This window comes from Pedobacter albus (genome assembly GCF_036324255.1).
Lineage (GTDB): Bacteria > Bacteroidota > Bacteroidia > Sphingobacteriales > Sphingobacteriaceae > Pedobacter > Pedobacter albus.
This window is the reverse complement of the sequence record NZ_JAZDQT010000002.1, coordinates 622,102-678,566: the sequence shown is the minus strand read 5'-3', so window position 1 is coordinate 678,566 and position 56,465 is coordinate 622,102. Positions and strand designations below refer to the sequence as shown.

The 56,465-nt window shown below is 43.4% G+C and carries 57 protein-coding genes and 1 tRNA gene (2 of these 58 only partly in view); 27 read left to right on the top strand and 31 right to left on the bottom strand.

Annotated features, from left to right (window positions below):
* Positions 1-772, top strand: the 3' portion of a protein-coding gene (locus tag VRU48_RS12750) for an ABC transporter permease (RefSeq protein ID WP_330108300.1). The gene continues 317 nt to the left of window position 1, outside the view; the window shows 772 of its 1,089 coding nt (coding positions 318-1,089); its start codon lies off the left edge, out of view; it ends in the stop codon at positions 770-772.
* 66 nt (positions 773-838) lie between these two features.
* Here VRU48_RS12750 and VRU48_RS12745 read toward each other — a convergent pair whose 3' ends face one another.
* From VRU48_RS12745 to VRU48_RS12735, 3 genes are all read right to left on the bottom strand, one after another.
* Positions 839-2,617 (bottom strand): peptidase associated/transthyretin-like domain-containing protein, encoded by a 1,779-nt coding sequence (locus tag VRU48_RS12745; RefSeq protein ID WP_330108299.1) that lies wholly within the window; start codon positions 2,615-2,617, stop codon positions 839-841.
* A gap of 143 nt (positions 2,618-2,760) precedes the next feature.
* Positions 2,761-3,357 carry a carboxypeptidase-like regulatory domain-containing protein gene (locus VRU48_RS12740; RefSeq protein WP_330108298.1) on the bottom strand — a complete coding sequence of 199 codons (597 nt, stop codon included), beginning with the start codon at positions 3,355-3,357 and terminating at the stop codon, positions 2,761-2,763.
* A 50-nt stretch (positions 3,358-3,407) separates the two neighbouring features.
* Positions 3,408-4,838 carry a prealbumin-like fold domain-containing protein gene (locus tag VRU48_RS12735; RefSeq protein WP_330108297.1) on the bottom strand — a complete coding sequence of 477 codons (1,431 nt, stop codon included), beginning with the start codon at positions 4,836-4,838 and terminating at the stop codon, positions 3,408-3,410.
* 98 nt (positions 4,839-4,936) lie between these two features.
* Here VRU48_RS12735 and VRU48_RS12730 point away from each other — a divergent pair, with 98 nt between their 5' ends.
* The 3 genes from VRU48_RS12730 (at position 4,937) to VRU48_RS12720 (ending at position 7,397) form a co-directional block, all read left to right on the top strand.
* A complete protein-coding gene (locus VRU48_RS12730; protein WP_330108296.1) occupies positions 4,937-5,491 on the top strand; it encodes a dihydrofolate reductase family protein in 555 nt (184 codons plus the stop codon).
* Between the two features lie 78 nt (positions 5,492-5,569).
* Positions 5,570-6,181 (top strand): ribonuclease HII, encoded by a 612-nt coding sequence (gene rnhB, locus VRU48_RS12725; RefSeq protein ID WP_330108295.1) that lies wholly within the window; start codon positions 5,570-5,572, stop codon positions 6,179-6,181.
* Between the two features lie 16 nt (positions 6,182-6,197).
* On the top strand, positions 6,198-7,397 hold the full coding sequence (locus VRU48_RS12720; RefSeq protein ID WP_330108294.1) for a glycosyltransferase family 4 protein: 1,200 nt from the start codon (positions 6,198-6,200) through the stop codon (positions 7,395-7,397).
* A 350-nt stretch (positions 7,398-7,747) separates the two neighbouring features.
* On the opposite strand, the gene VRU48_RS12715 is transcribed toward VRU48_RS12720, so the two are convergent.
* Entirely contained in the window at positions 7,748-8,332 is a 585-nt protein-coding gene (locus tag VRU48_RS12715; RefSeq protein ID WP_330108293.1) for a cupin domain-containing protein, read from the bottom strand.
* A gap of 409 nt (positions 8,333-8,741) precedes the next feature.
* Here VRU48_RS12715 and gcvT point away from each other — a divergent pair, with 409 nt between their 5' ends.
* Positions 8,742-9,821 (top strand): glycine cleavage system aminomethyltransferase GcvT, encoded by a 1,080-nt coding sequence (gene gcvT / locus VRU48_RS12710; protein ID WP_330108292.1) that lies wholly within the window; start codon positions 8,742-8,744, stop codon positions 9,819-9,821.
* A 76-nt stretch (positions 9,822-9,897) separates the two neighbouring features.
* Positions 9,898-10,614 (top strand): 2-phosphosulfolactate phosphatase, encoded by a 717-nt coding sequence (locus VRU48_RS12705; RefSeq protein ID WP_330108291.1) that lies wholly within the window; start codon positions 9,898-9,900, stop codon positions 10,612-10,614.
* A gap of 1 nt (position 10,615) precedes the next feature.
* Here VRU48_RS12705 and VRU48_RS12700 read toward each other — a convergent pair whose 3' ends face one another.
* The 3 genes from VRU48_RS12700 to gldB all read right to left on the bottom strand — a co-directional run bounded on the left by VRU48_RS12700 (position 10,616) and on the right by gldB (position 13,873).
* Entirely contained in the window at positions 10,616-11,923 is a 1,308-nt protein-coding gene (locus VRU48_RS12700) for a hypothetical protein (RefSeq protein ID WP_330108290.1), read from the bottom strand.
* Positions 11,916-12,698 carry a patatin-like phospholipase family protein gene (locus VRU48_RS12695; RefSeq protein ID WP_330108289.1) on the bottom strand — a complete coding sequence of 261 codons (783 nt, stop codon included), beginning with the start codon at positions 12,696-12,698 and terminating at the stop codon, positions 11,916-11,918. Before VRU48_RS12695 ends, VRU48_RS12700 begins: the two co-directional genes overlap by 8 nt.
* Before the next feature lie 137 nt (positions 12,699-12,835).
* Positions 12,836-13,873, bottom strand: a complete 1,038-nt coding sequence (gldB, locus tag VRU48_RS12690; protein WP_330108288.1) for a gliding motility lipoprotein GldB — start codon at positions 13,871-13,873, stop codon at positions 12,836-12,838.
* Between the two features lie 112 nt (positions 13,874-13,985).
* On the opposite strand from gldB, the gene VRU48_RS12685 reads away from it, so the two are divergent.
* Both VRU48_RS12685 and VRU48_RS12680 read left to right on the top strand, forming a co-directional pair.
* Positions 13,986-14,660, top strand: a complete 675-nt coding sequence (locus VRU48_RS12685; RefSeq protein WP_330108287.1) for a porin family protein — start codon at positions 13,986-13,988, stop codon at positions 14,658-14,660.
* Positions 14,661-14,721: 61 nt separating this feature from the next.
* On the top strand, positions 14,722-16,362 hold the full coding sequence (locus VRU48_RS12680) for an NAD+ synthase (protein WP_330108286.1): 1,641 nt from the start codon (positions 14,722-14,724) through the stop codon (positions 16,360-16,362).
* Positions 16,363-16,382: 20 nt separating this feature from the next.
* Here the strand turns inward: VRU48_RS12680 and VRU48_RS12675 are convergent, their stop codons facing one another.
* Positions 16,383-17,012 (bottom strand): hypothetical protein, encoded by a 630-nt coding sequence (locus tag VRU48_RS12675; RefSeq protein WP_330108285.1) that lies wholly within the window; start codon positions 17,010-17,012, stop codon positions 16,383-16,385.
* Between the two features lie 179 nt (positions 17,013-17,191).
* Between VRU48_RS12675 and VRU48_RS12670 the strand changes: the two genes are divergently transcribed.
* Positions 17,192-17,773: a DUF4136 domain-containing protein gene (locus tag VRU48_RS12670; protein ID WP_330108284.1), complete on the top strand. Its 582-nt coding sequence runs from the start codon at positions 17,192-17,194 to the stop codon at positions 17,771-17,773.
* Between the two features lie 257 nt (positions 17,774-18,030).
* Here VRU48_RS12670 and lspA read toward each other — a convergent pair whose 3' ends face one another.
* From lspA to rsmI, 5 genes are all read right to left on the bottom strand, one after another.
* Entirely contained in the window at positions 18,031-18,546 is a 516-nt protein-coding gene (gene lspA / locus VRU48_RS12665; RefSeq protein WP_330108283.1) for a signal peptidase II, read from the bottom strand.
* A gap of 1 nt (position 18,547) precedes the next feature.
* Entirely contained in the window at positions 18,548-19,048 is a 501-nt protein-coding gene (locus VRU48_RS12660) for a hypothetical protein (protein WP_330108282.1), read from the bottom strand.
* A complete protein-coding gene (lnt, locus tag VRU48_RS12655) occupies positions 19,033-20,655 on the bottom strand; it encodes an apolipoprotein N-acyltransferase (protein WP_330108281.1) in 1,623 nt (540 codons plus the stop codon). The genes VRU48_RS12660 and lnt overlap by 16 nt, the downstream gene beginning before the upstream one ends.
* A 97-nt stretch (positions 20,656-20,752) precedes the next feature.
* Positions 20,753-21,394 (bottom strand): PH domain-containing protein, encoded by a 642-nt coding sequence (locus VRU48_RS12650; RefSeq protein WP_330108280.1) that lies wholly within the window; start codon positions 21,392-21,394, stop codon positions 20,753-20,755.
* A 150-nt stretch (positions 21,395-21,544) separates the two neighbouring features.
* Entirely contained in the window at positions 21,545-22,264 is a 720-nt protein-coding gene (gene rsmI, locus VRU48_RS12645) for a 16S rRNA (cytidine(1402)-2'-O)-methyltransferase (RefSeq protein ID WP_330108279.1), read from the bottom strand.
* 116 nt (positions 22,265-22,380) lie between these two features.
* On the opposite strand from rsmI, the gene serS reads away from it, so the two are divergent.
* A complete protein-coding gene (serS, locus tag VRU48_RS12640) occupies positions 22,381-23,652 on the top strand; it encodes a serine--tRNA ligase (RefSeq protein WP_330108278.1) in 1,272 nt (423 codons plus the stop codon).
* An 81-nt stretch (positions 23,653-23,733) separates the two neighbouring features.
* Here serS and VRU48_RS12635 read toward each other — a convergent pair whose 3' ends face one another.
* The 8 genes from VRU48_RS12635 to ileS all read right to left on the bottom strand — a co-directional run bounded on the left by VRU48_RS12635 (position 23,734) and on the right by ileS (position 31,531).
* The gene (locus VRU48_RS12635; protein WP_330108277.1) at positions 23,734-24,045 is read right to left on the bottom strand and encodes a hypothetical protein; all 312 of its coding nucleotides are present in this window, start codon (positions 24,043-24,045) and stop codon (positions 23,734-23,736) included.
* Between the two features lie 167 nt (positions 24,046-24,212).
* A complete protein-coding gene (locus VRU48_RS12630; protein ID WP_330108276.1) occupies positions 24,213-24,920 on the bottom strand; it encodes an SIMPL domain-containing protein in 708 nt (235 codons plus the stop codon).
* A gap of 422 nt (positions 24,921-25,342) precedes the next feature.
* Positions 25,343-25,498, bottom strand: a complete 156-nt coding sequence (locus VRU48_RS12625) for a hypothetical protein (protein WP_330108275.1) — start codon at positions 25,496-25,498, stop codon at positions 25,343-25,345.
* A 147-nt stretch (positions 25,499-25,645) separates the two neighbouring features.
* Positions 25,646-26,179, bottom strand: a complete 534-nt coding sequence (locus VRU48_RS12620; protein ID WP_330108274.1) for a GNAT family N-acetyltransferase — start codon at positions 26,177-26,179, stop codon at positions 25,646-25,648.
* Positions 26,180-26,267: 88 nt separating this feature from the next.
* On the bottom strand, positions 26,268-26,960 hold the full coding sequence (locus VRU48_RS12615) for a 3-keto-disaccharide hydrolase (protein WP_330108273.1): 693 nt from the start codon (positions 26,958-26,960) through the stop codon (positions 26,268-26,270).
* 98 nt (positions 26,961-27,058) lie between these two features.
* Entirely contained in the window at positions 27,059-27,661 is a 603-nt protein-coding gene (locus VRU48_RS12610) for a lipoprotein signal peptidase (RefSeq protein ID WP_330108272.1), read from the bottom strand.
* Complete coding sequence (locus VRU48_RS12605) at positions 27,661-28,044, bottom strand: TraR/DksA family transcriptional regulator (protein WP_330108271.1); 384 nt, start codon at positions 28,042-28,044, stop codon at positions 27,661-27,663. Before VRU48_RS12605 ends, VRU48_RS12610 begins: the two co-directional genes overlap by 1 nt.
* A gap of 91 nt (positions 28,045-28,135) precedes the next feature.
* Complete coding sequence (gene ileS, locus VRU48_RS12600; protein WP_330108270.1) at positions 28,136-31,531, bottom strand: isoleucine--tRNA ligase; 3,396 nt, start codon at positions 31,529-31,531, stop codon at positions 28,136-28,138.
* Positions 31,532-31,610: 79 nt separating this feature from the next.
* Between ileS and VRU48_RS12595 the strand changes: the two genes are divergently transcribed.
* Both VRU48_RS12595 and VRU48_RS12590 read left to right on the top strand, forming a co-directional pair.
* Positions 31,611-31,805: a hypothetical protein gene (locus VRU48_RS12595; protein ID WP_330108269.1), complete on the top strand. Its 195-nt coding sequence runs from the start codon at positions 31,611-31,613 to the stop codon at positions 31,803-31,805.
* On the top strand, positions 31,798-32,058 hold the full coding sequence (locus tag VRU48_RS12590) for an isoleucyl-tRNA synthetase (RefSeq protein ID WP_330108268.1): 261 nt from the start codon (positions 31,798-31,800) through the stop codon (positions 32,056-32,058). The genes VRU48_RS12595 and VRU48_RS12590 overlap by 8 nt, the downstream gene beginning before the upstream one ends.
* Before the next feature lie 63 nt (positions 32,059-32,121).
* On the opposite strand, the gene VRU48_RS12585 is transcribed toward VRU48_RS12590, so the two are convergent.
* The 4 genes from VRU48_RS12585 to VRU48_RS12570 form a co-directional block, all read right to left on the bottom strand.
* Positions 32,122-32,565, bottom strand: coding sequence for a GNAT family N-acetyltransferase (locus VRU48_RS12585; RefSeq protein ID WP_330108267.1), 444 nt, complete (start codon positions 32,563-32,565; stop codon positions 32,122-32,124).
* A 1-nt stretch (position 32,566) separates the two neighbouring features.
* Positions 32,567-32,962, bottom strand: a complete 396-nt coding sequence (locus VRU48_RS12580; RefSeq protein ID WP_330108266.1) for a hypothetical protein — start codon at positions 32,960-32,962, stop codon at positions 32,567-32,569.
* 266 nt (positions 32,963-33,228) lie between these two features.
* The gene (locus tag VRU48_RS12575; RefSeq protein WP_330108265.1) at positions 33,229-33,753 is read right to left on the bottom strand and encodes a DUF4269 domain-containing protein; all 525 of its coding nucleotides are present in this window, start codon (positions 33,751-33,753) and stop codon (positions 33,229-33,231) included.
* Positions 33,754-33,756: 3 nt separating this feature from the next.
* On the bottom strand, positions 33,757-36,123 hold the full coding sequence (locus VRU48_RS12570; protein ID WP_330108264.1) for an efflux RND transporter permease subunit: 2,367 nt from the start codon (positions 36,121-36,123) through the stop codon (positions 33,757-33,759).
* 162 nt (positions 36,124-36,285) lie between these two features.
* Between VRU48_RS12570 and VRU48_RS12565 the strand changes: the two genes are divergently transcribed.
* The 6 genes from VRU48_RS12565 to VRU48_RS19650 all read left to right on the top strand — a co-directional run bounded on the left by VRU48_RS12565 (position 36,286) and on the right by VRU48_RS19650 (position 38,997).
* Complete coding sequence (locus VRU48_RS12565; RefSeq protein ID WP_330108263.1) at positions 36,286-36,633, top strand: diacylglycerol kinase family protein; 348 nt, start codon at positions 36,286-36,288, stop codon at positions 36,631-36,633.
* Between the two features lies 1 nt (position 36,634).
* Positions 36,635-37,360: a DNA repair protein RecO gene (gene recO / locus VRU48_RS12560; RefSeq protein WP_330108262.1), complete on the top strand. Its 726-nt coding sequence runs from the start codon at positions 36,635-36,637 to the stop codon at positions 37,358-37,360.
* 167 nt (positions 37,361-37,527) lie between these two features.
* Positions 37,528-37,605, top strand: a tRNA-Val gene (locus tag VRU48_RS12555).
* A 204-nt stretch (positions 37,606-37,809) separates the two neighbouring features.
* The gene (locus VRU48_RS12550; RefSeq protein ID WP_330108261.1) at positions 37,810-38,055 is read left to right on the top strand and encodes a GIY-YIG nuclease family protein; all 246 of its coding nucleotides are present in this window, start codon (positions 37,810-37,812) and stop codon (positions 38,053-38,055) included.
* Between the two features lie 212 nt (positions 38,056-38,267).
* A complete protein-coding gene (locus VRU48_RS12545) occupies positions 38,268-38,834 on the top strand; it encodes a GrpB family protein (RefSeq protein WP_330108260.1) in 567 nt (188 codons plus the stop codon).
* A 46-nt stretch (positions 38,835-38,880) separates the two neighbouring features.
* Positions 38,881-38,997, top strand: a complete 117-nt coding sequence (locus tag VRU48_RS19650) for a helix-turn-helix domain-containing protein (protein ID WP_431311634.1) — start codon at positions 38,881-38,883, stop codon at positions 38,995-38,997.
* 388 nt (positions 38,998-39,385) lie between these two features.
* On the opposite strand, the gene VRU48_RS12540 is transcribed toward VRU48_RS19650, so the two are convergent.
* Together VRU48_RS12540 and VRU48_RS12535 are read right to left on the bottom strand one after the other, a co-directional pair.
* Positions 39,386-40,075 carry a hypothetical protein gene (locus VRU48_RS12540; protein WP_330108259.1) on the bottom strand — a complete coding sequence of 230 codons (690 nt, stop codon included), beginning with the start codon at positions 40,073-40,075 and terminating at the stop codon, positions 39,386-39,388.
* A complete protein-coding gene (locus VRU48_RS12535; RefSeq protein ID WP_330108258.1) occupies positions 40,072-45,231 on the bottom strand; it encodes an FG-GAP-like repeat-containing protein in 5,160 nt (1,719 codons plus the stop codon). The genes VRU48_RS12540 and VRU48_RS12535 overlap by 4 nt, the downstream gene beginning before the upstream one ends.
* Positions 45,232-45,448: 217 nt before the next feature.
* On the opposite strand from VRU48_RS12535, the gene VRU48_RS12530 reads away from it, so the two are divergent.
* From VRU48_RS12530 to VRU48_RS12520, 3 genes are all read left to right on the top strand, one after another.
* The gene (locus VRU48_RS12530) at positions 45,449-46,678 is read left to right on the top strand and encodes an IPT/TIG domain-containing protein (protein WP_330108257.1); all 1,230 of its coding nucleotides are present in this window, start codon (positions 45,449-45,451) and stop codon (positions 46,676-46,678) included.
* A gap of 98 nt (positions 46,679-46,776) precedes the next feature.
* Positions 46,777-47,352: a helix-turn-helix domain-containing protein gene (locus VRU48_RS12525; protein ID WP_330108256.1), complete on the top strand. Its 576-nt coding sequence runs from the start codon at positions 46,777-46,779 to the stop codon at positions 47,350-47,352.
* Positions 47,353-47,513: 161 nt separating this feature from the next.
* Positions 47,514-48,425 (top strand): hypothetical protein, encoded by a 912-nt coding sequence (locus VRU48_RS12520; RefSeq protein WP_330108255.1) that lies wholly within the window; start codon positions 47,514-47,516, stop codon positions 48,423-48,425.
* Positions 48,426-48,513: 88 nt separating this feature from the next.
* Here VRU48_RS12520 and VRU48_RS12515 read toward each other — a convergent pair whose 3' ends face one another.
* Positions 48,514-48,966, bottom strand: a complete 453-nt coding sequence (locus VRU48_RS12515; protein ID WP_330108254.1) for a WapI family immunity protein — start codon at positions 48,964-48,966, stop codon at positions 48,514-48,516.
* A 49-nt stretch (positions 48,967-49,015) separates the two neighbouring features.
* A complete protein-coding gene (locus VRU48_RS12510; RefSeq protein WP_330108253.1) occupies positions 49,016-49,579 on the bottom strand; it encodes a hypothetical protein in 564 nt (187 codons plus the stop codon).
* A gap of 220 nt (positions 49,580-49,799) precedes the next feature.
* On the opposite strand from VRU48_RS12510, the gene VRU48_RS12505 reads away from it, so the two are divergent.
* From VRU48_RS12505 to VRU48_RS12480, 6 genes are all read left to right on the top strand, one after another.
* Positions 49,800-50,261: a hypothetical protein gene (locus tag VRU48_RS12505; protein ID WP_330108252.1), complete on the top strand. Its 462-nt coding sequence runs from the start codon at positions 49,800-49,802 to the stop codon at positions 50,259-50,261.
* A 158-nt stretch (positions 50,262-50,419) separates the two neighbouring features.
* Positions 50,420-51,247 (top strand): class I SAM-dependent methyltransferase, encoded by an 828-nt coding sequence (locus VRU48_RS12500; protein WP_330108251.1) that lies wholly within the window; start codon positions 50,420-50,422, stop codon positions 51,245-51,247.
* A 9-nt stretch (positions 51,248-51,256) separates the two neighbouring features.
* The gene (locus VRU48_RS12495) at positions 51,257-51,751 is read left to right on the top strand and encodes a DUF1648 domain-containing protein (protein ID WP_330108250.1); all 495 of its coding nucleotides are present in this window, start codon (positions 51,257-51,259) and stop codon (positions 51,749-51,751) included.
* Between the two features lie 97 nt (positions 51,752-51,848).
* Positions 51,849-52,814 (top strand): formylglycine-generating enzyme family protein, encoded by a 966-nt coding sequence (locus VRU48_RS12490; protein ID WP_330108249.1) that lies wholly within the window; start codon positions 51,849-51,851, stop codon positions 52,812-52,814.
* Positions 52,815-52,837: 23 nt separating this feature from the next.
* Complete coding sequence (locus tag VRU48_RS12485) at positions 52,838-54,160, top strand: Gfo/Idh/MocA family protein (RefSeq protein WP_330108248.1); 1,323 nt, start codon at positions 52,838-52,840, stop codon at positions 54,158-54,160.
* A complete protein-coding gene (locus VRU48_RS12480) occupies positions 54,160-55,158 on the top strand; it encodes an FAD:protein FMN transferase (protein WP_330108247.1) in 999 nt (332 codons plus the stop codon). Before VRU48_RS12485 ends, VRU48_RS12480 begins: the two co-directional genes overlap by 1 nt.
* Before the next feature lie 65 nt (positions 55,159-55,223).
* On the opposite strand, the gene VRU48_RS12475 is transcribed toward VRU48_RS12480, so the two are convergent.
* Positions 55,224-55,817, bottom strand: a complete 594-nt coding sequence (locus tag VRU48_RS12475; RefSeq protein WP_330108246.1) for an insulinase family protein — start codon at positions 55,815-55,817, stop codon at positions 55,224-55,226.
* 239 nt (positions 55,818-56,056) lie between these two features.
* Positions 56,057-56,465, bottom strand: the 3' portion of a protein-coding gene (locus VRU48_RS12470; protein ID WP_330108245.1) for a DUF4377 domain-containing protein. 284 nt of this gene lie beyond the right edge of the window; the window shows 409 of its 693 coding nt (coding positions 285-693); the start codon falls outside the window, past its right edge; its stop codon occupies positions 56,057-56,059.

Below are 56,465 nucleotides of genomic sequence, written 5' to 3'. Positions count from 1 at the left end.
GGTTTTTGTGCGAGAATACATTGGCGACGATGAGCGCGCGGAAGAAACTGCCTATCCATTTGTTGCCGAAAAGGATCATTACAAACAAACCTTTTACCTGGGTACAGATATGTATGGCCGCGATTTGCTGAGCCGTTTGATTTTGGGTATCCGCGTTTCGCTTTCTGTTGGCCTGATGGCCGTATTGATTTCTTTGTTTATCGGGGTGGGGCTAGGCGCCATTGCCGGTTATTTTGGAGGTAGGGTCGATGCCATCATCAGCTGGTTTATGAACGTGATCTGGTCCTTGCCGTCGCTGTTGTTGGTTATTGCCATTTCATTCGCCTTGGGCAAAGGCTTTTGGCAGATTTTTATTGCCGTAGGGCTTTCTACCTGGGTAGATGTGGCGCGTTTGGTGCGCGGACAGGTCATGGCCCTCAAGGAAGTGGAGTTTGTAGAAGCTTCAAAGGCTTTGGGCTTTTCAACTACCCGAACTATCGTTAAACATATTCTCCCTAATATTGCCGGTCCTATTTTAGTGGTAGCCTCGGCCAATTTTGCTTCAGCTATTCTGCTCGAAACCGGTCTGAGCTTTTTGGGCTTTGGTGCACAACCGCCTATGCCGAGCTGGGGCACTATGATTAAAGAACACTATGGCTATATCATTATGGATGCGGCTTACCTGGCTGTATTACCCGGATTGGCCATCATGTTTACCGTTTATGCCTTTAACCTGTTGGCCATTGGCCTGCGAGATGCCTTTGATGTAAAAGGGCAGAATGTGAGCGTGTAGTCCAACCTAAAAATCCCCCATTCGTTAAAATGGAGGATTGGAGAGGCTTTCCTGAAATTATTATGGTTAATTGTCTCTTATGACGTGAGCTGTGCCGCTGATGGTACGCGGTATCGGACTTGCCTGCATCGACCCGCCGAGCATGACCATTTCAGTATAGGTTCCGCTAAAACTAATATCGATATACTGTCCAACGGCCCCCACATTGGTTAGCACAAAAGTAATGTTCTGTTGCGATATGGTTGAGCCAAGAACCGATGTTAGGCCTATGCCGGCAAGTTGGTAGCTGGAGCTTGTCGAACTGTATGAGCCCGGAGTAATTGGGTTGCCGATTATTGTGATCTGGTCGTTTTGACCGGGTGTATTGGCATCAATCTGAAACCCGTTACCTGTAACTATGGCACTGATATTGGCGTACAAGGCTTTTGGCGCCATGTTGTCTATTTGATAGCTGATAGACTCCGTACTGGTATTGCAGGCCAATAGGCTTCCCACATTTAAGCTGGGGTAGGCCAATGTATAGGTGGTGGTTCCGGTGTTTTTGTTATTGTCTAAGTCTTGTCCAATGAGGGTAAAGGAAGTTGCGCTACAGGTTAACAAGCGAATGCTGAAGTTTCCGTTGCTTACACTGGTTAAGTAGGTTCTGCCATTATAGTTTACCGAAACATAACCACTGGTTACATTGCTGTTGTCGCACTTTTTAAGCAGGCCACTAACCAGGGTAGTTTGCGCTGCCGGAATATTTGCCACAATGTTGGGCAGTGTTGTATTTGTGGCGAAAGGACCAATGGTTTGCGAACTCACTACTGTTCCGCAATCGTTGATAATGTTAAGGGTTAAAGTTTCATTTTTAGGTACAGGCCCACTCACTTCGCCGTTGGCATTGGTGTAGCCTGGGTTTGTGGTATAATTGCCCCTAACTATGGCCGTGCTCACATTACTGAGTGGGTTTCCGCTACCATCTACAATTTTTAAATTTAGGTTAACATAATCCAATAAGGCATCCACATTCCACCAAGAAAAGTGTTTAACACTTCCTATGTATTTATTACCGGTTTTGGTAGCACTGCCTTCTTCTTTCCAATAGCCCAAGGTCTCATCAAAATGCCAAAGCGGAATAGTAGCTGGCGCATTGCCTTGTTGGGATGCAGTAATCGGAAATTCAATTTGTGCAGTATTTGATGGCTGTAGCTTCTCTCCGGCACTTCCCCTTAATTCAACATTTACCATGCCATAGGTTTCCAGCAATTTGGGATCGCCGTTGGTGCTTTTGGCAAATAACATACCAGGCATTTTGGAGGCCAAATTGGCATCTGCCGGATCGAGGTGGTTAACAATTACACTTACGGCACCGGTATAGCTGGTACCAGTCTCGGTTTTAAAAGCACCATCGAAAGTTATTTTTGTGCCATTGGCTAAACTCGCCGTGCTTGTTGTACCTGTATTTACGGTTGTGGTAACGGTAGCTGACAATAGCATAATCTTGACATTGTTTGTGCCTGTAGTAGGTACCAATGCCCTCGAGCCGTTCAGGTAGCCAGTTTTGGTGGCAGTTATAAAGGCAAACTGTTCATAAACGCTCGCATTTTTAATGGAGAAAATACCGTTGGCATCAGTTTGGGCTGTTGAAGAACCGATTTTTACATTTACACCAGGAATAGGGTTATGGGTTGCATCAATAACTTGGCCTATAAAATCGCGGTTGGCCGTATTGCCAAAGTTTTTTGCAAAGGTTGCATCGGATGTTGTCGGAGGATTGATAGTTGGTCCGCCAGCGTTGTCCTTTTTGCAACTGGTAATCAAGAAACAGATTAAAGCGGTTAAGCATAAAGTTAATTTTTTCATGGTTTAAAAGGTTGTTTTATTGATATCAATAAAACGGTATAAATGTTACCCCTTTTTGTGAAAATTCTTTATGTCTTGTTGGCCGTCTTTTTTCGGTGGAATGAAATGGGTAAAGTCTGAACAATATTTATAAAGAGCAGGATTTACCTATTCCCCTTAAAATTTGGGCTAAAATTCTCTAAAAAATACGAGCGGTACAAAGGGCTGGTTCTTTCTGCATCGGTAGGCGAGGTGATGATGAGCTTGTAGTCGGAGGCTTCGAGATGGCCCAATAGTACATCTCCGTTGGCATTGCTGATCATGCCAAAGTTAAGCTTAGTGCCTTTCTTCCCGATGCTTAAAATGGCACCACCAATTGGCCGACCGGCAAATTCTGATTTTGGATTGGTAAATGGTAGCGTTAGCTTAAAATTATAATTGCCTTGTGGCAAGTTGTTCAATTCTATTTCCCCTTTTTCGTTTGGGGTTAAGCTCAGGCTATCGATACCGTTTTTCTCCATTCTTACCAAAATTCCGGTAATAGGCTGTCCGATGGCAAATTCAACCCGTCCGTTTCTCGTGTTTATTTTAGCTTTGGCCACTTTGAGCAGGCAGGGAAAATGCGTTTCCGGAAAATCTGCCTTGCAGTAATCGCAGTATTGGTCTTTGGGAGCGCCTGTGCTTTCGATTGGTGTTTTGTTGCCACTTTCGATTACGATACTGGCCAATAAAAAAACGCTTGCAAGAAATATACTTTTCATCGCCATAAATTAAGTAGCCACAATATAAGAAATTGTGGCTACTTAAGGGCTTAGTTTTTACGGCTTTTGGTGCTCGAAACACCTTTTTCGCTGATGCTTTTGCCCTGGCCTTCCGGAGCAGTGATGGTGAATTTGTATTCTCCGGCATCTAGGTTTTTGAATTCGAATTCGCCTTGTTCATTGGTCGTTACCGTCATTAGATTTCCACCCGGATTTTTGCCTCCTTTCACGACGATGCCACCGATTGGGGTTCCAGTAGTCATGGCCAAACCTTGACTTACTTTTTCGCCGAAGGTTTTGCCCTGTGTTTGTCGGGCAGCAGATCCTTCGGTTCTTTTAACGCCCTTTTCGCTAATGCTTCTGCCCTGTGGTTGGTCAGGCTCACTGATGGCAAATTTATAGTTGCCGGCCTCGGTTATCGTAAAGTCGAACTCGCCCTTTTCGTTGCTAATTAAGGTCATTGAGCTTCCGCCTGGATTTTTGCCTCCCTTTACAATAATGCCTCCAATTGGATTGCCAGCTGTCATGGCTACCGCTTCGTTTTTACGGCCTCCGGTGTAGGTTCTTGGTGGCAACTTATCTGATGCACGTGCTGCTGATCTTTTTACGCCTGGTTCGCTGATGCTTTTTCCAAGTGGAATGCTTACACCAATGCTTAACCCAAAGCCACTGTATTTGGTGCTTTGGCTTACGCGCTCTATATTGCCCATGGCCAATTGGTCTTGACTGTAAAAACCATCGGCATTGGCATTGCCCTGAGGTTTAAACAACATGGCTTCACTGTTAACGGTCGGTCCGCTGGTGTAGTTGCCTTCTACATAAAACCCGAACCTGCCTGGGAAATAAGCCACGCGCAATTTGGGTGCAAGGGCAAATCCTGTTGTTTGAACAGCTTCTCGGCTATAGATTTCCTTGCTGTAGGTTTTGCCGTTAACCGAACTGCTTTGTGTTACGCTAAGCGCGTTTTGCTGCAACCTTAAATAACCTGCATTTACACCAGGGGAAAGGGTAAGCTGACCAAAAGAAAAATTGGCTTGAACACCCGCTTCGGCCCTGAAGCCATGCTGTTTATTCTGGTTATTATTCAATGCAAGGCTTGGCGCAGCGCTTTGTCCGGTAATTTGGTAAGCTGGCAAAGTGTTTAAATCATAGGCTTTGCTGCCCGAAAAATATTCGCCACCGGCATTTACGCCAACAGTGAAAAAATGAGAGGTTTCGCCGGCCAACGTTCCATGATCGCCCTTGGCAAACAAGGGTACGTAAACATTGGCATTAAGGGCGTAACTGTTAACCAGGTTTGCATTTGTTTTGCCGTTGCCGCTCGGACTGTTTAATCCACCGCCAAGCGATAACAACATGTTGCCACCGGGGTTTTTGCCTCCCTTTACAATAATGCCTCCAATCGGATTGCCGGGTCTGTTTTCCTGTGCATTTAAGCAAATTGGAAACAAGAATATTAAAATGATGAATAACTTTTTCATGTTCAGTTTTGTTTGATTTAATACGATATCAACACGGAGGAAAAAATGTTACCCCCTTAGTGATGATTTCTTTAATTTTAATACCTAAAACCTGTTCGATGAGAAAGCTTATTTATGGGATCAACATAAGCTTGGATGGTTGTTGCGATCATACCAAGTTTAGTGGCGGAAATGATATACACCAATATTTCAGTGAACTGCTGGAAGGTGCCGACCTGATTATTTATGGGCGCAAAACCTATGAGTTGATGGTGCCTTTTTGGCCCGAGGTAGCACAAACACAAGCAATGGACGAAACGGCAAATGCCTTTGCCAAAACTTTTGCCCGTCTTAAGCGTGTACTGGTGTCGCGAACCATCAGTAGCGTAGATGATGAGCAAACCACCATCATCCATGATAACCTGAAAGAAGAAATCATCAAGCTCAAGCAGCAACCTGGCAAAGCGATATCTACCGGTGGGATAGAGCTGCCTGCCCAATTGATAGAATGGGGTTTGGTAGACGAGTTCCATATCCTGGTTCATCCGGTGCTGGTTGGCCAGGGCAGGCGTCTGTTTGCCGAAATGTTACTGCCAGAAAATCAGCACTTAAAATTGACGGCATCGCAAACCCTGCCTAGTGGCTGTATCGCATTGCGGTATGAAAAGATTTGAGGCAATAACGATGGCCTGCCAGCAAAAATTGATCATTAAAACTGCCAACTGCCAATTGAAAACTGTTAACTTTGCATCGTGTTACTCAATAGCTATCAGGTAGATTTAATAGAAGCAGGCTGCGATGAAGCGGGCCGAGGCTGTTTGGCCGGACCGGTTTTTGCCGCTGCTGTGATCTTGCCACGCGATTTCTATTTGGAAGGGCTGAACGATTCTAAGCAATTAAACCATCAGCAACGCGACGAACTGCGCCCGATTATTGAAAAGGAAGCCTTGGCTTGGGCAGTTGCCGCGGTAGACCACGAAGAAATTGACCGCATCAATATCTTAAACGCGTCTTTTTTGGCCATGCACCGTGCTATTGAACAGTTAAAGGTACAGCCCGAGTATTTGGTGATAGATGGCAACCGCTTTAAGGCCTACCCTAAAATTCCGCATAGCTGCATTGTAAAAGGCGACGGCAAATACCTGAATATTGCGGCCGCTTCCATCTTGGCCAAAACGCATCGCGACGAGTTTATGGCTAAAATAGCAATTGATTATCCGGCCTATAAATGGGACCAAAACAAAGGCTATCCAACCATTGCCCACCGCAGAGCCGTAATGGAAATCGGCCCATCGCCATTTCACCGTAAAACTTTTAATGTAAGCGATCCGCAACTCAGCCTCCCTTTCGAAGAACAAGGATAATTCGTAATTTCATTGCGTGAAAGTCCTTATTTTAACTTATCGGGTTCCTTTTCCGCCCAACAGCGGCTATCCTATTGTGGTGTACAATACCATCAAAGGGCTGCTAAAATTGGGTGCCGAAATTACTTTGTTCAGCATCAATGGCTCTAAGAACAGGGTCGATATCGACGATATTTACGATCCGGTTTTCGAACAGATTGGCTTTCATTCGTATAATATCGATACCGAGGTTAATATTTGGGGCGCCTTTTTTAACATCTTCTCCAATCAATCGTACAATGTTTCGCGTTTTTACGACGATGACGCGGCCAGGCTTTTAGAGAATATCCTGCGCGAACACGAGTTTGACATTATCCAGTTTGAAGGGCTTTATGTGGTACCTTATTTAGATACGGTAAAGGAAAACAGCAAGGCCAAGCTGGTTTATCGGGCGCATAATATCGAGTACGATGTATGGGAACGCCTGGCGGCCAGAGAGCAGTTTAGGCCAAGACGCAAATACCTCGAATTTTTGTCGAGGAGGCTCAAGGTTTACGAAACCGAGCAACTCAACCGCTTTCACCAGGTTTTTGCCATCAGCCATCCCGACAGGCAACAGATTTTGTTGATGGGCTGCCAAACCCGCTTGGATGTTTTTCCGGTAGCCATCGATTTTGATAAATACCACGTCGATTTAAAGAAAACCAGCTTTCCAACCTTGTTCCATTTGGGTGCCATGGATTGGCGGCCCAACAAAGAGGGGCTCGAATGGTTTTTGGACGAAATTTGGCCCGACATTGAAACGCTAAGCGGCGAACTGCGCTTTTACATTGCAGGCAAGAACATGCAGAAGCAGTTTTTTGAGTACGATTCGGAAAACCTGATTGTGGAAAGCGAGGTGTTTGATGCCATCGAGTTTATGAATTCTAAGGCCATTATGATTGTCCCGCTCTTGTCGGGAAGCGGTATGCGCGTAAAGATTATTGAAGGCATGGCCATGCAGAAATGCATCATTGCCACCACCATGGCGGCCGAAGGCATCAATTGCGAACCGGGCAAAGACATCCTGATTGCCGATACGCCCGACGAATTTTACCGCTCCATTCTGCAGTGCATTACCCAGCCCAACCGCTGGCGCGAAATTGGCAAAAATGCCCGCAAAACCGTAGAACGTGACCATGAAATCTATTCGAATGCCAAGCGAATGTTCGAAATTTATGAAAAACTGTTGTATTGATGAACGCTTTCATCCTGAAAAGGCTGGGCAAATAGATTCGCAATCGGCACTTACATCGAAAACCTTGGCCAGTTCAGCCTAAGCTAAGTCATTTTCAATTCTCTTCCTTCGTATCTTTAGTGGTGGCCGGATTTTCGGGGCAGTTTTGGGCAGCAAATTTCCGAAATTTCCGATCAAAAAACAGAATGGACGATACATCCGGGTCGCTGTATCTGGTATTTTGACCTTGAAGAAGAGGGGGCAAATTGATGGAGAATTTGATTGCTAATGCCCGCTTCGCATTGAGCTTGATTGGAAAAATAAATGGATTTTAGATGTCGCCAAACCGTTTGTTGTAAGCATGTCTTGTCTTACAAATGAACTTTATACTTGTCCATTATTCCTTTTAATTTTTCAAACTCAAAAACAATATCGTACTTGTCGGCAAGTTTTGCTAAGTCGTCGGGTTGAGGTTTTTTGCCGTCCTCAAAAAGTTTTGCTAAGGCTTTCATATAAGCTTCGTGTCCTGCTGGTGAGTACAACTCAATAAATTTAGCAGGTGTCGTACCACTATTCCAAAATGTATGTGTGATTCCTCTTGGCCGTAAATGCCAACCGCCCGCCTTTACTTCAAATACTTCCTCGCCAACTAAAATATTTAATACACCTTCTTGTACAATACAAATTTCGTCAAAGCCTTTATGATGATGCGGCGGAGCTCCTAAATGTCCTGCCTGTAAAATAATTTCAGAACTTCCGAGATTGCCTGATGTTTGCGATTTGTCAAGTTTGAAAGTAATGTTAGCACCACCAAATCTTCCCTTGTCACCTGCTCCCGGTGCAATGAAAACGGGCTTAGGCTTGCCCTGTTTGTCGTCATCAAATAGATAAGATGTGCCTGCGTTCAGTTTTGGATAAAAAGCACTGCCAACCATAGTGGTTGTTAATAGTTGCATGAGCCTACGTCTGGAAAAATGGTTTTGATCCATAAAGCATTATTTAAAAATTAGAATTAATTGCTTGAAAATCTTAAATATACAAATTTTTTTATTCTCAAATTAGGCATAAATTATCTTTACTGATCGCTCATCAGATAGCTGAGGGGAACCAAATTTATCGATGTTTTCAGTTGACGCCTCCGATGCGAGAAGCAAAAGAAATAAATGCATTACAAACAAGACAACGTATGAATGGCGGTGCTTTGCAGGAATAATTAAAGTAGCCTAAAAACCAGTTTTTGGAACCTGTGACACAAATTAATTCCAATCTAGAAAAGAAGAATATCCTTATTATCATTTCGCATCAAAACATTGCGCTTTTCTTAGTATTTTTGGCCACCAAATATCAAAAATCATATCAGTTTAGATGAAAAATACTGCGTTAACCGAAAAACATATCTCATTAGGTGCCAAAATGGTGCCGTTTGCAGGCTACAACATGCCCGTGCAATACGAAGGAATAAATGCCGAACATGCTACCGTTAGAACTGCCGTTGGCGTTTTCGACGTGAGCCACATGGGCGAGTTTATCCTTAAAGGCGAAAATGCTTTAGACCTGATCCAAAGGGTAACCAGCAATGATGCCTCTAAATTGTACGATGGCAAAGTGCAGTATTCTTGCCTGCCTAACACCGAAGGCGGTATTGTTGACGATTTGTTGGTTTACCGCATCGACGAGAAAACCTACATGTTGGTGGTTAATGCCTCTAACATCGAGAAAGATTGGAACTGGATCCAAAAATACAATACGGCCAATGTAGAGATGCACAATATCTCCGACCAAACATCGCTTTTGGCTATCCAAGGGCCTAAAGCCGCTGATGCTTTGCAAAGCCTAACCGATATCGACTTGGCTTCGATGGAATACTATAGCTTTAAAAAAGGCACTTTTGCCGGTGTAGATAACGTAGTGGTTTCGGCTACGGGTTATACTGGTGCAGGCGGTTTTGAGATTTATTTCGAAAACCAATATGCCGACAAAATCTGGAACGCCATTTTCGAGGCAGGTGCGGCTTACGGCATTAAGCCAATTGGCTTGGGTGCCCGCGATACCCTGCGCTTGGAAATGGGCTTCTGTTTGTATGGCAACGATATTGACGATACCACTTCGCCAATTGAGGCAGGTTTAGGCTGGATTACCAAGTTTACCAAGCCATTTACCAATTCGGAAGCCTTGTTGGCACAAAAAGAAGCCGGTGTGCAACGTAAACTGATTGGTTTTGAAATGATTGACCGCGGTATTCCGCGTCACGATTATCCAATTGTTGATGCCTTGGGCAACGTAATTGGCAAGGTTACTTCTGGAACGCAGTCGCCGTCATTGCAAAAAGCCATTGGCATGGGCTATGTTAATAAAGAGATGGCCAAAGAAGGCACTGAAATCTTTATCGATATCAGAAACAGCAAAATCAAAGCGAAAGTTGTTAAGTTTCCATTTTATAAATAACTAAAGAGATAAGCGTATGGCGTAAGGCGTTAACTATGCAACGCTTTACGCTATACCCTAAACGCCACTCCAAAAAATGTCAAGAACCATAGAAGTTTGCCTTACGCCTGCCTTGCTCCATCTTTACGATATTGAAAAAAGCATTGTAGTCGTCATCGATATTTTAAGGGCAACCTCATCTATTACCTATGGCATTGACAACGGCGCCGAAGCCATTATTCCGGTTGCGCAGGTTGAAGACTGCTTGGCCTATGCCGATAAAGGCTATCTTTTGGCCGCCGAAAGGAACGGGGAAGTGGTTGCTGGCTACGATTTCGGCAATTCGCCATTTTCTTACACCGCAGCCAAAGTGGCAGGTAAAACCATTGTGCTTACCACCACGAATGGCACCAAGGCCATGCACCTGGCTCATGCACGTGCGCATCAGGTGGTGGTAGGTTCTTTTCTTAACCTAACGGCATTAACAACATGGTTAAAAGCACAAGACAAAGATGTGTTGTTGCTTTGTGCCGGCTGGAAAGACAAATTTAACCTCGAAGATACCCTGTTTGCCGGAGCGGTAGTGAACAAACTGCGTCAGGATTTTGTGCATTTTGACGATGCCTGCGTAGTGGCCGAAGACATGTACCTGATGGCCAAAGACGATTTGCGTACCTACCTGCATAAATCATCGCATAGCCACCGTTTGGCCCAGCTCAACATAGAAGACGATGTGCAGTTTTGTCTAAAGCTTGATATTTGCCAAGCTATTCCCGTACTGATTGGCGAAAAGCTGGTCAAGCTTGACCATTAACCTAGCGGTTAATCGCAATAAAAAGGCAACCCAATAGGTTAGCTCCTATAATGCCGGCAATAGCTAAAAGGATGTCCTTCAATAATTCTTTTCTGTAGGCTGCTAAGGTTTCCCAATGCGGTTCCAAAATCACGCTGCGGCGACTATAATTTAAGCTGGAACTAATTAACCGATAAATATTCCGATTGTCGAACCCAGCTTCATAAAACGTAGGTTTTTCGCTAAAGGTTGCTATAAATTGCTTTTCAGTTTCCTGATGAAACTCGTGGATTTGTGTTTGCTGCACATCTTCGGGATTAGATTTCTCGATGTCTTGCTTATACTCTTGAACAAGCCACAAATCATACACGCCATTTCCCTTGATGGGCTCTCCATTGCCCAATGGTGTAACAAAATGGTGCCTTACCGGAACACTCAGGCCTTTGTTACTTCCCTCATTGTAGTCTGAAATCAAAACGCTATCAGGGCCAAAGCTAACTTTGTCGAAGGTATAGAGCAAACTTGGTGCCTTGGCGAATAATTGCGATGGTTGTGCTAAATGAGCAGGCTTGGAGAAATAGTTGATCGCATCATTTTTGATCGGAATAAGAATCAGCACCGATAAGTAAATAACGAAGTTGCTAAACCAAAAAAAAGCCCCAAACCTAAAATAATGGCGTTTAACCGGCTGGCGTACTATAAACCACCAGATTGGTAAGGATAAGGCTATCGTTCCAAAGAATAAATCAGAATCTGAAAAATCATGGTCTATGGCATATTTAAAAATAGGCAGGGCTATGGCCAAGTAAAGCAAAAGAAAAATGCCCGTTCTTTTCAAGGCAAACACATAAGCCGAACCAAAGGTTGGAAAAAGTGGATTTGAACTGCTGTGGATTTCCTTCAATAACTTTCTTAGAAAAGAAGCTAGGCCCATTTCTTCGTCGAAGTTTAGCAATGGAAATTTGTGGTAATCGAAATCATTGAGGTAAATGAACAAGGCCCGGCTTCCCCTGGTTACTTCGTTAATGGCAAAGCCCCTGATGTTGCTTAGCGGCATTTCGAACTCGCGGGTAATGTTTAACGGTTTGCAATGTTGATGGATATGGAGAAAACCGTTTGATATGCTCAAAGTGGTGTCCGCTCGGGTTATAAAAGTCGCAATAAAATAACTTGCAATCAGTGCTACCAATAGCAAAAGAGCCGTCATTTTGTCCAATGACAGCACCACGGCTGCCAATCCAAAAATAATCAAAAGAAGACAGGTAATAATGGCTAAATGCCAGCTTTTGAGTCTGCTCTTAACGGTTTTAGTGCCTATGTCTTTAACCATGCTGCTGTTGTGCTATGAGTTCTTGGATCAGTTCGCTCTGTTTAATGGCTTTTAGAGCTTCTTCGTGGGCAACCCAATAAATGCTTTCCGCCTTTTTCATATCGAAAGTATTGATTTCGCCCATGCCTTTGGGTTCGATCAAAAGGTCGCAGTACTTCGCTTTCACTTCCATGTCGTGGTTGATAGACATGATGCCCGCCCTTTGCATCAGTTGCGTAATTTTGCTAATCTTTTCTACAGGTTTTAAGTGGTTGCAGGAAGAGCCAATGATGTAGTCGCAGTGGTTGAGCAAAGGTTCTACCGGAAAATTATTGAGAATGCCGCCATCTACGTACATCTGGTTATCAATCATAATCGGCCTGAAAATACCCGGAATGCAGCTCGAAGCCTGGATGGCTCTAATCAGCGGACCCTCGGTAAAATAAGTGGCCACACCTTCGCTAAAATTGGTGGCACAAATGGTCAACGGGGTTTTCAGCTCCTCTATCCGGTCGTGCGGGAAATACTCTTTCAGCATTTCGGCCGTATTTTCGATATTGATGAGCCCTAAAGAACCGATTGCCGGACGGATAAACCGCAATAGCTTGGTCTTGATAAAGATGTTCAGCCCTTCTTCTGGGTCAATCCCTGCAGCATAAAAAGCACCGGCAATAGAGCCCGCACTGGTGCCACTGACCATGCTAAAGTGGATGCCGGCATTCATAAAGGCCTTCAGAATACCTAAATGGGCTATGCCCCTAATGCCTCCGCCAGATAGAACTATGCCTATTTTCATGTTTCATTGTTTAAATGTTTGAAGGTTGTAAGATTGAAAAGTACAGCCTTACACCTTCCATGTTGCCTTTTGTTTTGTTGCTAACCGAAAACTGTCAGCTGCCAATTGAAAACTGCCAACTGAAAACCGCCAACTGTTTACTGGTTTTCCTTCGGTTTGTATTTCGATTTCGACAGGATTTTTTGCGGGTCGGGTTCGGCCATGAGTTGTTGCAGGGTAAGCTCCGGGTTTTCGGCCATGTATTTTTTTACAATCTGCCAGCCAATCCATACACCCAGTTTTGGTGCTGCCGATCTTTTTTCGCCCAAACCCGGCGTAAAAGGTCCATCGTTTACATAAACCTGTATCTTTTGGTAATCGCTTTCAAAAAGCAGGTTATTTTCGAGCAAATAGCCCCAAACATTGCCTTCATATTGCTTGCTCCAGTTCATTTGTTGCGTAGTGTAGCCTATTTTAACCGAATCTGGGGTTGTTTCTGGCAATACCTGGTCCATGAAATAAAGGATCTTGCCATTGTAAATCATTTTGGCCAACAGGTTCTGGTCGTTGTCGCGTTCTTTAAAAAGCTCCTCGTGGGCAAAAACCTCGGTTACCCGGGGGACGATGTAGGCGGGTTCAAAGCGCCTCGACTGGTATAGTGGAATGCTTTCGATCAGGGCGCCATAAAATTTGCTGTTCTTGCCCAGAAACATATCCAAGCCAATGCCCATATAATCGTCGCCCAATAGAACTTGATAAGAAAAGCCCGATAAAAAGCCTACAAAACGGGGCACTTTAACCTTTGGATAATAATATTTGATGTGTTTAAAGGCTTGCGTCAGCTCTTTTTCGGTAGCCTTTAAATTGGGGAAAACGCTGTCTACTTCTTGGCTCAGGTCGGTATAGGCCTGGTCTTTGTAAAGGATGTTCAATACTTCAGGGCCTTTCATGTCTGGACTGCCCACCATGCGTCGCACAAAATCGTCGTAAAAGTAGCCGTATTTTTTTTGAAGTAGGGCATCTGTCTGCTGAACGTCTTTATTTTTGCCTTGGTAAAGATCTTGGTCAAAACGTTGTATTTTTATATCCAGCTTAATGTGGCTTACATCAGGTCTATTGCTTGTTTTGCATGAAAAAAATGCAATCGTACACAGAAAAAATAGATAGATTTGAAGGTATTTTACGTTATAGCTCATTAAAAACAAATATAACTCCCAAATTACAGGAAACCTCATCATTTTTCAAATCGCCTTGCAAAATGGCTAAAATGAGGAGGGGTCCCATTTGATCAAAGTAAATTAAACACAAATGAAAAAAACCGTATTCGCAATTCTACTCGCGCTTTTTGCGCTTAATCTGAACGCACAACAATATGCTTCGCCTTATTATGGCTTCAGGCTGGGTTTAACCGCACATCCTACGTTTGGCTTTATGAAAGCCGAGAATGGCAAGGGAAATGGTTTAAGCCTGGGCTTTTCTTATGGCCTGATGGGCGATTTTAACTTTGCCGAAAACTACAGCTTTGCCACAGGCCTTACCATTACCACCATCAATGGCAAAACCACGCAGATCAATGCCATGCCTTACCATCAATCAGTAAGCAGCAGCAATCCGGTAGCATACGATTTGAAATATAAAATGCAGTACATCGAAGTGCCTTTAACCATAAAACTGAAAACGGCTAAAATCGGCGATTTACGCTGGTACGGCCAGTTCGGTTTATCGAACGACTTTAAAATTGGCGCCAAACAAGATGCCGAAGTTAATGGTACTGGCGTTGCGCATAACCAAAATATCAAAGATTGGACACGTTTTTATCGTGCCGGATTGATTATCGGTGGTGGCGCAGAGTTTGACCTTGACGGCAAAACCAGCTTGATGATGGGCTTGACCCTGAACAATGGCTTTACCAACGTAATTTCGTACGGCGATAATTCGGTAAGAAACCATTACGTTGGAGTTAATGTAGGTGTATTTTTCTAGCCTTAAATCTACCTCAAATCGCAATACCCACATCTCAATACGCAATACTCATATCTAAGCAATGAAAATAGCACTGGCACAACTGAACTACCACATTGGTAATTTTGAACAGAATACCCAAAAAATTATCGAACATATTGGCTTGGCCAAAAGCAAGGGAGCCGACTTGGTGGTGTTTGCCGAGCTGGCCATTTGTGGCTATCCGCCCCGCGATTTTTTGGAATTTGAAGATTTTGTAGCCCTGTGTGAAAAGGCAGCGCAAGAAATTGCTGTCCATTGCACCGATATCGCCTGTGTGGTAGGCTTGCCGATTAAAAACGAAGTGTTGGCGGGAAAAGACCTGTACAATGCCGCTTATTTTATCGAAAACGGAAAAGTGAAAGCCGTGGTGAGAAAGGCCTTGTTGCCTACTTATGATGTGTTTGACGAGTACCGTTACTTTGAACCGAACACCAAATTTGAATGTATCGGATTTAAAGGCAAGAAAATAGCGCTGACCATTTGCGAAGACCTTTGGAACATTAACGACAATCCTTTGTACGTTTCTTGTCCGATGGACGAGCTGATTAAAGAATCGCCTGACCTGATGCTGAATATCGCGGCTTCGCCTTTCAATTACCGTCACGATGAAGACCGTATTCAGATATTGGCCGATAATGCCAAAAAATATCAGCTGCCTTTGTTTTATGTAAACCAGGTTGGCGCGCAAACCGAAATTATTTTTGACGGTGGTTCGTTGGTTTTCGACGAAACGGGAACGGTAAAGGCCGAAATGAAATATTTTGAGCAAGACCTGCAGGTTTTCGACCTGGAGGAAATCCAAAACGTGAAGAACAAATATCCGCAGCCAGAACGGGCCAGCGATATCATGCAGATCCACGATGCACTGGTGATGGGCATTCAGGATTATTTCTGGAAATCGGGCTTTAAAAAAGCAGTATTGGGACTTTCAGGCGGTATTGATTCGGCGGTAGTATGCGCCTTGGCCTGTCGCGCTTTGGGACCAGAGAACGTAATGGCGGTTTTAATGCCTTCCAAATACTCGTCAGACCATTCGGTTAAGGATGCGCTCGATTTGGTGAATAATATTGGCTGCAAGCACGAGATTATCGAAATTAAGCAAGCCGCTGATGCTTTCGACAGCATGTTGGCCAAGCCGTTTGCAGGCCTGCCTTTTAACCTCACCGAAGAGAACATCCAGGCGCGTTGCCGGGGCATTGTGCTGATGGCCATGTCTAACAAGTTTGGCTACGTGTTGCTCAATACTTCCAACAAAAGCGAGTGCGCCGTAGGTTATGGCACTTTGTATGGCGATATGTGTGGCGCCATTGGCGTCATTGGCGATGTTTACAAAACGCAGATTTTCGAGCTGGCCCGCTATATCAATAAGGATGGCGAAATTATTCCGGAAAACACCATTGTTAAACCGCCATCGGCAGAGTTGAGGCCCGACCAAAAAGATTCCGACTCGCTGCCTGATTATGGCATCTTGGACCAGATCCTGTTTCAGCATATCGAAATGCAAAAGGGATCGCAGGCCATTATTGCCCAAGGTTTTGACGAAGCTTTGGTTAAGCGCATCCTCAAAATGGTAAATCTGGCCGAGTTTAAACGCTACCAAACGCCACCTATTTTACGGGTATCGCCGAAAGCCTTTGGCATGGGACGTCGTATGCCGATTGTAGGCAAGTATATGGATTAATAAAACAAAATCGGGCAGGTTTAGGGTGCGATGGCCAACAGCCTTTGTTTGGCCAGCTGAACAATCGATTCGTTATCGTCGAAAGCCATGATGTGGCGCAGGTTGTTTTTATTGATTATTTTTTCTACGGCTATCTTTCTTGTCAATACATCGCTGTCAAAGCAAGCTACGTGAAAAAGGTCTTTCTCGTTCATCAGTTTTGCCGTGGCAATTCTTCGTACAAGTACGTCTTCGTCAAAGAAGGCAATGTGAGCCAAGTCTTTTTGCAAGCTTAGTTTAGTGGCTGCAAGGCGTCGCACCAAAGAATCTTCGTCGAAATGGGCAACCTGTGCAAGGTCTTTTTGCTGGCTAAGCTTGGCTGTAGCGGTTCTGCGGGCTAGCACATCTTCATCAAACCGAGCAATTTGAGCCAACTCTTGTTGCTCGTTGGGTTTGGCCTCTTCAATTTTGGTGGCTATGATGCCTTGACTGGTCTTGATTTCAAGGGTAGCTCCCGAATCGGCTATCTTGACAGTGATTAGCGAATCGCCGGTTTTTAAGGGCTGGTTTGAGGCTTGCGCAACAGCTTTTTGCTTGTGCTTGCTAGTAGAAAATTCAATGCAGCCTGATAGGCATAGTAACAATACAAAGATTAGGGATAGGTTTTTCATCAGTAGTTTAGGTTTATACTAAAATAGAAAAAATCTTTAATTATGGCGACTTGCTGCCACAAAGTCAAATCCATCTTAAAAATGCTTTTAAACATCAAACTACAAGCGTATTGAACTGTTCTAGTTAAACCTTGAGGCAGGCCGATAGGTCTTAATTAAGGATTTAAACAATGCAGAAGATGAAAAGAATATTGGTTCTCTTGGGCATGATGGTCGGTTTGGCCTCGTGTTCGAGCTACGATTATTATTCGGTGAGCAATAAACCTGTTAATTCGACCAAATATAGAACCTATGCTTGGTTGCCCGAATCGAGGTCTAAAGCTTCGTCGACTTACGATAATGATATCGCAACGGATAAAATTGTAGATGCAGCGAGCGAAGAGCTCAACAAAAGAGGATTAACGCTCAGCAACAGTAACCCCGATTTGTTAATCAAATACACCGCGGTGGTGAACAAAGAAACCAAGGTTTACGAAGAGCCCATGTATTACAATCCGCCACCACGACTTTCGCCTAGGGTAGGCTATTACAGGGGCAGGGCTGTTTATTATTATGCCTATACCGATCCTTTTCCGGTTTATGTAGGCAACAGGGCCAGAAAAATGCAGGTGAAAGCCGGTAGTATTATGATCGATATCATCGAGCGCAAAAGTTCTAAACTCATTTGGCGAGGCTGGGCCGAAGGCGAGGTGAATAATCCTCAAAAAGCCATCAACGATATTCCTACGGTAGTGGCCAATATCTTTAAGAAACTGCCTTAAGCTAGGTACACTTGCGAAGTTTAACTTTATGCCGTTTTAAACTTCGCAAGTGTTTTTCCTTGTTGTTTGTTGGTGAAGAACACCAACAAGAGCCGATAATAGGCCCGGCCGCATCTAATCGCTTTATAGGCCTTATGCTTCAAATAGTCAGGGATTAACAGATTGCTATGCACTTATTGTTTGTTGGTGAAGAACACCAACAAGAGCTGGTCATAAACCCGACTGATAATCTGTTAAGCTGTGGCCAACTGATGTTGTTAAGATGAAGTACTGGCAGGCTTTACTACTTTATGCTTGAGCGAGTGGATCAAAAGAATAGCTATACCGGTCATAATTGATAGGTCGGCTACGTTGAATACGCCGGTTCTGAAAATCACGAAATCCATGTGCATAAAATCGGTTACCGAGCCATGCACCATGCGGTCGTATACATTGCCGATGCCACCGCCAATCAGAAAAGATAATCCGATTTGCATTAGTTTGGGCAAATCTTTCTTGGCTGTCAAATAATAAAGTCCGTAGCCCAAAACAGCCAGGGGCAAAAGCGTAAGTAAAGCAAAACGGATGGGGGTAGGCAGTTCGTTGCCGGCGCTTAAAAACGCACCCGTATTCTCTACCTTGGTTAAAATAAAATAGTTTTTAACAAGACTGATGGTTTCGCCATATTCGATGCGCTGCCTTACGATGTTCTTCGAAACCTGGTCGCAACCCACATTAAGGGCAACCATCAGCAGGAGCAATATCCATTTCAAGTTCTTTCTTTGTGGCATCATTTTACTTATAGGTAACTTTTGCTTCAGGAATAACTATTTTTTTATCCATTTCGGGCAGGAATTTTTGTACACTGGCCGTGTTGTTGGCGTTAAAAAAGTACCATTTTTTGCCACCATCGTAGGAAATGCAGAACAAATGGCCGGCGGTATGAACGGCTTGTGTTCCAAAGCTTACATCCACATCTTGTGGCACTACGCATTGGATGCTGTTTTTGGCTGTAACGCACTGAATAGCTTTGCCAGTGGTCATGTTTTTAAACTTCAAATTGCCACTTTTCATTTTTTGCATGCCTTCTTTTAAAGTCGCTACAGCTTTTTGCTCGCCACCCATGGCTTTTACAACGCTAGGGTGCGTATACTTCATCAAGCTGGGGTAATCCTCTTTTAAGGTGGCTTTTGCCATCTCGTCGGCCTGTTTGTAAAGGTTGTTTAAATAAGCTTGCGCATGGCCGGCTAGTTGGGCGCAAACGAAGAGCGCCAATAGGATTATTTTTTTACCCATTTTTTGAAAGGAATTACAAGTGCAAGGATGAAGCCCAAAACCGTTGCAATTTGTGCAATCAGGTCTCCGCTTTTTACATAAGGGGTGATGGTATCGTTAAGGTTAATGTCGGCTTTGATAGCGGTTCTGGTCCACCAGGTCGATTTTTTAACCACGTCGCCTCTTTGGTTAATGAAGCCCGAAATGCCGGTATTGGCCGATCTGACTACCCATCTACGGGTTTCGATGGCCCTTAATTTGGCGTAAAGCATGTGCTGGTCCTTGCCCGAGGTGTTGCCCCACCAGCCATCGTTGGTAATTACGGCAATAAACTGGGCGCCGTTTTTAACCGATTTGCCCACCCAGCTGCCCCAAATCGATTCATAGCAGATTACCGGAGCAACGCCGATGCCGCTGTACGAATAAAAAACTTCGGGTTCGTCTTGCCAGCCCCAGCTCGATACGCTGCCACCCAATCCGGCAAAAACCGGGGTCAGGAAAGAAAATACTTTAGGAAACGGCATTTTCTCGGCACCGGGAACCAGCTTCGATTTATGGTAAAACGCCACCTCGGCAGAGTTTTCTACCTGCATGGCCGAGTTGAAGTGATCGTAGAACATGCCATTTGAACTTGCTTGGGCCGAAATGGTTTTTTTGGTGTCGTACCATTTTACGCTTTCGATGCCGGTAATGAGCGTGCCGTTTTTGTATTTGTTTAAAAATTGTTGGGTAGCCAAGAAATCGGGATTGGCGCGAACCCTGTCTTCGTCGGTATAATTAGGGATGGCTGTTTCGGGCCAGATGAAATATTCGGTATTTACCTGCGCCACCGAATCAGATAAATGGGTCAGGATGCGAAGCTGTTCATTGGCCGAAATGCTCTCGTATTTTTGGTAAGGATCGATATTTGGCTGTACCGTTACCACATTAACCGGCAATTTCTTTTCTTGATAGCTGTTGTAGGTGTACAATGAAAAACACATAGGCAGCACCACCACGGCCAGCCAAAGCAAAACAGGCTTGAATGCTTTTTTTTCTGTCGATTTCCAGCTTTTGTAGGCTTCGAAAGCCAAAATATTGCTCAATAAAATCCACAATGAGCCACCATAAACACCGGTGTATTCGTACCATTGGGCCAATTGGTGCATGCCTGCAAAACCGTTGCCCAAGGTCATCCAAGGAAAGGCCAGGTCCCAGCTTTCGTGCAGGTACTCTAAGGCAATGTAAAAGCAGATCAATCCGGCATAGCCAACCCAGGCATTTACCCTTAGCCTTAAGCGGTAATACAACCAAAAAGCAAAGGTCATTAACAAGGCGCCCAAACCGTAGGGGATGAGGGAAACCAAGAAAGAAACTAGGGTGCCCGTAAATCCGGTATTGAAGGCGCTAACGGCATTAAAAACCCAGTAAATACAGGCCGTGTTCCAAGTTAGAAAGGCCAGTCCTGCGGTTAAAAAGATGCGCCGACCGGTTTTGGGAGCTTGTTGTAGCCTAATGCGGTCTAAGGCGATCATTAAAGGTACCAAGCCGATGAGCAGCAAAGGCGCGAACCAGGTATGCGGAGGCCAAGCCAGCCACATCAAGAATGAGCTGCATAAGGCCAGCAGATAGTTTTTGTTTAATTTCATTGATGAAGTATTTCGTCATGGCGATCCCGATTTATCGGAAGAAGCAATCTTTGAAGAGAAATTGCTTCGTTGTTGTTTCCCTCGCCATGACGGTTTTTTACAAACTATCTAAAATAGCCGATTTCTTGCTTTCGTATTCTTCTTGGGTAATCAGTTGTTTGTCGTAAAGCGTTTTCAGCTTTCTCAGTTTCAAGGTTGTTTCGTCTTCCGGTTCCTCAATTTGTGGTGTCGGAATAACTACTGCTTCTTCGATAGGCAATTCAATGGTTTGGGCTTGTGGCGTTGACGGAATAGTTACCGTTGAAGCCGATGCCCTGTTTTCTTCCAGCAATTGTTGCCTTAGCATTTCCTTGTACTGTTCCAGTTGCTCGTTGGCCGCCTGGTGCAGTTTTCGGGCCTGTACCTTCGGAATAAACTCGGTAACAATGTTTTCACCATGCTGCGGTACGCAAATAAATTTCGAACCAAAAAACTCTTCCTTAAACGAAACTTCCTTTACGTTTTTCCAAGAAATATCCTTAAAGTTCATGGTTAGGCCCAAATTACCGGGCTCGCAATAAAAAATGCGCTTGTTGCTAATGGCAATGCTGTCGGGCAGCAAATTTACGGCCGGTTTTTTCTGTACGGCCAGGTATAAAATCTCCTCTCCGCTGGTTAGCAAGTCATTGAGCTTGCCAATTACTTTTTCTACTGCCTTTGGATCTTGTTCGTCGCTTAAAAATCTATCTATTGCAATCATTATTATGCTGTTGATTAAGTTGTTGTTTTAGACATCCAGTAATCCTTAAAGTTACTTGGTCGCTAGTATTACGCCACAAATTACGGATTCTACTTTTAAAATATGGTGTGGGAAATGTGAATTTATTTGGATGATGCTATTTTGAAACGGCTAATCTTCCGCGTTGTTGTCTTCGTATTTGTTTTTCGCTTTTGTGCTGGGCTTACCTGCCACGCAGAGCACAAACTCGCCTTTAAGTACATTGTGCTCAAAATGCGATTTGATTTCGCTCAAGGTGCCACGAACGGTTTCCTCATACATTTTGGTCAGCTCGCGACTTACCGAAGCCTGCCTGTCGTCGCCCAGGTATTCGGCAAACTCTGCCAGGGTTTTGAGCAGGCGGTGCGGACTTTCGTAAAAAATCATGGTGCGTTCTTCCTGCGCCAGGAGTTTTAAACGTGTTTGTCGACCTTTTTTTACGGGCAAAAAGCCTTCAAATACAAATTGGTCGCTGGGCAGGCCCGAATTAACCAAGGCCGGTACAAAAGCCGTAGCGCCCGGCAAACAGTTTACGGCAATGTCGTTTTTGAGGGCTTCCCTGACCAGGAAAAATCCCGGATCGGAAATGGCCGGCGTTCCCGCATCAGAAATCAAAGCCACATTTTGTCCTTGATGCAGAAACTTGATAATCTCAGAGGTGGCTTTATGTTCGTTGTGCTGATGGTGCGAATACACTTTTTTGTCGATGCCGAAATGCTTGAGCATCGGGGCGCTGGTTCGGGTATCTTCGGCCAAAATAAGGTCTACTTCCTTTAAAACCCGAATGGCCCTAAAAGTCATGTCTTCTAAATTGCCAATCGGCGTAGGTACGAGAAATAGTTTGCCGCTCATGATTTACGGTTGAGGATTTACGATTTTAGATTGGGGATTTACGCGTGGCCATTAAAAATCTTAAATCGGCAATCGTAATTCGTAATTCAATCTTATCTTTGTAAAAAAATTAAATAATGCTGCAAGTTAACTATATCCGCGAAAATAGAGAGAAAGTTTTAGAGCGACTAAGCGTTCGCAATTTTAAACAACCCGAATTGGTAGACCAAATCATCTCCATTGATGAAGAGCGTCGCCACACTCAAACTTCGTTGGATAGCATTGCGGCAGAGGCCAACGCGGCGGCCAAACAGATTGGCGAATTGATGCGTGCCGGCAAAAAAGAAGAAGCCGAAGCCATCAAAACGCAAACCGCTTCTCACAAAGAAACCATCAAAAACCTTGGCGACAAGCTGGCCGACCTAGAAGCTCAGCAGTTTAATTTATTGGTGCAATTGCCCAACTTGCCTTATCATTTGGTAAAAACAGGATCAACGCCCGAAGAAAACGAGGTAGTTTTGACCCATGGCGAGCCGGCTCAATTGCCTACCAAAGCTTTGCCGCATTGGGAACTGGCCGCTAAATACGATATCATCGATTTTGAATTGGGCGTGAAAATAACCGGCGCTGGCTTTCCGGTGTATAAAGGTAAGGGAGCTAGGTTGCAACGTGCTTTGATCAATTTCTTTTTAGACCATGCTACTGCGGCAGGCTACAAGGAAATGCAGGTGCCTCATTTGGTAAACGAAGCTTCTGGCTTCGGTACCGGACAGCTGCCCGATAAGGAAGGCCAGATGTATCATGTAGGTGTAGATAACCTGTTCTTGATTCCAACGGCTGAGGTGCCAGTTACCAATTTGTACCGCGACGTGATTTTGAAAGAAGAAGACCTTCCGATTAAAAATACAGGTTATACTCCTTGCTTTAGACGAGAAGCAGGTTCTTATGGTGCACATGTGCGTGGACTGAACAGGTTGCATCAATTTGATAAGGTTGAGGTGGTACAGATTACGCATCCCGATAAATCTTACGAAACGCTTGAAGACATGAGTAAATACGTACAATCGCTTTTGCAGGAACTGGGATTGCATTACCGTGTGTTGCGCCTGTGCGGTGGCGATATGGGCTTTACCTCGGCTATGACTTACGACATGGAGGTATGGAGTGCTGCCCAGCAACGCTGGTTGGAGGTTTCTTCGGTTTCGAATTTTGAAACCTACCAGAGCAACCGCTTAAAATTGCGTTTTAAAGGTGCCTCGGGCAAAACACAATTGGCCCATACCCTTAATGGAAGCGCGCTAGCGTTGCCAAGGATTGTAGCTTCTATCCTCGAAAACTATCAAACGGAAGATGGTATCGTCATCCCTGAGGTTTTAAGAAAATATACTGGTTTCGATAAAATCGATTAATTGAATTAGCAACAAATAAAAAAATCCCTCCTGAAATGAATTCGGGAGGGATTTTTCGTTTTATAGGATTGGTATGACTGCTTATAGGATAATAATCAACAACAAAATGATGATGATAATGGCGCCCACCGAAAGATAAACGCCACGATCAAGGATGCGGGCCTGTTCTTTCATTTCTCTCAACTCTTTTCTCAATGCTTTTTTCTCGGCGCGTGTCAGGTGCGATTTGTCCATCTGGCGGATTTCTTCCACACGGCTTACAATTTTGTCCAGTTGTGCTTTTTGCTCGGCGGTTAATTCTGTTTTTGGCTTGTTGCTTTCGCTGGCTGAAACCGTATTTGCACTAACTCCCAAAACAAAGACAAGCATTAGTGCATAAATGATCTTTTTCATATCTGATTAAATTAAAGGTTAAATTGTATCTGCTATATAACAAAAAACCTACCATATTGATTGGTAGGTTTTCTTTTTTTTAAAATTAGCTAATTCTTTATTAAAAAAAAGCTTTTTTATAGTATCTGGATTCGTGCACTCTTTAAAGTTGTACACTGAAATGGGCATTATTTGATTTCGAATACGGTATTTACCTGGTAATTGAGTTTGATTTTTTTGAAATCGAGGTCTGCAGGAGCGCCACCCATGGCATCGGCACTTTCGGCTTTCATCATCATTACGTTGGCCCTGTACATCGGCTGCGGATAGGCTTCGTTGTTGATTTCCTGGATATCGATTACGCCACCCAATTTTTCGCCCAAGGCTTCAACCATGTAGGTTGCTTTGGCTTTGGCTGCTTGAAGGGCCTTGATTTTCAGTTCTTTTTTCAGGCTCTCTATTTTAGAGTAGTCGTAGCTTTCAATGTTGGTGTAAGCCACACCTTTAGGGTCAACAGCGCTGATAATTTCGTTCCATTTGTTCAGATCGCTTACTTTTAAACGGTATTGTTTGCTGGCCAAAAAATCAGGATTTTTCTTTTTCTCGGTGGCATAGTTAAAGCTCGAGATATTGTTGATCATCAAATCTTCTTTCGAAATTCCGGCTTTGAGCACGGCATTGTAAAGCTGGTTTTCCAACTCGGTAATGTCTACTCTTTTTTTGCTGTTGTTGTCTTTAAAATATTCTTTGAGCGAAATGCCGATATAGATGATATCTGGAGTTACTTCGGCTTCGGCCGATCCGCTTACGTTGATTTTCTTTCTCAAATCTACTTGCTGCGCCATGGCACTCATACTAAATAAGGCAACAAAGGCTAGGGCTACTAATTTTTTCATGTGTGTATAATTTATAATTTTTGTGTGTTTGTAAGTAAGATGTCAACGGGGCCACAATTCCACAGCCAAAAATTAAATTTTAGGTTGATTTTATTGTAATCATCATGTTATCAGTGTATTATATTTTAAATAAAATGATGGGGATATAGCTGTTTTGAAGCGGAGTGTCTTTGCAATAGGTTAAAGGCAGTCCGGCTTTTCGCTATATCTTTTTGTCTTACTGACAAAAAGGATGTCGCTACAATCCGGGCTATTTGAGTTGGGCTTGTGCGGGTAAAGTAAGGTAGCTTTGTTCTTTCTCGACCCCATAACTTTCTTCGCCAAGCATTGGTCTGTCTTTGCTTTTTCGCCTGCTAGCTTAGTCCTTTCTCCTTGATGAGAAAGGACCAAAGAATCAAGGCTTCAAAGCTTTGTCGCAAATCCTAAACCTGCGCTTTAGGCGCGCAAGGCCAAGCCGTGTGGAAGCCCGTGCTTGTTTTAATGCCGTGCAGCACTTCTGCGCCCTTGCTTGCTGTTGCAAAAGCAAAGTAGGTGCAAAGCTCCGGGTTGCCTTTGCTTCCAAAGCTTTGTAGGCCCATGCTACGGTTGAGGCTTGGCTTGTGTGGGTAAGATAGGGTTCCTTTTCCTCCCCGCTTCCTCCAAGAAGGAATGCATTTGGCACTTGTTGGTGTTCTTCACCAACAAGAACTTGGTAATAAGCTAAGGTAAAACCTCGCAAGCGTTGATTAAACAGCCCAGTCTTTTTTGGCAACCTGATAGACAAAGTTGAGCTTTACAGGTTCGCCATAATAGGCTACTTCTATCTCGTCTATTTTCTTAGCCCCCAGTTTTTCGATGGCTTTTTGCGAACGGAAATTAGTGGCCCCAATGTGCAGGGTAATATGGTCTACAAACTGAAAGGCATAATCGAACATCAGTTTCTTTAGCGCTTTGTTGTGGCCTTTGCCCCAATAATCGCGACCAATAAAGGTATAGCCAACCGTTACTGAATTATTGGTTTCGTCAAAATCGTAATACCTCGAACTGCCTACTACTTGGCCACTTGCCTGCTCGTAAACGATAAAGGCTCCTTTCGACTCGATGGCGCCTTGAAAAAAGTTCTGAAAAACCTCGCGTTTGTAGCGGTCTTTGTTGGGATGTTGTTCCCAAATCAGCGGGTCTGATGCCACGGCATAAAGCGCTTCAAAGTCTTCTTCTTTTAAAGGAACGAGTCTGATCAGCTTATCGGCTAATGTTGTAGGCTGTAAATTAAAGCTCATTAATGTGATAATGTTATTTTTTAATGCAAATAGACGCCTGTCACCAAACGCTCGTCGCAATACGCTATAGGCCCATCGCAATACATTATTATTTGTTCAATTTCTTGATGGGCGTAAGCTCCAGTTTCCTGAATTCTACTTCCGAACCTTCGGCTTGTAGCGCAATTTGGCCCTTGTCGGCAGTACAGTTGGTGCCTTCGTTTACCAAGTCGCCATTTACCCAAACCTTTACCGAGTTTTTGTAGCATTCGATTACCATTTTGTTCCATTCGCCAACCGGTTTTTCGCTGTCATCGGTTAGGTTTTTAATGCGACGCAGCTTATTGCCATTTACGCCCCAGTTTTCTTTGGGCCCGCGACGGGTTTCCATATCGGGTACGGTAATATCTTCTTCTATGCACCAAAAATCGCCGGCATCAAGGTGTTGCATCTGTACTTCCAACGATTTGGGAAACATGCCATACAGGGCGCGTGGGGTAGAGGCATGAACCAATACGCCACAATTGCCAGGCTTGCCAGCAAAGCGGTATTCTACTTCCAGACGGTAGTTTTGGTAAACCTTATCGGTAATCAAATGTCCGCCAGGTGTACCCAAGCTTACCAAGTTGCCATCTCTTACAATGAATGGATTTCGGGCATTGGGGTTTTTGTCCATTTCAGGAACGTCGGCATGCCAACCGGCAAGCGATTTTCCATCGAATAAGCTTTTTTGTGCAAATGAAGGGATTGAAAGTATCAAAGCGGCGCAGCATAGCGCAAGGCATAAAGCGATTTTTTTCATAAGGCTGATGTTGGTTTTCTTTCAAATATAATTAACTAAAACTAAAAAAGCCACCTGGTTTTCCAGATGGCTTTGATGCTTTTTTAAACGGCTAGCGATTAATCTTCGACACTTTCGTTGTTAATGCCGATTTCATCCCTGATTTCTTCCTTAAAATATCTTTTTTGGAACAACAGGATGGCAATTACCCCAATCGAAATAGAAGCATCGGCCAGGTTGAATACCGGACGGAAGAATTCGAAAGGTTCGCCTCCCCAAACGGGTACCCACGAAGGGAATGTGCCTCTCAATATCGGAAAGTACAGCATATCTACCACACGGCCATGAAAAAGGCTTTCGTATTTGTAAATCACGCCATAAAATACCGAATCGATGATGTTGCCCAGTGCTCCGGCAAAAATCAGGGCCACGTTAATGATCAGGCCTCGGTGATATTTGCGTTTAATGAGGTAATGCAGGCCATAGCCAATACCGGCAACGGCAATAATCCTGAAAATAGAAAGCGCCAACTTACCAAATTCGCCACCAAATTCGAGGCCGAAGGCCATGCCGTTGTTTTCGGTAAAGTGGATAATGAACCAGTTGCCAATGACCTTATATTCTTGTTGCAGGTACATGTGGGTTTTGATCCACGTTTTAAGCGCCTGGTCGGCAATTAATACCAACAAGATGACAATTAATGGTTTTGTGTAGCCTTTCATTAACCCTGCTTCAATTTAGCTTCCATGCTTAGCGTAGCATGCGGCACCGCACGTAAACGCTCTTTCTGGATCAGTTTTCCGGTTTCGCGACAAATGCCGTAGGTTTTGTTTTCTATACGTACCAAGGCAGCTTCCAGGTTGTCGATGAATTTTTTCTGGCGGGCTGCCAATTGGTTAATCTGCTCTTTTTCTAAAGTTGCAGAACCATCTTCCAGCGTTTTGTAAGCGCCAGAAGTGTCTTCAGTACCATTTGAATTCGGATTGCTCAATGAGGAAGTCAGCGAAAGCAACTCCTCCCTTGAACTTTTTAACTTGTCAAGGATCAGCTCTTTAAACTCTTGTAGTTCGCTATCTGAATAGCGTGTTTTCTCAGTTTTTTCCATTTGGTCTAACTTAATTTGAACGGTCATGGAGCAATCGTCAACTATTGGTCGCCGTTTTTAAAAGGCTGGTTGATGATCGTTCCATATTCTATTATTGTTTAGCAATCAAAATTTGTAACTCAACATCTTCGATTACGATTTTGTTTCCCTCGTCTACGTTTTCTAGCAATTTAATTTCATCCGCCAGGATTTCTGCGCAAATATAGGCCTTGTTCTGTTGTACAGCTTCGGCAATGATTGGCGCATTTTGTAAACTTACGTTAATTCGGTCGGTAACTTCAAAATTTAGTTCTTTTCTTAAATTCTGGATGCGATTAATTAACTCACGCGATAATCCTTCTTGTTTCAGTTCATTGGTGATGCTCACATCCAAAGCTACGGTCAGGCTGCCCATATTGGTTACCTGCCATCCCGGAATGTCTTCGGCGATGATTTCAACGTCGGCAAGGAGAATGGTGTATGGTGTATTGTTTATGGCGATCGATCCTTCTTTTTCAAACTGGGCCAGTTCTTCTTGCGAGAGGCTGGTAATCGCTTCGGTTACCAATTTCATGTCTTTGCCCACTTTGGCGCCTAAAGCTTTGAAGTTAGGTTTTACTTTTTTCTTGATAAATCCGGCGGTGTCTTTGATGAAATCTACTTCCTTGATATTGGTTTCCGACAAAATCAGGTCTTTAACCAATTCTACCTTCACTTGGAAATTATCATCCAATACCGGAATCAATACTTTGGCTAGTGGCTGACGTACATTGATGCCCATTTTCTTGCGAAGCGACAAGACCATCGACGAGATGTTTTGCGCCAGTTCCATGCGTTCGTTCAAATCGTAGTCGATCAACGAGCTGTCAACCTCGTTCCAAATGGTTAAATGCACCGATTTGGCCACGTGTTGTGTAGGGTTGGCCGCAGTCAAGTTGCCGTACAACCAATCGGCAAAGAAAGGCGCAATCGGCGACATCATTTGCGCTACGCTCATCAAGCAGGTGTACAAGGTTTCGTAAGCCGCTTTTTTATCTTCGGTCATTTCGCCTTTCCAGAAACGGCGGCGTGATAAACGGATGTACCAGTTGCTAAAATGCTCATCCACAAAAGTTTGGATGGCACGAGCGGCCTTGGTTGGCTCGTAGCTGTTGTAGCTTTCGTCAACTTCGGCAATCAAGGTTTGCAATAGCGACAAGATCCAACGGTCAAGCTCGCTGCGTTGCGCGATAGGCGTTTGCTGGTCGAGGTTGATTTCGAATTTGTCGATATTGGCGTATAAAGCAAAGAAAGAGTAGGTGTTGTACAAGGTGCCGAAAAATTTGCGGCGTACTTCATCCAATCCTTCGATGTTAAATTTCAGGTTGTCCCAAGGCGAGGCATTGCTGATCATGTACCAGCGGGTGGCATCGGCGCTGTAGGTATCGATGGTGCTGAAAGGATCGACGGCATTGCCCAAGCGTTTAGACATTTTGTTGCCGTTTTTATCCAATACCAAACCGTTTGATACTACGTTTTTGAACGCGATACCCGGATTGTTTACCATTTTATTGATGGCTTTGATTTCGTCGCTGCTTTCGCTCAGCATCACTGCAATGGCGTGCAAGGTAAAGAACCAGCCACGGGTTTGGTCAACACCCTCGGCAATGAAATCGGCAGGGTAGGCGTTCTCAAATTCTTCGGCATTTTCGAATGGGAAATGCCATTGCGCATAAGGCATGGCGCCACTGTCGAACCAAACGTCGATCAGGTCGAGTTCGCGTACCATTTTTTCGCCTTTGGCCGATACCAGGATCACATCGTCAACATACGGACGGTGCATGTCTTTCAATTCAAATCCCGCAGGCATCAATCCGGCTTCCACTGCTTTTGCGATTTCGGCATTCAGCTCTGCGATAGAACCGATACATTTTTCTTCGGTGCCATCGGCTGTGCGCCAAATCGGCAATGGTGTGCCCCAATAGCGCGAACGTGAAAGGTTCCAGTCAACCAGGTTTTCGAGCCAGTTGCCAAAACGGCCGGTGCCGGTGGCTTCAGGTTTCCAGTTGATGGTTTTGTTCAGGTCGGCCATCTTTTCTTTGAGGTCGGTAGTTTTGATGAACCAGCTGTCTAGCGGATAATAGAGCACCGGTTTGTCGGTACGCCAGCAATGCGGATAGCTGTGTACATATTTTTCAACCTTAAAGGCTTTGTTTTCTTCTTTTAACAGGATGGCAATTTCAACGTCGACAGATTTCTCTGGAGCTTCGCCATCGTTGTAGTATTCGTTTTTAACGTATTTGCCACCTAGGCCACCCTTGAGGCTGGCGATAAACTGGCCATGCAGGTCAACCAAAGGAACAGGATTGCCCTTTTCGTCTAAAACCAACATGGGTGGCACTTCTGGCGTAGCCAATTTGGCCACACGCGCATCGTCGGCACCAAAAGTAGGCGCGGTGTGTACGATACCGGTACCATCTTCGGTAGTTACAAAATCGCCGCTGATTACCCTAAAGGCATTTTCCGGGTTTTGATACGGCGTAGCCCATGGCAATAGTTGTTCGTATTTGATACCTACTAAATCGGCACCTACAAATTCGGCCAAGACCGTATAAGGTATTTTTTTATCCTCGGCTTTATAGTTGGCGAAATCGGCTTCGCTTTCGGCCAAGAAATATTTGCCGGCAAGCTGTTTGCCCACCAAAGCTTTGGCCAAAATAACCTGAACAGGTTCGAAAGTATATTGGTTAAAAGTTTTAACCAAAACGTAATCGATTTTCGGTCCTACGGTTAAGGCGGTGTTGCTAGGCAAGGTCCAAGGTGTAGTGGTCCAAGCCAGGAAATTTACCTCGCCGTAGCTGTTCAAGAAAGCAGGCAGGGTAGAGGCAACAGCCTTAAATTGAGCTACAATGGTGGTGTCGCTTACATCGCGGTAGGTGCCTGGCTGGTTCAGCTCATGCGAGCTTAAGCCGGTACCGGCAGCTGGCGAATAAGGCTGGATGGTGTAGCCTTTGTAAAGCAGGCCTTTGTTGTAAAACTGCTTTAAGATCCACCACAGGGTTTCGATGTATTCGTTGTGGTAAGTAACGTATGGATTTTGAAGGTCGACCCAATAACCCATTTTTTCGGTCAGGTCGTTCCAAACATCGGTATAGCGCATTACTTCTTCCTTACAGGCCGAGTTATAGGCTTCGACAGAAATCTTCTTGCCAATATCGTCTTTGGTGATGCCGAGCTTTTTCTCCACGGCCAGTTCGATAGGCAGGCCATGGGTGTCCCATCCGCCCTTGCGTTTTACCTGATATCCTTTTAGGGTTTTGTAGCGGCAAAAAATGTCCTTTATGGCGCGGGCCATCACGTGGTGAATGCCGGGCATGCCATTGGCCGAAGGCGGGCCTTCGTAAAAGGTGAATGGTTTGGCTTTTGAACGGGTGCTTATGCTTTTTTCAAAGATGTTTTCCGCTTTCCAAAATTCGAGTATCTCTTTACCTATTTTCGCTAGTTCTAATTGTTTAAATTCCCTATACATCAATCAAGTATCTCCAAAAATTAAGGATGCAAAGCTACAGTTTTAGAATGAATTATGGTAGTTTTGTGCAAAGAGTTTTATGGATAAATTGTTAAAAATCGGATTGGTTTGCATGTTGGCGGCAGTTGTGCTGATGCCGCTTGCTGTTTTGTTGGGTACTGGCCATAGAGCGCTGTTTATGGCTTTTGCAATGCTTTTAGAACTTATTGGATTAGTTTTTGTTATCATAAGCATAATTAAACAACGAAAGTCTAAAGCGCCAGGTCATGATTAAAGTCTTAAAACTACAAAAAGCAGTGTATGCCATCTTGCTTGGTATTGTTGCATTAATTGCTGCACAGGTAATGAGCAGCCATAAGATAGCGGGCAGCGGTATTGTGCTGGGCGCATCGGGATTGCTTTTGATTTTGGGTGCCTGCTTGTTTCTTTATCCGATACTTTTTGCGAAAAAAACCGATAAGGATGGCAAAAGCGTGGAGTTAAAGCCCGTGAGTGCCGAGCCTCTTGAAAGCGAAGAAGTGCAATAGTTTGCGCGATTTTAATTGCTGAATTATTGCTTGGCTATGGAAGGCCAGTCTTTGCGAAAACCCTCAGTTTCTCTTTTTCCAATCGGTTAGGCTCATTTCGAACCTGATTTCTTTTCCTTGCATGCCAGTGGCTTTCCAACCTGCTTTTTGGTAGAAAGTTTCGGCCCTTGTGCCCGGTGCGGTACTCAACCAAACATGGATAGGGCCTTGCGCAAAATACCAGTCGAGCATGAGTTGATGAAGCTGTTTGCCGATGCCATGATTTTCAAACTGAGGATGAACGAACAAGGCCCAGATGTTTTGCGCTTGGAGGTCGGCAATGGCAAAGCCGACAATTTGCTGGTTGATTTCGCATACCCAACCCTTGCCTTTGCGGTTGATGAATTCTTCGCAATCGGCATCGCTTACCAAACTGGGATCGGAAAGCCTGTTTTCTTTAACCGAATTGCGCACCATTTGGATTGGTTTGATGTCGGTGGTGGTGGTGGTGGCTTCGCGGAAAATCATTTTAGTTTTCGATACTGTTTTCGGGGTCAATATGGATTTGAGTTTGATGGAAAGATATGAAATTTTCCAAGCCACCGAACCAGTCGATCAATAATTTCCTTTCAACAATACCAGCTTTGTTGTCGATAATGGCATTATAGGATGAGTACGGCCAATCTTCCAATTGCTTGCAGAAGCCGTGATGTATGGGGTTCGTGTGGATATAGTTGATGGTGTTTGTAAGGTAGAAATCGCCTTTGATATGCGTTCTTTTGGTGTAATCGAGAAAAAGCGCACCGCGTCGGGAATGTTGTTTGTTAAATGCCTTGGCGTAGCTGTTAAGGCAATTACTGAGCTGTTGCATGATGAACTTGTGGTAGTCGAAATCATCGTCTTCTTCTATTTTGGCTAACTTCATTATGGTCTGTTCATTTCTTATCCTTACCAACAGATGGAAATGATTGGGCATAAGGCAATAGCAGTAGGTTTTAAATACTGGCGAAAGATACTTCTCGTACCTACTTAAAAAGAAGGAAAAGTTACCCGGAGATTTAAACAGGTTGTCGCTGCCGACGGCATGATTAAAAATGTGATAGAAACAATTGGGATGAAATTTGTCCAAATATTTCATGCCTCAATATACGAAATAAACCCATAACCCATAGGTTTCAAAAACCTATGAGGTTATGGGATAAAATTCAGCAAAGCCTCATACGGGTCACCTTCCAGCCCCAGTAATTTGGCAAAGGCAGGTTCGGTTTTGTAGCCTTGTTTTTTTAACATGATGATTTGTTGCCTAAAGAGTTCGCCTTTTGCCATCAAAACTTGATGTTCGATAAGCATGTGCCGGTAGGCGTTTTGCTGTTGTGCAGGGGTGGCCTGCCCGAATATTTCCAGTTCGAAGTCCTCGATTTTAAAATTGGCAATGATGGTTTGCTGGTCGTTTATCTCCACTTCGCGCAACTCAAAATCTTTCTCTTGGCAGAAATAATCAATTAGTGATTGTTTGAACTCATTAAGAGTTGTGCAATGGCAAATCACATCCAAATCGCTGGTGGCAATGGCAATGTTGATAGGGATAGTGCCCGTTAACACCGGGTGAAAAGTAGCTAGTTTCTCGAAAACCTGATGATCAGTTAATAACCGATAAGCCTTTTGCTGCAGTTTGTTTCCGCTTTTCAGGTAATCGAGCTTTTCGAAATCGATCATGGATTAATGGTCAAACTGCGCCTCGTTTTTGGCTACCTGGTCTTCTGGAATATGCTTGCGGGTCTTTTTCTTGTCGAGCCAAAGCATCAGGGCAGGCAGCAAAGTGAGGTTAAACACCAGTGCTACAATCAAGGTGATGGACAACAATAAGCCCAAAACAACCGTTCCGCCAAAGGTAGAGGCTGTGAAAATGCCGAAACCAAAGAAAAGGATCAAGGCAATATGGGTCATGCTCACTCCGGTTTCACGGATGGTATCGGAAATCACCTTGCTTACGCTGTAGTTGGTCAGCGTTAACTCCTGCTGGTAGCGCGTGAGGAAATAAATGGTCTGGTCGGATGCCAAGCCGAAGGCAATGGTAAAGATCAAAATGGTTGATGGCTTTAACGGGATATGGAAAAAGCCCATCAAGCCGGCCGTAATAATCAGCGGCACTACATTAGGCAACAACGAAATAAACATGATGCCCAAGCTCCTGAACTGGGCCAAACGCAATAGCGAAATCAAAACAATGGCTAGCGCAATGCTCTCTACCAAATGTTTGAGCAGGTAATCTGTCCCTTTAGAGAAAATAATGCTCGAGCCGGTGAGTTCTACGTTAAAGCGTTTCGGACTTAGAATCGAATCGATCCGCGGTTTGAGTTCCGCCAGTAAAGCATCCAGCCGTTTAGAACCTACATCGGCCATCTGAAAACTGATGCGGGCGGTTTGCTTGTTCTTGTCGATGAAATTGGTGAGCATATCCATGTTGCCCTTGTTTTTGCCATTGCCCGAGTTGGCGGCATAAATGAGGATAAAGTTCTTTTCGATGTCGCTGGGCAGACGGTAGAAGGCCGAATCGCCATTATAGAAAGCCTGCGAGGCATATTTAAGGCCGGTATTTAACGAAATGGAACGCGAAAACTCGGGGTAGGCGGCCACCATGCGCTCCATCTTGTCTATCCTCTCCAAGGTGGAAATGCTAAGCACGCCGTTTTTGCGTTTGGTGTCTACACTGACTTCCAAAGGCAAAATCCCTTCAAAATTCTTCTCGAAAAACTTCAGGTCGGTTAAAATCTGCGAGTTCTTGGGCAAATCGTCAACCACATAGCCGTTCACGTTGATTTTATAGACTCCAACTAAGGAAATGATGCTCAGCGCAATGGTGCACAGGTAAATCACACTTCTTTTTTGTTGTACCAAGCCATCTGTTTTCGCCAGCAAACGATCGAGGAAATTGGGTTCGTGCGTTACGTTGATTTTTCCTTTCGGCGCTGGCAAGTAGCTGAAAATTATTGGAATAAGGCAAAGGCAGATGAGCCAGGTAAACATCACGTTAAGTGCGGCTACGCTGCCAAACTGCATCAAAAGCTCGCTGCCGGTAAAGTACAAAACCCCAAAGCCAATGGCGGCGGTTACGTTGGCAATCAGTGTGGTTACGGCAATCCGCTCAATGGTAACAGCCCAGGCTTTTTGCTTGTCGCCATGCTTTTTAAGTTCGTTATGGTATTTATTGAGGAGCAGAATGCTGTTCGGAATGCCGATAATCACAATCAACGGTGGAATTAGTCCGGTTAAAATGGTGATTTCATAACCAAACAACACCAAGGTGCCGATGCTCCAGATTACCCCCATAATTACCACCAAAATTGGGAAGAACACCGCATAAAAACTCCTGAAGAAAATCAGTAAAATCAAGGCCGAAACCAAAATAGAAAGGCCCAGAAAAAGCACAAACTCGTTCGAAACCAATTTGCTGGTGGCGGTTCTGATGTAGGGCAACCCAGAGCGGTGGACCTGCATCCCTGTACTTTTGCTAAAAGCCTCAGCTTTGGCTTCGATTTCCTTCAGCACCGGATTACGTGCGGCCGAATTCAGTATTTTCTGGTCGAAGGTAATGGCCATCAAAGTGGCATTGGTCTTTTTGTTCAGCAACAAGCCGTCGTAAAAGGGCATGGCCTGCAAATGGGCCTTGAGCGAATCCATTTCGGCATCGCTTTTAACCAAGCCATTAGGAATGGGCTTGATTACAAATCGTTGGTTAACCGTATCTTTTTGCAGGTCGAACAGCTTACCTATAGATAAAACCCCTTTGATGCCTTTCAGGTGCTGGATATCCTGCGAAAGCTGTGCCCATTGGTTGTAATTCTCTTTTTTGTAGATGTCGGCACTTTGCACCCCTAAAACCATGATGCTGCCATCCTCTCCAAACTGCTTTTTAAAAGCGTTGTATTTGATGAAGACCGAATCGGTGAGGGGTAAAATCTTGCTTCCGGCATAAGAAAGCTTGAGATTGCGGGCATGCCAGGCCATGAAAACCGTTGCAACAATGAAGAAAAGAATAAGGACGATCCTGTTTTGAAGTATAGCTCTTGAGAGTTTAGCCCACATAATCAAACTGCTTTTTAAAAAAGTAAAGAAACTAATAAAAATGGCGTATTGCAAAAACAGCCCCTATTTTTTATGCTACATTAACATCAGAATGCCACAATTGTTTGTTTGTAAAAGGCGGGAGGCCTCCGATGTCGCGATTTTGGTGTATTTTAGTAGGACATGAATAAATTGCTGCAAAGTTTTGGCTACGCCTTTAAGGGCTTGGCCTATGCCTTTCGGAGCCAACTGAATTTTAAGCTCCATTGTGTGGCTGCGGTGTTGGTGCTTGCCCTTGGCTGGTATGTGCAATTGTCGGTTGCCGAATGGTTATGGATTTCGTTGGCCATTGCCCTGGTTTTGGCGGCCGAACTGTTCAATACGGCTATCGAAGTGCTTGTCGATTTGGTGTCGCCCAACTGGAACGAGCAAGCGGGTAGGGTTAAGGATGTGGCCGCTGGGGCCGTACTGTTAATTGCCTTATTGGCCTTAGTGGTCGGCTTGTTTATCTTTGTGCCCAAGTTGAGCTAAGATGTTGCATAAAATTAGAGGAATAGTACTGAAAACCACGCTTTACAGCGAAAGCAGCGTGATTGCACAGGTGTTTACCGATAAGTTCGGCATCCAGTCTTACCTGATTAACGGCGTAAAAAAGCCGAAGGCCAAAATCCCCATGAATGTGCTCCAGCCCTTGCATCTGCTCGATATGGTGGTGTACTACAAGGCGAATACACAGCTGCAAAGGGTAGCCGAAGCCAGGCCTTCGCCGGTGTTCCGGACCATTCCTTATGAGGTGATCAAGAATACGATGGTCCAGTTTTTGAACGAAGTGCTCTACAAAAGCATCCGTCAGCAACATACCGACGAAAACCTATTCGATTTTATTTACAATGCCGTGAGCTGGTTCGACGAGCACGAGGAGCCAAGTACCAATTTTCATTTGGCTTTTTTGTTAAAACTGTCGAAGTTTCTGGGTTTTGCGCCCCATGCCCAAACCAGAAATGATCAAAAATATTTCGATTTGCAGGAGGGAGAGTTCACTTCTTTGATTCCGGTGCATCCCAATTTTATCGCAAAAACAGAGGCCGACTATTTTTTGGCGCTCTTTACAACGCCTTTCGAAAAAATAAATGAAATTAAATTAAATAATGCCACAAGGAGGTTTCTGCTTGATAAAATATTGATTTTCTATGCGTTGCATACGGCTTCTTTTGGACAAATCAAGTCGCATCAGGTGTTGGAAGAAGTACTTTCTTAATTTTTTTTAAATTTTTTTTGGAAAACTATAATAACGCGCTATATTTGCAATCCCAAAACGAAGCAACGCAGGTTGCAAAGTTGAAAGGAAAAACCCAAAAAGGCGATGCTGTTTCAGGCATTCCGACTTAAGTCGGAAGGGTCACAAAAGCAAAGCCGGAACCAAAAGGGAGATTAGCTCAGCTGGTTCAGAGCACCTGCCTTACAAGCAGGGGGTCACTGGTTCGAACCCAGTATCTCCCACCAAAGAAAAGCCTTACAGAAATGTAGGGCTTTTTTGTTTTACTTCCGTTTTGGGGGTAGGGTCACAAAAGCAAAGCTGAAACCAAAAGGAGGATTAGCTCGGCTGGTTCATCATAACCCGACTTCGCTTCGGGAGTGTCGTTTGTAGTCATTAATATTTCTTGCAATCATAGGTTTATTGACCCTTGCGATATCTTATATTTAAGCATGTATTATGTTTATATCCTGTTTAGTACATCCCTGAACAAGTATTATATTGGTTCGACATCGAATATGAAAGAGCGGTTGAAGAAGCACAATTCCAATCATAAAGGATTTACCGGTGGCACTGGCGATTGGCAAATTGTTTGGCAAGAAATTCATTCAGATAAATCGATAGCCATGAAAAGGGAACGTCAGATTAAGAAATGGAAAAGCCGAAAAATGATCGAAAGCCTAATTGCAGAGAGTTAATTTAGCTGGTCAGTGCATCCCGACTTCACGTCGGGAGGGTCACTGGTTCGAACCCAGTATCTCCCACGAAAGAAAAGCCTTACAGAAATGTAGGGCTTTTTTGTTTTACTTATTTTTTCGCAACGAAAAAAGCTCAGCTAAAATCTAGAAATTGGTTGATTAGCGTTGAAGATTCCTATATTTAATCGTTAATCCGAATTGAGCTTACACAAATGCCCAAATTTATCGAACCCTATAACCCTGCGTGGAAAGCCGAATTTGAAAGAATTCATAGCATTATAAAAGCCAAACTTAATGATTTAGATATAACCATTCAGCATGTAGGAAGCACTTCAATACCTGGACTGGTTGCAAAACCTATTTTAGATATCGATATTGTTTTAACAGACAAGGGTTTGTTGGGCAATGTGGCCCAAAGGCTTGAAGGCCTCGGTTACAAATCAATGGGCGAACAAGGAATTGTTGGGCGCTTTGCCTTTAAGCAACTTTCGGAATACGTGCCCCTAACCAACCCCAAATGCACGTGGCAAAGCCATCATCTTTATGTTTGCTATTCTGATAGTCTGGCGTTGAAAAACCATCTGCTGTTTCGAGAGGCTCTTTTAAACGATAAAAACCTGCTCGAAAGTTATTCGCAATTGAAAGAAACACTTACAGACAATTCCCAAATAACCAAAGAAAAGTATTGGAAGCAAAAAACAGCTTTTATCGTATCGGTTTTAGAGAAAATGGGACTTACTGCAGCAGAATTGGAAGAAATAACGAAGACCAATAGCTAAGTGACGAAGCAAGGCTATTCATGATATCCTTATCTTTGCTTCCCAAATGTTTAAAGTGGATTTACCTCAAAAAATAGCCCAAGCCAGAAAAAAGAGCGGCCTAACCCAAGAACAGTTAGCCGAACTGACGCACGTTACGGTTCGTACCATCTGTCAAGTTTAAGCACTGTCCGTGTACCTTTTATATGCAGTTTGATTTGAGGTCGCCGTATTCGATGTTCTACCAAAATAAGATAAAGGCTATCCAATCAAAATATCCGAAATCCATTCTCTCGAAACCAGTTGCCGGCAAACTCGAAAGTCTTTCGTTTACAGCAGAAAATATGCCCGTTTTGGCCAAGGAAATCGTAGTCAAACAATTCGATTGTGTTGGTATAAACTGGAACGACAAAAGGGCATCGAAACTATCGGAACCATTGGTGCCGACTTCACATCGGGAGGTCACTGTTCGAATCCAGTATCTCCCACCAAAAGCATCATTCAAATAGGGTGATATGACACGATGTTTATAGTTTACTTTACGGTTTTTATTCTTATTATGAGCTTTATAATTAATTCGATACCGTAAACTCCATTATTCCGGTATCTGAAGTATTTCCATGCGAATCGCGAGTAACGATTTTCCAATAACGTTTCCCTGAAGGTTCTTCACTGATCAATGAGGTTGAGTTGTGCCCTGCTTTTAGCAGAAAAACGGTACCTGCCATGGAACTGGTATAGATATCATATTGGAGAACATCATTGTCTGCATCAGCGCCCTTCCATTTAAACTCAATTTTCCCATTTGTTGCCGTAACTGTCGAATTTGGTAAGGGGAAGATAACTTCAGCAGGAAAAGGGGCATAATTAACTATACCTGGCCCTGCGTTATGAAATTTCCAGGTTTCGCTAATTTGAATTTCTGGATTACGACTTGATTTAGAAGTTACAGACCAACTATAGGGCGTATTATTGGTTAATGATACTTGCAGGGTAGTGGAAGTAGCAACATGTGTAGTTGTTGCATTTGTGAGCAGGTTTTTGATCGACACCATGTAGCTGTCGGCATATTTTGAAGGCTTCCAGCTAAAAGTAATAGTACTACTGGTTGCTGTAACATTAGTTCCGCTTAAGCATGCTTCGTTATTTAATGGTGATAAAAGTACGGCCACCTCTGGTGGAAATGCAGGTTCAGACTTGTTATTTGATTTTCCGCAAGACGCTAAAAGTAATGTTATCGTTAGTAAATATAAATATTTCATTTTTTTAAGATCTTATGTGAAGAGATTTTACCAGTGTTCATTTTCACTTTTACTAAGTACATTCCACTTGAAAGGGAAGAAAGTTGAAGTGGAATGCTACCTTCGCCTAAACGGAAGGTTTTATTAATCAGTACCGCGCCATTTAAGCTAAGCACTTCGATTTGGACGGTAGTAGCATCTCTGTCTATTAAATCGATGTAGAGGATATCTGATACTGGATTTGGATACAGCTTTAGGCTATGATCTACATTGATCGTTTTTTCTACGGCCGTTTGGCATGTGATATTAGAAGCCACCTTAATGTGGTTAATCCCTTGCAACAAATTTAAGGTGATAGTATTCGCGCTGGTTTCATACCGTTCGTTATTAAGGGTAATGATGTATTTTTCTGCCCCACTTAAGTCTAATTGCACTGTTTTTAGATCTTGGCTTACCGTTGAAAAAACTTTCAGTTCTTTTGGTTCGGTGATTAATACCGTAAAACACTGCTTGAATAAAGGATCGTCTTCCAAGCCGATACAAACGGCATAGGTTCCTGGATTAAGGTCTTTCATTCCATAGCTCGTGCTAAATTTTGCACTAGTCTTTTTATTGTTTTCGTCGGTAATACTGATGGTGTAATTCAATGAAGTAGTAGCAGTGACGGCTATACTGCCATTGGCACTTCCTCTACAAGAAATATTCGTTACTGCTAATTTGAGGTTGGTAATTGCAATAACAGTGACATTAACAGCCTGCATTTTAAACTTATTGCCATTAATATCAACCTCCACGTAATAACTTCCACTTTCAGTTGCAGTATAACTGTTAGATGTGGCACCGCTAATCGTTTTTCCATCTTTAAACCACGTATAGCCTATCTTACTCCCTGTTGGAGCAGTTACGTTAATCCCTAGGGTAACATTTCCTCCTTGATTAAATGATAATGGTCCACTTAATGTAATGCTCGGCAATATCACATTAACTTTTACCGCATTGGTTTTAAGTTCTTGTCCATTTGATATCATCACAACCGTATAATCGCCGCTAGTGGTTGCCATAAAACTAGAGTTGGTTGCATTATTAATGGCCGCTCCATTTTTAAACCATTGATAGTTCATGTTACTTCCTGTAGGTACACTCAGTGTTACTGAATTGCCCATGCTGAATGAAGTTGGACCATTTGCGCTGATAGCAGGGGCTTGGTTTAGGATAGAAACTGGAGCTGAACTAACGGATTCTAGACCTAAAGTTACCATAACCGTATAACTTCCCGACAAAGTAGCTAGGTATTCATTTGTTGTAGCACCGGGAATAGGTACTTCATCTTTTATCCATTGATAATTAAAATTATTGCCAGTTTGTGTACTGAGTTTTAAACTACCGCCAATAGGAAAAATGGTAGGGCCATCGGTTGCGATTACTGGTTTGGGAATGTAAATAAAACCAGGTAGTTTGATTGCGCCAGATGGTGTATTAACAACCATGTCGCCACTTGCGCTCACACCCAATTCGGCTACGATCTTTGTTGATGAAACAATAGTGAATGATTTAACTGGAATTCCGCCAAAAGATACAGAACTTACGTTGTCGAGGTTGGCACCAGTAATTGTCACTGTATTTCCTTCAGTTGCCACTGTAGGTGTAAATGAAGCTACAGTAGGCACAGTACTCTTAAATTTAAGTATATTGATCTGGTCGGCATCAAGCCCCGCCAAATCTGGGAAACCGTCTGAATTAAAATCACAGATGACGATTCCTTTTTGAGCAGGTAGGTTTACATCAATTTTAGGATCAAAGCCGAATACCGAGCTCCCATTATTGAGATAAATCGAAAGCTTCTGGTTATTGCTAACGGCAAGATCAACTTTGCCATCGCCATTAATATCATAAGCTGCTACCTTGCCAAGTGCCGTAATGTCGAATTTGAGATCAGTGCTCATTGAAATGGTGCCTGGGCTACTTGTGTTTTTCAACAGCTGCGTTATTCCATCTACTCCTGAGGCATTGACACAATTTACGGCTAGGTCTAATTTGCCATCATTGTCAAAATCTCCATAGGTAACATCAATAGGGATTCCTTCTACATTTATTAAAACAGGATCAGCAAATTTTTGAAGATAAGTGCCATTAGCATCTTGGCCACTAATATTACGATATATAGCTACAATTTTTTGAATATCAAATCGGTTGTTTGTTCGTCTTTCAACGATATCTGGTTTACCATCTCCGTCAACGTCGCAGAGCAGTACATTATAGAGTGTTGTTGAGCCACCAACAATAATTGCTGGGGTAGAGTTTCCTAGTACATCGCCAACTGCAATGCTATTATAGTTTTGACTATATTCTCCGGCGGTATAGGCCTGTCGTTTGCTAAAGTAATATTTTTCAGGGCCATTATAAAGGAGGTTATTGTCAAAGCTGATTACATAAGGAGAAACAGCGCTTTCTAAGTTTAACACGCTGAGCCCCATTCGGCCATTATTGTTAAGCGCTAAGGCAATTGGAGTACGGTCTTCTCCTTTTGTATTGGTAAGCACTTCATAACTTGCAAAAGCGATGTCGTTATTCGTTCCAATATTACGCTGTATCAGCGGATTGCCCGTCCATGAAGCCAGAGCTACGGCAATATCCATTCTGCCATCAGGTTCAAAATCGGCAGCTAAGATATGTCTAGCTTTATTACCCACAAAAATACTTAATTTATCTCCAAAGCTCTCGGCGGTAACCTGCTGTTTGCCATTGCCTGTAGTTACGAATGGCTTTTTGCTATAACAAATAAACTTGTTCACCGAAACGCTGATCAAATCATAAGTTGCTCCAGCTGGCACGTTCACCATCAGTTCTGTGGTTGTACACGATTTAACAATAGCTTTTGCTCCACCAAAGTAAACAGAGTTATTGAGCGGGAGGCGACTAAAGTTTTCGCCTGTAATTTTTATGGCTACACCAACATTTGCTGTCATACTAGATACGCTAGTAATTTTTGGCGGTTTTGCTATAAACTCAAAATTGCTGTTTCCAGAGGTAGCCTTTCCATACGCTGTTGTAACAACAACTTGCCCGGTTTCTCCGTCGCCCACTACCACATCAACAATTTCTGGGCTTATTACTTTGAATGATTCGGCATCAAGACCACCTAAGGTAACCCTGTTCGTGGTTTGTAGATTAGTTCCGGTAAGTCTGATGGTTTGTCCTTTTGCTCCAGACCAAAAAGGATTGGTTAACGTAGGCAGGGGGAGATAATTAAATCCCTGAAAAGTAGAAGTCCATTCAGGAGTTTCCAAGGTCACATCACCTATTCCGCCTGGTCCAAGTACCGCTGTAATCATGGTAGTAGAATTTACTACAAATGATTTGGCATTGATGCCTCCAAAACGCACCGCTGTAATATCTTTAAAATTAGTTCCAGAAATAACCACTGTTGCATTTACAGCTGCAGAATTAGGTGTAATTGAGCTGATCGCGGGCTGTGGTGGAGCAATGTAGGTAAATCCGTTTAAGTTTACAGTACCATCAGCCGTTGTTACTTCAACAGCTCCGTTACCTGACCTTGGACTTACAAGGGCTGTAATTGTTGTTGGAGACACCACGACCACATCTGTTGCCATTAAGTTTCCAATCTTAACCGTAGCGCCGGCCTTAAAGTTTTTTCCGGTAATTGTAAGTTTGTCACCTGTTTTGGCAGCAGTAGGGGAAAACGATGATATTTCTGGTAAGCCTAAGATATTGTTGCTGAAAAAAATTGCGTTATAATCGGTAAAACTTAAAATATCGAGTTTGCCATCGCCGTTAATATCGCCTATGGCCAAGCTGGCCTCGTTATCTGGACTGCCAAATTCATTTGGCAAATATAATGCTGTTCCTAATGCAATTGATTTAGTAGATTGGTTAGGATAAACCTGATGGCCATAGTCTGTAGCCACAATCAGTTCTGGTTTCGAATCGCCATTGATATCGGTAACCGTTGCGTCTTTGGTATACGAATTGGTAGTAATTGTAATTGCAGGGGCAAAGGAAATGGTACCTGATTGTGTATTGTTTTCACTGATGCTGATATTTTTCGTATAGTTGCCATACATCACTACATCAACTTTTCCATCATTATTGATGTCGCCAGCAACAGCTTTTGAGTGGCCATCGGATGAAGTATATGGATATACTTTGCTTTCCTCGAAACTAAATTGGCCTATACCTGAACTGGTATTTTTAAATATGCTAAAGCCATAGCCAGTTGATACTAAAATGTCTGTTCGGCCGTCTTCATCAAAATCTGTAGCCTGTACTGATTCAACTGAAGAATAAGTAAGCGAAGCATGAGATACAGCGCTGAAACTAAAGTTGGTTCTGGTCGAATTATTGATTAAATAACCCTTTGCAGTCAAAATTTCCGGCTTTCCATCATTATTCAGATCGGCAATCTCTGCAATACCTCCAGGCCCGGCAGTAATTTTCACTTCCGTGGCAAAGGAGATTTTTCCAGGGGTAGAAGTATTACGATAGACTGCCAAAAAATTTTGATCTAAGTAAGGAACGATCATATCTAATTTGCCATCACCATTAAGATCGGCAAAACGCAATTGTCTTGGTGTGTGCGTTAGATAGGTTGGTGTAACGTAAAATGTGTTGACGTAAGTAAAATTCGTAGAGGCGTTTGGCCCAGTAGCGCCTGTATTTTGATAAATTATTACTTTTTGACCAAACCTTACAACGGTTCCTAAATCTAGTTTTCCATCATTGTCAAGATCTGCCAATTCTACATAGCCTCCAAAAGCATCGCTGTTTATCGACAGTTTATTTTCCGTAAAAGACTTGCCTGAAAAACTGTTTTTCGATGGCTCATTAAAAGTAAGGCCAAAAGCTTTTGCAGACTGGCCCATTAAACCACTTGTTTCATTAAGGACAGTAATTGGCTTATTGGTAATCCCCGCCGGAACGATTACCGTTAAGCTATTACTGGTTGCCCCAGTAACAGTTGCCCTCATCCCTCCAAAATAAACGATGTTACCTGTTGCTACAGTATTGAAATTTTGTCCTTGAATGGTAACAACTGTGCCAATTGGGCCCGACAATGGGCTAAAAGAAATGATTTTAGGGATTTGGGCGTTGGTGGTAATCGTAAAGAAAAGTACACAGCAAATGGCGATAACAAATTCTAGGACGCGTTTAAGAGACATGCGGAAGCGATAATTTTCTCAAAAATATACTTTTTTCGGGAGATAAACATAATTTACGGCAGTTATACCTATGCCTTGATTTTCACAAAAAAGGAGTAGAATCAATTAATGCTGGCTTCGTATATCAAAATTGTGGGTATCTTTCTGTTGTCGAGCAGCTGAAATAAGTCAGTAATTTTCATAAAACTTTAATATTTTAGCACTAATTTATTTCTATATGAAAGCGCTCACATTTTTTATTCTGGTTGCTTTAATGATTTCGTCTTGTAAAAAAGATGATGATACAGCTCCCGAAAATCTTGACTTAATTACAAAAGAAGCATATGTTGGCGAAGTTATTCGAATTTCGGGGACTAACTTTGATGCTAATGCATCCAATAACATTGTTGTTTTTTCAGGCGGAAAGGAAGTCCCTGCTAGTAGTTTGACTGAAAATACATTGACAGTAAATATTCCCGAGGGAGCAGTTAGTGGGCCCATATTTGTGAGGAAAGGTAAAACCAATTCATTAACAGCAGTAACGCTGCTCGTTAAGCGAAAATATAAATGGCAGGCATTGGCGCCGTTCCCTGGGCTGGGACGTATCCATGCTATTGCTTTTGCTGTTAATGGTAAGGGATACGTCACAACAGGTGCTACAAAATATAGTGGAGTATTTCCAAACGACCTTTGGGAATACGACCCAGCTACCAATAAATGGACACGTAAGGCAGATTTTCCTGGCAATACACGCTATTTCAGCTTTAGTTTTGTAATAGACAACAAAGCTTATGTAGGAGGTGGTATTACAAATAGGCCATACGATGGAACACGAGACTTGTACCAATATGATCCCGCTACAAATAAATGGGCGCAGATGGCAAGTATTCCAGCTACCGATTCCTTTGGCCGTGGCTTGGGCGTAACCTTAAATGGAAAAGGCGTTGTGGTGAATGAGGCAGATAAACATGGAGTATGGCAATATAATGCCCAAGCAAATACTTGGACTTCACTTAACAACAATGATATTTATACTCCTTGGGGTTATATCATTGATGAAGGGGTATGCTTTTTGGCCGAAGGAAAAATCTATTATGGTTTGGGTGTGAGTAGGCTTAGCAGCCCCCCTCCACCTAATATGGTCATGCACCAGTATGATAGTGGTAAAAATCAATGGACTTATGTAGATCATCAGTTCTCTAGCTCGTTAGGTACACAGGCATTAGGCAATTCGCACGTAATTGATGGAAAAGTATTTGTCAGTTTTGATGATTATGGAACACTTAATAGGTTTGATCCGGTAACTAAGAAATGGAATAGATTTCATACCGAAATCCTAAATGTCAAAGCATCTGCAACTTTTTTCACTATCGGAACAACGGCTTATGTAATTGGTGGACATGCAGATTTCTATGATGACGGAAGCAATAAACTGTATGGGTTTAATATAGATCCTTACATTAGATAAACCTTTAGCCTTCGCACCTATTGGACTCTATATTATAATTCCATAAAACAGCAATCTTCTGATATACTATCTTTGTATCAGATAGCCTAAGAATGGAAATGTACCATAAAATAGCCCAAGCCAGAAAAAAGAGCGGCCTAACCCAAGAACAGTTGGCCGAACTGACGCATGTTACGGTTCGTACCATCCAGCGAATAGAAAATGGTCAAAGCGTACCACGGGCATTTACCTTGAAAGCTTTGGCAACTGCGTTGGGCACTACCGTTCAGGAGCTTGCCGGGCCGGTAAACGATGGCAGTTTTGATCCCGAAAAAGACAGGCATTTTTTGCAGGTGCTTTGTTTATCCTGTTTTGGTTATCTCGTTATTCCTTTTGTACATTTTCTGGTTCCGGCCTATTTATTGAAAAAATCGACCAGCAAAAACCCCAAAGCCATTGTGTTTGGGCGACGATTGGTCAGACAGCAACTTTATTGGGCGGCGGGATTGAGCATCCTGATGATGCTCGTATTGGTCTATAACATCCTCGCCACCAATTTTTTTAACAAACCCTTTTTGTTGTCTTACCTGTGGATCTTCTTCGGGATGTATTTTGCCAAGGTTTTTTTGATTGCCGCTAACTTACGGCAGGTCAAAAACATGGATTTGAATCCACAAAGCCCGCAAAAAGCATAAAAAATCGCAAATGTCGGGTTAACGACGGGTAAATTACGGCCGGTCAAATAGACCTGGTGCTATAGCTTTGCATCAAAAAAACTATGCAAAGAAAACTCCGTTTATTGTCAATGGCTATGGCTAGCCTTATTTTTTCCGCCCAAGTACTTTTGGCGCAAACTATGCCCACACTGCCAGTCAACCAGTTGGTAATCTCTCCACAAACCCATACGCTTCCTTTCCGATGGCAAGGCGATTCCATCAGGTTAAAACAAGGTGGTTCAATATGGGAAGCCCATGCGGCTATGCTTATTCCCGTCAAGTTTAAGCACTGTCCGCGTATCTTTTACCTGCAGTTTGATTTGGGGTCGCCGTATTCGATGTTCTACCAAAATAAGATAGAGGCTATCCAATCAAAATACCCGAAATCCATTCCCTCGAAACCAATTGCCGGCAAACTCGAAAGCCTTTCGTTTACAGCAGGAAATATGCCCGTTTTGGCCAAGGAAATTGTAGTCAAGCAGTTCGATAGTGCTGGTATAAACTGGAACGACAAAAAGGGTGTCGAAATTATCGGAACCATTGGTGTCGACTTCATTGATCAAAAAGTAGCCGTGATAGACTATCCAAATGCCAAACTCACCCTTTCGGAGCAAATCCCTGAAAAGTTACTGCCTCGACTTTCCTTAACCGATTTAATCTATTCGAACAGAAGCCTGTTGTTTCCTGCAAAAGTTAACGACAAAAACACCATGCTCTTTTTTGATACGGGTTCGAGCATGTTCGAACTGCTCACCAATAAAGAAACCAGTAGACAACTTGCCCAGCCCGATGTGCAGCCCATCCAGTATGATGTCAAGTCGTGGGGCAGGTCCTTAACGGCCCATACGGTTGCCTCCCGGGGCGAAATCGAGTTGGCAGGAATCGTCCTCCCTCTTGGTTCGACTACATATATGGAGGGCGCGAGTGATGCCCAGGTAGAGCGTATGCTGAAATTGGGTATAGGCGGGATGATCGGAAACAAGCTTTTGCTCAATTGTATCTTGGTGCTCGATACGAAGAACAAAAAATTTGGATTGGTTAAAGAGAGGTAACATTTAGAAATGAAGTTGATTAAGCTTTGCTCCGTGAAAAAACGGGGTAAGGCTTTTTTATTTAATTCATTTCTAAGTGTTTATGGTTTTATCCTAGGTGCCCAATAACTGGAAATTGATCCATAATCCTTCTTAACTGATTCGTCATTGCTTTTATTTGTGTTTGGTCAAATTCCATTCTGAACATTAACTCGCTAGAATAGAAGCCAGGTTCGTCGCAAGCTTTTACTGTAACTTCGAAATGTCCAAATCCATCACCAAGTATGTCTAATTTAAGATATCCTTCTAAATCATGGAATGAGGTAGCTCCTTTCAGATTATCGTAAAGCTTTGATAGCCCTGCTTCAAGTAATTCAAAATCTCTAGTCAAAAAAATTGCCATATATTGCTCGGAGAAGCGTCCTCCACGAATGATTATGCTTGTTTTAATCCAATTCTTATCATAATCAAGATCGGAATTATACATAATCCTTTCTAGGGGCTCTAGCCTCACAACATTTCCTGAATTTGAAATTTCAAAATGAAGATCATGTATTTCCATAAAGACGATATAAGGTATTAGCTAAATGCAAGGCCTCTTAGGCTTTCGATTAAGGGTTCTTTTTAAGTTCTTCAATTTTGTTCTTCGCATTATTAAAGGCGGTTTCTATTAATTCGCCATTATCGATAAACAATGTGTTATCCGAACCATATTTTTCGAGTTTTATATACCAGCTTGCCTTAGCGTTACTGATATAATAACCAACTTGGAATCCATCTACAGTTATAAATTTGTTTTCCAAATAGTCTGGTTTATTCGCGATATCTTTTTCTACCTCCGGCTTAAGGACTTTTATTGCTTTTAAAACCTCTAATAAATCATTGTACTCGATTGAAGCAGTGCTATTTTCATATTTGCTTTCTTTAACGATTTGATAGAAAAAACCAACAGTTGCGCCACTACTGATTTTTCTTATCCTAGTTTCTGCACCGCCAAATGAGGTTTTCAGATTAGGTAGCTTGGTGTCAACAAATTTAGTTATCATGCCTGTTTTTGATATAAAAACATCCATTTTGGTCTTAGAGGCTTCGAGCTCTTTCTTGACGTCTTGCGAATAAACATTAGTTATGAATGTTACTATTCCTAAGAGCAAGAGAGGTAGTGTTTTTTTCATTAATTCAGATTTTGAGAAGTTCGTAAATATATTTAAGATTTGTTGTAAAATACGCAATGTGAGAAATTTAGAGCGTTTATAAGATTACTTATCTTTTTTCAAATTTAAAATGTCGATATAAAATAAGATTACGGGTTTCCTTACTTTATGTCTTATGGGCTTGAGCCCCATCCTTGTTTTATTGTCAATGTTTTTTGATACACAATGATTAAGTTTGGATATGCTCCAAAAAATTATGGCCTATCTTCGAAGGGGGAAAATCAAGAAATTAGATCATTCGGTTGACGTTAAGGGGCTTGAAATGGTATTGTATGGCCGTCATCATGAAGCATATTGGGATAAGTTAGAGCTGGTGCAACTTGATGAAATAAGCTATTATTATTCCTTCAGATTTGTACAGAAAAATAAAATAAGGGAAAAATGTTCATTTCAATTAGTGGGGGTTGCAGAGAATATTGACCCAAATGGTCATAATAATTTCGATTTTTATGACCCTGAAGAAAGTTATGGGCCCACAGAAGTTTATCTTTTTCAAAATGACGATTTCTGTTTTTGGATTTACCTGCCATTAACGCTATCACCTGTTGTTAAAATTAGATTCTCATTTAAAAATGAAAATCACTGCAAAATAATAGAGCACGAATCTATCCTATTAGAATATGAGAAGAGAGTGATGGCGTGATTTTGCAAGAGATGAAAAAAATAATCCAATAAAGAAATTTGCTAGGGCGGGTTGATAAAGTCCTGTTTGTTGCGCCAAATGCGACAAAGGTAAATAAGGGCAAACGATTTGTTGATTTAATCGAATGGATTTGCGGTTATTAATATCTTTGTTTTATTATGGCCCTCATCAATCCCGCTATCGATTCGTTTTATAACCAAAGTTCGGAAGAAACCCGTTTGCAACTCGGCCTTGGTCCGCTGGAATTTGTCCGCAACAAAGAACTGATTTCCCGTTACCTCAATGGTACAAAACTCGCCATTGCCGATGTGGGTGGCGGTCCGGGGCATTATGCCGCTTGGCTGAGTGGTTTGGGACATGAGGTTACCTTGATTGATCCGGTACAAAAGCACGTTCAGCAGGCAGAAAAAAGAGCCAAAAAAGCCAAAACTCCATTTAAATCGCTATTGGGCGAAGCCAAGAAACTGCCTTTTGCCGATAACAGCATCGATGTGGTTATTTTGCATGGTCCCTTGTACCATATCCAAAACCGTGAAGAACGCTTGGCCGCCATTAAGGAGGCCAAACGCGTATTGAAAAACGGAGGCGTGGTGCTGGGTTTTGCCATTACTTTTGCGGCCTCAACCCTGGCGGCCTTTCAAAGTGGCATGTTCCACCATCCGGCAGTTTTCGACATGTGCATGGCCGAATTATCTACTAGCCTGCACCAGCCGCCCAAAGCTTTTCTCGGTATGTTGGCCGAAGCCTATTTTCATCGCCCTTCAGCCTTGCGCAACGAGTTTGAAGCCTGTGGCCTGCAGGTGCTCAATTTGGTGGCGGTAGAGGGCGTGATTTGGATGGATAAATCTTTTTTTGAAAGCTGGGCTACTGAAGCCAAGCGAGAAAGATTGTTGCAACTGCTGGCGCAAACAGAAGCAGACCAAGAATTGCTCTGTCTGAGTCCGCACATGATGCTGGCGGCCCAAAAAGTCGGAAAAAATGCGTAACTTAATCTTATGGAAAGGCCCAAATTACAGCTGACATTATCACCACTGGATAAAATGGTGATGATATTGGGCTGGATTGCGCTAGTTGCCTTATGGTGGCTTACCATCAGCCATTACCGTAGTTTGCCCGAGGTAATTCCTACACATTACAACGCCATGGGCAAAATAGATGCTTATGGCAGCAAACGCACTGTTTTTATCTTGCCGGCTATCGGAACTATTCTTTTTGTAGTCATTGCCATTCTAAACCGTTTTCCACAAGTGTTTAATTACCCGACCGAAATTACTGCCGATAATGCCCTAAGACAGTATACCAATGCCACACGTTTGCTCAGGCTGCTCCAGTTGATGCTGATGCTGGTTTTTCTGTTCATCCAGTTTAAAACCATGAAAGCAACCGTCGATGGAGCGTCGGGTCTGGGTGTTTGGTTTTTGCCAACGGTTCTGGTCTTTATCTTTGTTCCCGTAGCCTATTTTGTGGTCAGGTCTTTCAAAGCCAAATAAGGTTTGTTGGGTATTGATTTGGCTATGATTGAAGAAAATTGCCTGTAAATAGGCCTTCTTTTCCTAAAAGTTAAAATTTCTTTCTATTTTTAGTCTCATGAAAAACAGACTATTAACCCTGCTTTGCCTTACATCTATGGGCATGCAGGCGCTGGCGCAAGAGCCCAATGCGGCTTACCGACAGCAAATTGATGGCACCAAGCTTTCTTTTGAAATGCAGGCCATTCCGGGTGGTAGTTTTGCCATGGGCAGCAAAAATGGCAATAAAGACGAAGCCCCAATTCATCAGGTAAAAATAGACCCGTTTTGGATGAGCAAATTCGAAGTGATTTGGGATATTTATGAGCCTTTCCTCTATAAAGATTACGAAACCAACAATAGTGTGGGCGCTATACCGCCACAAGTTGATGCGGTAACCAGACCCACTAAACCTTATCTCGACATGACTTTTGGCATGGGCAAGGCTGGAAAACCGGCTCTGGCCATGACCCAGTACAATGCCATCCAGTTTTGTAAATGGCTATATGCACGAACCGGCGTGTTCTATCGCCTGCCTACCGAAGCAGAGTGGGAGTATGCCTGTAGGGCTGGCAGCGCAGCCGATTATGCTTTTGGCAACGATGCGAAAAAACTAGGTGAATATGCCTGGTATAAAGGTAATAGTGACAAAAAAACGCACGAAGTAGGCCAGAAAAAACCCAATGCCTGGGGACTGTACGATATGCATGGCAACGTAGCCGAGTGGACCTACGACCAATACGAACCCGATTTTTATGCCAGTCTGGGCAAGGGCGAAGCTAATAATCCTGTGGCCGTTGCCACTAAATTGTATCCCCTGGTCATTAGGGGCGGTTCATACGATGACGACGCCAAGGCCCTCAGGTCGGCGGCCAGAAGTGCCTCAGAACCGGCTTGGAAGCAAATCGATCCCCAAATTCCCAAAAGCAACTGGTGGTTTCCAGAAGCGCCCTTTATCGGCATCAGATTGGTGAGGCCGGTAAACCCGCCTAGCAAGGCCGATATCGAAGCCTATTATGACAAAGCACCTATAAAAGATTATTAACCTTAATAAACCAAATAAAACCTATGACAGATAACAGTAAAACACAAAACGAACGGAGAGAGTTTTTAAAGGCTTCGGCACTGGTAGCGGGTGGCGTAATGCTGAGTGGCTATAGCTGGGCAGCACCATCATCGGTTGACGATACCATTAAAATTGCCCTTATCGGCTGTGGCGATCGTGGTACCGGTGCGGCTTTTCAGGCTTTGAGCACCAAGTTCAACCTTAAATTGGTGGCGATGGCCGATGCTTTCCAAGATCGCTTAGAAAGTAGCCACAAAGCAATTTCAGAACGGTTTAAAGACAAAATAGATGTACCCAAAGAACGTCAGTTTGTAGGTTTCGATGCCTATAAAAAAGCCATTGCCTTGGCCGATGTGGTGTTGTTGGTTACCCCGCCGGGATTTAGGCCGATCCACTTTGAAGAAGCCATCAACCAAAACAAACACGTGTTTATGGAGAAGCCGGTAGCGGTCGATTCGCCAGGCATCAGAAAAGTATTAGCAGCGGCCGAGCTGGCCAAAAAGAAAAAGCTGAACGTGGTGGTGGGCTTGCAACGCAGGTATCAAACCAATTATCGCGAGACTTTAAAAAGAATACAAGACGGCGCCATCGGCGATATCGTTTCGGGCCAGGTATACTGGAACAGCGGTGGCGTTTGGGTAAAGCAGCGTCAGCCCAACCAAACCGAAATGGAGTATCAAATGCGCAACTGGTATTATTTTAACTGGTTGTGTGGCGATCATATCGTTGAGCAGCACGTACACAACATCGACATTGCCAATTGGGTAAAAAATGCCTATCCGGTTTCGGTTCAGGGTACAGGTAGCCGGGCTTGGCGTACAGGCAAAAACTATGGCGAAATTTACGATAACCACGCCGTAGAGCTGACCTATGCCGATGGTTCGGTTATTTACAGCCAATGTCGCCATTTCGAAGGCATCAGCAACCGAGTTGACGAGACTTTCCAAGGCACCAAAGGCCGTGTATATCTTTCGGCCGGCAACAATGGCATTTTGTGGGACCACAAAGGCAAAGAGATTTTTAGCCATCCAACCAAAGGCAATGCCAACCCTTACCAAACCGAACACGACGAACTGTTCGCGGCCATTGCCAAAAACGAATATAAGTTCTGGGATGCCGAAAGAGCTGCAAAAAGCTGCTTTACCGCCATCATTGGTCGCTATGCCACTTACTCGGGCGAGGTCATTAAATGGGACGATGCCTTAAAGGCCGAAAACAGCTTGTTGCCAAGCCAGTTTGCCTGGGATGCACAGCCGAAGGTTTTGCCGGATGCCGACGGACTTTATCCTGTTGCCAGGCCAGGAAAAACAAAAGTACTGTCTTAATGAAACGATTGCTATTGCCCCTGACTTGTTTAGGGGCATTTTTTCTTTTTTCCTTCCATCGCCCTGCGTTGCACGAATTCAAAATCAACGGAGAGGCACAAGGCACTACTTATGCGTTAAGTTATTATGCTGCCGACAGCGTGGTCAATAAACGCCAGATAGACAGCATATTGGACGTAATCGATTTGTCGATGTCTTTGTATCGCCCAAATTCGACCATCAGTCGGTTTAACCAATCCGATAAAGGCTTGAAGCTCGATGCGCACTTTTTGAACGTGGTACAGCGCTCATTTGAGATTTACCGAGATACCAAGGGCATATTCGACATCACGGTAGAACCCTTGGTCAACTATTGGATCCGTGCCAAACGCGAACCCAATAGCATTGATTCGGCAAAGATTAAACAATTGCTTCCCTTTGTAGGCATGGATAAACTCCAGCTTAAGGGCAATCATTTGGCCAAGCAGCAACCCACCGTGCATGTAGATGTAAACGGTATTGCACAAGGCTATTCGGTTGATGTTTTGGCCGATTTTCTGGACAAACACCATATCGTTGCTTATGTGGTGGAAATAGGTGGCGAAATCAGGCTCAAAGGCCCTAAACCCGATGGCAAACCGATGCGTATTGGTATAGAAGGGCCAGATAGCGAGAGGGGAGGTACGCCAACCATCAAACATGTTTTAGCCGCAAACCAGGGTGCCATTACCACATCGGGCAATTACCGTGGCTATTTGGAAACCAAAAGAATGTCGTACCTGATCAATCCCAAAACTGGCTTTCCCTTAAACGGCGAAATCATCAGTGCCACGGTATACGCCAAAGATGCCATCACTGCCGATGGCTATGATAATGTATTGATGGCCATGAAAGTAAGCGAAGCTCTGCAGTTTGTTGATCGGCATAAAGATCTGGAAGCCTACTTGATTTATAAACGTGCAGATGGCAAACTAGCCGATACGGCGAGTACGGGTTTTAAAAAAATGTTGGCCAATTAAACTCCTCGTAAGGAAATAAAAAAGCCCGACATTCGCCGGGCCTGTTTTATCAATCATTTTTTTGCTTAAAGCGCTGCGGTTTGGGTTTTCCAATCGCCAAAGGCTTTGTTGGCCATCGCTTTAGCGGTAGACACGTCAATATCGCCGGCAATGGTAATAAAGGTCTGAGCCGGATCGAAGTGGTTGGCATAAAAAGCCTTCACATCTGCCAGGCTAACGTTAGCCAAATCGTCTTTGTCTTTTAACTGGGCTTTAAGGTGTTCGAATGCCTGCTCGCTCAAGGTGGTGTTGGTCATGTGATCCGAAACAAACTGCAAAGCTTGCTGAAAATCGGCCACATTGGTCGTGGTATTGGCTTCGTCAACGCTCAGGCTTACTTTAGGGGCAATGCCGTCGTTGTTGGTGTTGCTTTGAAAAGCATTGGCTCTTTTGTTCAAAAAGCTTTCAAAAACCTGAGCTACGTTTTTTTGTTCGTTGGCGTTTTGGTGTTCGATGGTTAAACGGGAATAAATTTTCCCCATTCCTGCATTTTGAGCCACAATAACAGTGACGCCATTCTTAAGTTTGAATGAAACCGGCGCTTTTGGGCTTTGTGCAAATGCCACATTAAAGGTGAAGAGACTAAGGATGATGAAGGTAATTTTGGTGGTGAATTTCATAATTTTAATTAAATACTTTTACTTGATCAGATTTTAAAAGCGTTTCTTCATTACAAAGGTATAACGACGGGTTAAGTCCCTAAACAGAGAATAGTTAGAAAGGCAGTAAGGTTCGACGAATGGGCTGAATCTGTCTTTTAATTGCGAAAGTTGGTTGTTGCCAATTTGCATGATACGATTTCAAACCACAAAAAAAGGCCTGCAGTTTAGTGCAGGCCTTTTTTTAAAAGCAAATTAGCTTATTGCATTGTTCCAAACATCAATACCAATTTGTTGTTTTGGTAAAGATTTAAGGTTTGGTCTGCCACATCGTAGGTAAAAGCCTGGTTGCCTATAGCAGTTAGAAACTGGTGCTCCAATTTGTTCAGCTCGTCGCTGCAGGCCATCATGGTGCTGCCCATTTGCTTAAAGCTAAGGCTGTTTCCGTTGCGTTCGAAGCCACCAAAAAAGTTGTTGCAGCCCGATTTTCCGGCAATGCGTTTGTTGGCAGAATCAAATGTAAAATAAACCGGCGAGTTTGATTGGGCAACGCCGTTCATTTGGATCAGTTTCCATTTGTGCTTCACTACAAAATCCCAAGGGCTAGTTTGGGTTTGCATTTTTTGTTTTTTCACTACCTTTTTCAAGGTGTAAATGTAGGCTGAAGCA

Excerpts from the sequence above, each read along its gene's own strand:
- VRU48_RS12615 (WP_330108273.1), bottom strand. The coding sequence starts at position 26,960 with ATGAAAAAAATCGCTTTATGCCTTGCGCTATGCTGCGCCGCTTTGATA.
- gcvT (WP_330108292.1), top strand. The coding sequence starts at position 8,742 with ATGAAAAATACTGCGTTAACCGAAAAACATATCTCATTAGGTGCCAAA.
- VRU48_RS12570 (WP_330108264.1), bottom strand. The coding sequence starts at position 36,123 with ATGTGGGCTAAACTCTCAAGAGCTATACTTCAAAACAGGATCGTCCTT.
- VRU48_RS12650 (WP_330108280.1), bottom strand. The coding sequence starts at position 21,394 with ATGATTGCAATAGATAGATTTTTAAGCGACGAACAAGATCCAAAGGCA.
- VRU48_RS12475 (WP_330108246.1), bottom strand. The coding sequence starts at position 55,817 with ATGAAATTCACCACCAAAATTACCTTCATCATCCTTAGTCTCTTCACC.
- VRU48_RS12565 (WP_330108263.1), top strand. The coding sequence starts at position 36,286 with ATGAATAAATTGCTGCAAAGTTTTGGCTACGCCTTTAAGGGCTTGGCC.
- VRU48_RS12740 (WP_330108298.1), bottom strand. The coding sequence starts at position 3,357 with ATGAAAAGTATATTTCTTGCAAGCGTTTTTTTATTGGCCAGTATCGTA.
- VRU48_RS12620 (WP_330108274.1), bottom strand. The coding sequence starts at position 26,179 with ATGAGCTTTAATTTACAGCCTACAACATTAGCCGATAAGCTGATCAGA.
- VRU48_RS12695 (WP_330108289.1), bottom strand. The coding sequence starts at position 12,698 with ATGAAAATAGGCATAGTTCTATCTGGCGGAGGCATTAGGGGCATAGCC.
- VRU48_RS12515 (WP_330108254.1), bottom strand. The coding sequence starts at position 48,966 with ATGGAAATACATGATCTTCATTTTGAAATTTCAAATTCAGGAAATGTT.
- VRU48_RS12670 (WP_330108284.1), top strand. The coding sequence starts at position 17,192 with ATGAAAAGAATATTGGTTCTCTTGGGCATGATGGTCGGTTTGGCCTCG.
- VRU48_RS12520 (WP_330108255.1), top strand. The coding sequence starts at position 47,514 with ATGCCCACACTGCCAGTCAACCAGTTGGTAATCTCTCCACAAACCCAT.
- VRU48_RS12735 (WP_330108297.1), bottom strand. The coding sequence starts at position 4,838 with ATGAAAAAGTTATTCATCATTTTAATATTCTTGTTTCCAATTTGCTTA.
- VRU48_RS12545 (WP_330108260.1), top strand. The coding sequence starts at position 38,268 with ATGCCCAAATTTATCGAACCCTATAACCCTGCGTGGAAAGCCGAATTT.
- VRU48_RS12575 (WP_330108265.1), bottom strand. The coding sequence starts at position 33,753 with ATGATCGATTTCGAAAAGCTCGATTACCTGAAAAGCGGAAACAAACTG.
- recO (WP_330108262.1), top strand. The coding sequence starts at position 36,635 with ATGTTGCATAAAATTAGAGGAATAGTACTGAAAACCACGCTTTACAGC.
- VRU48_RS12480 (WP_330108247.1), top strand. The coding sequence starts at position 54,160 with ATGAAACGATTGCTATTGCCCCTGACTTGTTTAGGGGCATTTTTTCTT.
- lspA (WP_330108283.1), bottom strand. The coding sequence starts at position 18,546 with ATGATGCCACAAAGAAAGAACTTGAAATGGATATTGCTCCTGCTGATG.
- VRU48_RS12490 (WP_330108249.1), top strand. The coding sequence starts at position 51,849 with ATGAAAAACAGACTATTAACCCTGCTTTGCCTTACATCTATGGGCATG.
- VRU48_RS12595 (WP_330108269.1), top strand. The coding sequence starts at position 31,611 with ATGGATAAATTGTTAAAAATCGGATTGGTTTGCATGTTGGCGGCAGTT.
- VRU48_RS12715 (WP_330108293.1), bottom strand. The coding sequence starts at position 8,332 with ATGCAACTATTAACAACCACTATGGTTGGCAGTGCTTTTTATCCAAAA.
- VRU48_RS12530 (WP_330108257.1), top strand. The coding sequence starts at position 45,449 with ATGAAAGCGCTCACATTTTTTATTCTGGTTGCTTTAATGATTTCGTCT.
- VRU48_RS12630 (WP_330108276.1), bottom strand. The coding sequence starts at position 24,920 with ATGAAAAAATTAGTAGCCCTAGCCTTTGTTGCCTTATTTAGTATGAGT.
- gldB (WP_330108288.1), bottom strand. The coding sequence starts at position 13,873 with ATGAGCTATAACGTAAAATACCTTCAAATCTATCTATTTTTTCTGTGT.
- VRU48_RS19650 (WP_431311634.1), top strand. The coding sequence starts at position 38,881 with ATGTTTAAAGTGGATTTACCTCAAAAAATAGCCCAAGCCAGAAAAAAG.
- serS (WP_330108278.1), top strand. The coding sequence starts at position 22,381 with ATGCTGCAAGTTAACTATATCCGCGAAAATAGAGAGAAAGTTTTAGAG.
- VRU48_RS12605 (WP_330108271.1), bottom strand. The coding sequence starts at position 28,044 with ATGGAAAAAACTGAGAAAACACGCTATTCAGATAGCGAACTACAAGAG.
- VRU48_RS12550 (WP_330108261.1), top strand. The coding sequence starts at position 37,810 with ATGTATTATGTTTATATCCTGTTTAGTACATCCCTGAACAAGTATTAT.
- VRU48_RS12635 (WP_330108277.1), bottom strand. The coding sequence starts at position 24,045 with ATGAAAAAGATCATTTATGCACTAATGCTTGTCTTTGTTTTGGGAGTT.
- ileS (WP_330108270.1), bottom strand. The coding sequence starts at position 31,531 with ATGTATAGGGAATTTAAACAATTAGAACTAGCGAAAATAGGTAAAGAG.
- VRU48_RS12535 (WP_330108258.1), bottom strand. The coding sequence starts at position 45,231 with ATGTCTCTTAAACGCGTCCTAGAATTTGTTATCGCCATTTGCTGTGTA.
- VRU48_RS12745 (WP_330108299.1), bottom strand. The coding sequence starts at position 2,617 with ATGAAAAAATTAACTTTATGCTTAACCGCTTTAATCTGTTTCTTGATT.
- VRU48_RS12580 (WP_330108266.1), bottom strand. The coding sequence starts at position 32,962 with ATGAAGTTAGCCAAAATAGAAGAAGACGATGATTTCGACTACCACAAG.
- VRU48_RS12525 (WP_330108256.1), top strand. The coding sequence starts at position 46,777 with ATGTACCATAAAATAGCCCAAGCCAGAAAAAAGAGCGGCCTAACCCAA.
- rsmI (WP_330108279.1), bottom strand. The coding sequence starts at position 22,264 with ATGAGCGGCAAACTATTTCTCGTACCTACGCCGATTGGCAATTTAGAA.
- VRU48_RS12675 (WP_330108285.1), bottom strand. The coding sequence starts at position 17,012 with ATGAAAAACCTATCCCTAATCTTTGTATTGTTACTATGCCTATCAGGC.
- VRU48_RS12700 (WP_330108290.1), bottom strand. The coding sequence starts at position 11,923 with ATGGTTAAAGACATAGGCACTAAAACCGTTAAGAGCAGACTCAAAAGC.
- VRU48_RS12590 (WP_330108268.1), top strand. The coding sequence starts at position 31,798 with ATGATTAAAGTCTTAAAACTACAAAAAGCAGTGTATGCCATCTTGCTT.
- VRU48_RS12495 (WP_330108250.1), top strand. The coding sequence starts at position 51,257 with ATGGAAAGGCCCAAATTACAGCTGACATTATCACCACTGGATAAAATG.
- VRU48_RS12610 (WP_330108272.1), bottom strand. The coding sequence starts at position 27,661 with ATGAAAGGCTACACAAAACCATTAATTGTCATCTTGTTGGTATTAATT.
- VRU48_RS12680 (WP_330108286.1), top strand. The coding sequence starts at position 14,722 with ATGAAAATAGCACTGGCACAACTGAACTACCACATTGGTAATTTTGAA.
- VRU48_RS12485 (WP_330108248.1), top strand. The coding sequence starts at position 52,838 with ATGACAGATAACAGTAAAACACAAAACGAACGGAGAGAGTTTTTAAAG.
- VRU48_RS12730 (WP_330108296.1), top strand. The coding sequence starts at position 4,937 with ATGAGAAAGCTTATTTATGGGATCAACATAAGCTTGGATGGTTGTTGC.
- VRU48_RS12505 (WP_330108252.1), top strand. The coding sequence starts at position 49,800 with ATGCTCCAAAAAATTATGGCCTATCTTCGAAGGGGGAAAATCAAGAAA.
- VRU48_RS12540 (WP_330108259.1), bottom strand. The coding sequence starts at position 40,075 with ATGAAATATTTATATTTACTAACGATAACATTACTTTTAGCGTCTTGC.
- VRU48_RS12510 (WP_330108253.1), bottom strand. The coding sequence starts at position 49,579 with ATGAAAAAAACACTACCTCTCTTGCTCTTAGGAATAGTAACATTCATA.
- VRU48_RS12685 (WP_330108287.1), top strand. The coding sequence starts at position 13,986 with ATGAAAAAAACCGTATTCGCAATTCTACTCGCGCTTTTTGCGCTTAAT.
- lnt (WP_330108281.1), bottom strand. The coding sequence starts at position 20,655 with ATGAAATTAAACAAAAACTATCTGCTGGCCTTATGCAGCTCATTCTTG.
- VRU48_RS12660 (WP_330108282.1), bottom strand. The coding sequence starts at position 19,048 with ATGGGTAAAAAAATAATCCTATTGGCGCTCTTCGTTTGCGCCCAACTA.
- VRU48_RS12585 (WP_330108267.1), bottom strand. The coding sequence starts at position 32,565 with ATGATTTTCCGCGAAGCCACCACCACCACCACCGACATCAAACCAATC.
- VRU48_RS12705 (WP_330108291.1), top strand. The coding sequence starts at position 9,898 with ATGTCAAGAACCATAGAAGTTTGCCTTACGCCTGCCTTGCTCCATCTT.
- VRU48_RS12500 (WP_330108251.1), top strand. The coding sequence starts at position 50,420 with ATGGCCCTCATCAATCCCGCTATCGATTCGTTTTATAACCAAAGTTCG.
- VRU48_RS12625 (WP_330108275.1), bottom strand. The coding sequence starts at position 25,498 with ATGGGCCTACAAAGCTTTGGAAGCAAAGGCAACCCGGAGCTTTGCACC.